We start from the raw sequence: 55508 nt of genomic DNA, 5'->3' as shown, positions 1-55508 counted from the left end.
GCGCGCGAGGCCGCACGCGCCACCGGGCCGGGCAACCTCCTCACCCTCGACGGCTGGTGGTGGGAGGAGGGGAGCCGGCCCGTGCACGGCGCCTGCGACGACCCCGCGACCTGTCCGCACACCCCGCCGTCGGCCCCCGGGCCGCTGGGCACCACGGCCCACCTCGCCGGGCTGCCGGACGAGACGCTCCTCGTGTCCGTCCGCTGCCACGTCTGAGCCGGATTTGGGCCACCGCCCCGGAGGTGGTTGGCTTCGCCGTGACGAGCGGACACAACTGCTGGAGGAACAGGCATGGCGCAGGTCGAGGCCACCACGGAGCGCATCATCGGAGCCGACGCGGAGACGGTCTTCGACACGCTGGCGGACTACAGCGGAACCCGGCAGAAGCTGCTGCCCGAGCACTTCAGCGAGTACGAGGTGCGCGAGGGCGGCGACGGCGAGGGCACCCTCGTGCACTGGAAGCTCCAGGCCACCAGCAAGCGCGTGCGCGACTGCCTGCTCGAGGTCACCGAGCCCACCGACGGCCAGCTCGTGGAGAAGGACCGCAACTCCTCCATGGTCACCACCTGGGTGGTCACCCCGGCCGGCGAGGGCAAGTCCAAGGCCGTCGTCACCACCGTCTGGAACGGCGCCGGCGGCATCGGCGGCTTCTTCGAGCGCACCTTCGCGCCCAAGGGCCTCGGCCGCATCTACGACAGCGTGCTGGAGAAGCTGGCCGCCGAAGTCGAAGCCTGAGCCACGCCGTTGCCGGTGGGGCCGGGCACACGGCCTCACCGGATCGGGTGAACCGAACCGGCCCGCGGGAGCCTGGCGTGGCCCCGGGGCGGGGAGGGGCGCGGCGGTTAGTGTGGGGCCCTGCGCATCCGACCGCACGGGGGCCCGATGAAGATCCTCATCTCCGCCGACATGGAAGGCGCCACCGGCGTCACCTGGCCCGCCGACGTGCTGCCCGGCACCCCGCAGTGGGAGCGCTGCCGGTCGATGTTCACCTCCGACGTCAACGCCGCCGTGCTCGGCTTCTACGACGGCGGCGCCGACCAGGTCGTCATCAACGAGGCGCACTGGACCATGCGCAACCTCCTCCTGGAGCGGCTCGACGCCCGCGCGGAGATGCTCACCGGCCGCCACAAGACCCTCTCCATGGTCGAGGGCGTCCAGCACGGCGACGTCGACGGCATCGCCTTCGTCGGCTACCACACCGGCGCCGGCACCGAGGGCGTCCTCGCCCACACCTACCTCGCCAACTCCATCACCGGGGTCTGGGTCAACGAGGTGCGCGCCAGCGAGGGGCTGCTCAACGCCCACGTCGTCGCCGAGTACGGCGTCCCCGTTGTCCTCGTCACCGGCGACGACCTGACCTGCGTCGACGCCGCCGGCTACGCCCCGGACGCGGTGACCGTCGCGGTCAAGGACCACGTCTCGCGCTACGCCGCCGTCTGCCGGACCCCCGCCCGCACCGCCGCCGACATCCGGGCCGCGGCCAAGGAGGCGGCCGCCCTGGCCGTGCGGCACGAGCCGGTCGGCGCCGGCCCGTTCACCGTGGAGCTGGAGTTCGACGCCGAGCACCTGGCCATGGCCGCGACGGTGGTCCCGGGCGTGGAGCGGTGCGGGGAGCGCAGGGTCGCCTACACCAGCGAGACGATGTACGAGGGGATCCGTGCCTTCAAGGCGGTCACGACGGTCGTCTCGGCGGCCGTGGAGGAGCAGTATGGCTGACATGCACGCAATGAATGACGGGGCACCCGCAGGGGCCGGCGGCGCCGTTGACGAAGCGGCCCTCGACGAGGCCGTCGAGTTCACCTCCGGCCTCATCCGGATCGACACCAGCAACCGGGGCGGCGGCGACTGCCGCGAGCGCCCCGCCGCCGAATACGTCGCCGAGCGGCTCGCCGCGGCCGGCCTGGAACCGGTCCTGCTGGAGCGCACCCCGGGCCGTACCAACGTCGTCGCCCGGATCGAGGGCGCCGATCCCACCGCCGAGGCCCTCCTCGTCCACGGCCACCTCGACGTCGTGCCCGCCGAGGCCGCCGACTGGACCGTGGACCCCTTCTCCGGCGAGATCCGCGACGGAGTGGTGTGGGGGCGCGGCGCCGTCGACATGAAGAACATGGACGCGATGGTGCTGGCCGTCGTACGGGCCTGGGCGCGCGCCGGAGTGAAGCCGCGGCGGGACATCGTGATCGCCTACACCGCCGACGAGGAGGACAGCGCGGTCGACGGGTCGGGCTTCCTCGCGGAGCGGCACCCGCACCTCTTCGAGGGCTGCACGGAGGGCATCAGCGAGTCCGGCGCCTTCACCGTGCACACCGGCCCCGGCGGCCGGGCCCTCTACCCGATCGCCGCGGGGGAACGGGGCACGGCCTGGCTGAAACTGACCGCGCGCGGCACCGCGGGGCACGGCTCCAAGCCCAACAAGGCCAACGCGGTCAGCCGGCTCGCCGCCGCCGTCGCACGGATCGGCGAGTACGAGTGGCCGGTCCGGCTCACGGACACCGTCACCGCCTGCATCACCGAACTCGCGGCACTGCAGGACCTGTCGGTCGACCCGCGCCGGCCCGGCTTCGACCTCGACACGGTCCTCGGCAAGCTCGGCCCGGCCGCCGCCCTGCTGGAGGCGACCGTGCGCAACAGCGCCAACCCGACCATGCTGAGCGCCGGTTACAAGCTCAACGTGGTCCCCGAACACGCCACCGCCTACGTCGACGGGCGGACGGTGCCGGGCGGCGAAGCCGAGTTCACCGCCACCCTGAACGAGCTGACCGGCCCCGACGTGCACTGGGAGTTCCACCACCGGGAGGTCTCCCTCCAGGCCCCGGTGGACGGGCGGACGTTCGGGATCCTGCGCGAGTCCGTCGAGCGGTTCGACCCGGACGGGCACGTGGTGCCCTTCTGCATGGCGGGCGGCACCGACGCCAAGCAGTTCTCCCGCCTCGGCATCACCGGATACGGCTTCTCCCCGCTGAAGCTGCCGCCCGGCTTCGACTACTGGGCCCTCTTCCACGGCGTGGACGAGCGGGTCCCCGTCGAAGCCCTGCACTTCGGTGTCCGCGTCCTCGACCACGCGCTGCGGTCCCTGTGAGCGGGGCCCGGTGATGGCGGCGCCGACCCGGCCGTACGGAAGCTGGCCCTCGCCCATCGAGGCCTCGCTCGCCGCCGCGCTCGACGGACGGCCCGAGTACGTCGGCACGGTCGGCCCCGAGGTGTGGTGGACCGAGCCCCGGCCGCGCGAGGCCGGCCGTCGCACCCTGGTGCGCCGCCGACTCGCCGACGGAGACGCCGAGTTCACCGAGCTGCCCGCCCCGTGGAACGTGCGCAGCCGGGTCACCGAGTACGGCGGGCTGCCCTGGGCCGGGGCCGAACGGCCCGCCGGCGGGCCCCTGCTGGTCTTCGTCCACTTCGCCGACCAGCGGCTGTACGCGTACGAGCCCGACGCGTCCGGCGCCCCGGAACCACGGCCCCTCACCCCCCTCTCCGTGACCGGCGGCGGACTGCGCTGGGCCGATCCGGTGCTGCGCGGCGGTGAGGTCTGGTGCGTGCTGGAGGAGTTCACCGGGCCCGCGCCGACCGACGTGCGCCGGGTGCTGGCCGCCGTACCGCTCGACGGGTCGGCGGCGGAAGACCGTACGGCCGTACGGGAGTTGACGGACGGCCGGCACCGGTTCACCACCGGCCCCCGGCTGTCCCCGGACGGCCGGCGCGCGGCCTGGCTGGTGTGGGACCACCCCCGGATGCCCTGGGACGGCACCGAACTGAAGCTGGCCGAGGTCACCGCGGACGGAAGGCTGACCGGGGTCCGTACCGTGCTCGGCGGACCCGAGGAATCCGTGGCCCAGGTGGACTGGACGGCCGGCGGAACCCTTCTCGCGGTGAGCGACCGCGGCGGCTGGTGGAACCCGTACCGGGTGGACCCGGAGACGGGAGCGGCCGTCAACCTGTGCCCCAGGGAAGAGGAGTTCGGCGGCCCGCTGTGGAAACCCGGACTGCGCTGGCTCGCCCCCCTGCCCGACGGCGGCACCCGGGCCGAACGCGCCGGGGGAGGACTCCTCGCCGTGCTGCACGGCCAGGGTTCCACGGTGCTCGGCATCCTGGACGCCGAGAGCGGCGACCTGGTCGACGCGGCCGGGCCGTGGACGGCCTGGCAGCCGACGCTCGCCGTGCACGGCACCCGTGTCTACGGGGTCGCCGCCAGCCCGCGCAGCGCGTACGAGGTCGTCGAGCTGGACACCGCGACCGGGCACGCCCGGGTGATCGGCGCGCAGGGCGTGGACCCGGTGGACCCGGCGTACTACCCGGAGCCGCAGAGCCGCACCTTCCTCGGCCCCGACAACCGCCAGATCCACGCGCACGTCTACCCTCCGCACCACCCGGCCTGCCGGGCCGCTGCCGACGAACTGCCCCCGTACGTGGTGTGGGCGCACGGCGGCCCCACCGACCACGTGCCGCCCGTACTCGACCTGCACATCGCGTACTTCACCTCGCGCGGCATCGGCGTGGTCGAGGTCAACTACGGCGGGTCCACCGGCTACGGCCGCGCCTACCGGGAGCGGCTGCGCGGGCAGTGGGGCGTGGTGGACGTGGAGGACTGCGCGGCGGTGGCCCGGGCGCTGGCCGCCGAGGGCACCGCCGACCCAGCCCGGCTCGCCATCCGCGGGGGCAGTGCGGGCGGCTGGACGGCGGCGGCGTCGCTGGCCGCCACCGACCTGTACGCCTGCGCCGCGATCATCTACCCGGTGCTGGACCTGCGGGGCTTCGCGGAGGAGACCCACGACCTGGAGTCCCGCTACGTCGAGAGCCTGGCGGGGCCGCCGCAGACCCTCACCGTGCTCGGCCGCGAGCGCTCCCCGGTGGCCCGCGCCGACCGGATCACGGCGCCGTTCGTCCTGCTCCAGGGCCTGGACGACGCGGTCTGCCCGCCGGCCCAGGCGGAACGCTTCCTGGCCGCCCTGCGGGGCCGGCCGGTGCCGCACGCATACGTGGCCTTCGCGGGCGAGGGCCACGGCTTCCGGCGGGCGGACACCATGATCCGGGCGCTGGAGGCCGAACTGTCGCTGTACGCCCAGGTCTTCGGCATCCCCCGCACCGACGTCCCCCGCCTGCCACTGCAGGCCTGAGCAGCCGGCCGGGCGGGCGGGGTTCCCTGCACCGGGCGGAGCCGAGCAGTTGGGAGCCCGGTGCGAGCCCGCGACCGCCGCGACGACGGCCGCGGAGCAGCCGCAGGCGTACACCGCCGCCGCAGGCAGCCAAAGCGGTGGTACGCGCCGGACCGCCGCGAGGAGGCCGGCCCGCTCGGCCCGCCGCGATGGGGCCGCCCCGCTCGGACCGCCGCGGGGCCGTGCCATCCGCGGCGGCCGAGGGCGCACGGCCGCCCGGGTGCGAAGTCGTGGGACCGCCGGCCTATTCGGCCCTGCTGCGCAGGTGGTGGGTGCGTTCGCTCGTGCGGAGCCAGACCCGTAGCGGGCCGATGGCGGTGAAACCGCTGCGGACCGCGCTGTCCAGGTCGGCCCCGCCCTCGTAGCCGACGACGTCCAGGTCCGGCCGGCGGGCGGCGATCGCGGTGAGGACGCCCGCCCAGGCCGCGTCGGCGGTGGCGCCGTCGCGGGCGAACAGGTTGGAGACGCCCACCACCCCGCCGCCGGTGCTCGCGACCGCCCCGGCGACGATCCGCCCCCCGGCGTCCCCCGCGGCGCGCCCCGCGAGGAAGACGATGCCCTCGCGGAGCAGGGACGGCCGGAACAGCCCCGTGCTCTCCTCGCCGTCCCAGGCGGCCTCCCAGGCCGCCAGTTCCCCGGCGCCGGTCACCTCGGACCACTCCAGGCCGGACGGGGCCGCCTCCGGAAGCGGGGCCCCGGCCGGGCGGTGGATCCACTGCGCCTCGAACAGCACCTCGAACCCGTCCCCGGCCAGGTCCAGGCGGGCGAAGCTGTCCTTCACCGAGCAGCCGGGGGAGTCCGTGTCGATCCGCTGGAGGACGGTCTGCGCCGAGACCTCCGCGTCCAGGGTCACCGCATCGGGATACAGCGGCGGGGTCCGGCGTGTGCTGAGCCACAGGTACTCGTCGTCGTACTGGGGCGACAGGCCGTGCGCCGCGCACACCGCGTCGCACCACTCGGCGTTGTTCAGCGCGGCCCGCCGCAGCGTCGTACTCATCTCGTCCTTGATCACGCCGGTGATGGTGTCACAGGCCTAGCCTGGGGCGATGACCTTTTCGACCTACCTCCGGGAGGGCGAGCGCGTGGCCCTGCGCCCCTTCCGGCTCGCCGACGGGCCCGAGTTCACCGCACGCGCGCACGAGAGCCGCGAGCTCCACCACCCGTGGCTGGCCCCGCCCGCCACCATCGAGGAGTACGAGCCCTACGCGGCCCGGCTGATCGACGGCGAGGGCCGCGCCGGGTTCCTCGTCTGCGAGCGGGAGACCGGAGCCATCGCCGGCTTCGTCAACGTCAACAACATCGTGCGCGGGGCCTTCCAGTGCGGAGCCCTCGGCTACGGGGCCTTCGCGCACGCCGCCGGGCGGGGCCTGTTCCGCGAGGCCCTCGGGCTGGTCCTCGCCCACGCCTTCGCCCCCGAGCCCGCCGACGGCCTCGGACTGCACCGGCTGGAGGCCAACATCCAGCCGGGCAACACCGCCTCGATCGCCCTCGTGCGGGGCGCCGGCTTCCGGCTGGAAGGACTCTCCCCCGACTTCCTGTACGTCGACGGGGCCTGGCGCGACCACGAGCGCTGGGCGGTCACCGCCGAAATGCCGCCCCCGGAGGCGGCCCGTCGCACAGGATGAGTGCATGCGAACCCTCGTGCTCCTCGACGCCCCGTCCAACCTCGGCCTGCGCCCGCCCGCGCCCGGCACCGTACCCGGCGTCTACAAGCTCGCCGGGGCCCTGCGCGAACAGGGCCTCCTCGCCCGCCTCGGCGCACGCGAGGGCGGGGTGGTGGTCCCGCCGCGCTACGACCGCGGCGACTGGCGGGAAGGCGACGGCGTGTTCCACGCCGAAGCCCTCGCCGCCTACACCGTCACGCTCGCCGACCGGATCGAACGCCACCTGCGCGCCGGGGAGTTCCCCGTCGTCCTCGGCGGCGACTGCTCGATCCAGCTGGGCGCCGCCCTCGCCATGCGCCGGATCGGCCGGTACGGGCTGGCCGCGATCGACGGCTCCGCCGACTTCCGCCACCCCGGCAACGAGGCGGTGAACGGGCCCGTCGGCGCCGCCGGCGGCGAGGAGCTCGCCCTCTCCACCGGGCGCGGCCAGGCCGGTCTCGCCGACCTGGAAGGGCGGGCCCCGTACCTGCGGGACCAGGACGTACGGCTCTTCGGCCTGCGGGACGGCGACCCTGACCTCGCGGAGCTGCGCACGGCCGGGATCTCCGCGGCCACCGTCGGGGAGATCCGCGAGCGCGGGGCCGGACCGGTGGCGCGGGCGGCGCTGGAGGGGCTGCACCCGCCGGAGACCGCCGGATTCTGGGTGCACCTGGACGCCGACGTGCTGGACCCGTCCGTCATGCCGGCCGTGGACAGCCCCGACCCCGGCGGGCTGGTCCCCGACGAACTCGCCGAACTGCTCGGCGTGCTGGTGCGCTCGCCGCGCTGCGTCGGGATCAACGTCACCATCTACGACCCGGACCTGGACCCGGACGGGCGCGCGGGAGCCCTGCTGGCCGACCTGGTCGCGGGCGCCTTCCGGTGATCCCTCGCGCAGACCTTTGCGTAATCCTGACCGGTGGTGATCCGCGGAACCCCTGTGCACCGGCCGCCGTGGCGTGTTCCATTTCCCCATGGCCACCACCGTCCGCCGCGCCGCACTGACCCTTCCCGCAGCCCCGTTGGGCGCAGAGAACCCCCTGCCCGCCCTGCGCGCGCCCGACGAAGTGCACGACCTGGACGAGCGCGCACGCGCGGGGCTGCCGCGCGACATGGCACGGCAGATCGGGTACGAGCCGCTGCGGTCCCTGCTGCCCGTCCGGATCCGGGACGGGTACCGGCGGGAGCGGTCGGAGCGGGAGTTCGAGTCGATCGTCATCGAGAACGAGCACCTGCGGGTCACCGTGCTGCCGGAGCTGGGCGGGCGCGTCCACTCGCTCGTGCACCTGCCGACGGGACGCGAACTGCTCTACCGCAACCCGGTGTTCCAGCCCGCCAACTTCGCGCTGAACGGGGCCTGGTTCTCCGGCGGCATCGAGTGGAACATCGGCGCGACCGGCCACACCACCCTCTCCTGCGCCCCGCTGCACGCCGCGCTCGTCCCCGCCCCGGACGGGGGCGCGATGGTCCGGCTGTGGGAGTGGGAACGCCTGCGCGACCTGCCCTTCCAGGTGGACCTGTGGCTGCCCGCGGAGTCGGAGTTCCTCTACGTCGGCGTCCGCGTGCGCAACCCGCACGAGCGGCCCGCGCCCGTGTACTGGTGGTCCAACATCGCCGTCCCCGAGGACGAGGGCACCCGTGTGCTCGCCCCCGCCGACGAGGCCTGGCACTTCGGGTACGAGCGCGCGCTGCGCCGCATCCCCGTACCGGAGTGGGAGGGCGCGGACCGCACGTACCCGCTGCGCAGCGAGTACCCGGCCGACTTCTTCTACGAGGTCGAGCCCGGGACCCGCCCCTGGATCGCCTCGCTGGACGCGGCCGGGCAGGGGCTCGCGCAGACCTCCACCGGGCGGCTGCGCGGGCGCAAGCTGTTCGTCTGGGGCGCGGGCGGCGGCGGCCGGCGCTGGCAGGAGTGGCTCACCGAGCCGGGCACGGGCGGCTACGCGGAGATCCAGGCCGGGCTCGCCCGCACCCAGCTGGAGCACGTACGGCTGGAGGGCGGCGGGGAGTTCAGCTGGCTGGAGGCGTACGGGCCGCTGGCCGCGGAACCCGCCGCGGTGCACGGGGCCGACTGGGCGGCGGCGCGCGGCGCGGCCGAGCACGCGCTGGCGCGGGCGCTCCCGGCGGAGCGGGTGGAGACGGCGTACAAGGCGTGGCGCGAGTGCGCCGACACGGAACCGGGCGAACGGCTCGCGGAGGGCTCCGGGTGGGGCGCGCTGGAAGTGATGTGCGGGGGCTTCGAACTGCCCGGCACCCCCTTCGCGGAGTCCACCCTCGGCGAGGAGCAGGCCCCGTGGCTGGAGCTGTGGCGCACCGGCGCCCTCCCCGCCGCGCGGCGGGTGGTCCCGCCGGGCCCGAGCCTGGTCGCCGCGCACTGGCGGGACATGCTGGAGACGGCTCCCGCGGACCCGCTGACCGAGTACCACCTGGGCGTGGCCCAGTGGCACGCCGGGGACGTGGCGCAGGCCGTACGGAGCTGGGAGCGCGGGCTGGCGCTGGCGCCGTCGCGCTGGCCGCTGCTGAGGTGCCTGGCGGTGGCGGACGCGCTGGCCGGGGATCCGGCGCGGGCCGCCGACGGGTACGCGGCGGCCTTCGACGACCTGGCGGGGGAGAGCCGCGGCGGCGAGGCGTGGGCCCCGGCGGAGGCCGCGCTGGGCTGCGAGGCGATGACGGCCCTGCTGGCCGCCGGCCGCCTCCCGGAGGCCCGCCGCGTCTGGGACCGGCTCCGGCCGGCCCTGCGGGAACGGGGCCGCTTCCGGCTCCTCGCCGCGCGGCTGCTCGCGGCGGAAGGCCATGTGGCCGCGGCACGGCGCGTCTTCGAGGACGGCTTCGAAATCCCGGACCTCCGGGAGGGCGAGGAGACCCTGTCCGAAGCCTGGTCCACCCTCACCGCCCGCCCCCTGCCACCCCACTACGACTTCCGCATGCGGCCCCCGGGCTAAAGGCCAGGCCGCGCCACCGCCGCTGGGGCTCCGCCCCAGACCCCGCGCCTCAAACGCCGGCGGGGCTGGAATGTGCCGGCGTCAGCCTGCACGTGTCCGCAGGGTTGGGAAGGCGCGGAGCGCCCCTCTTCGCCTCCGGGCGGAGGCTGCAGGCTGACGCCGGCCAAAATCCAGCCCCTCCGGCGTTTGAGGAGCGGGGTGCGGGGCGGAGCCCCGGTTCTTTCAGCCTCGCCGGCGTTTGAGGCGTGGGTCAGGCGCGGCAGAGGATTTCGCCGTTCAGGACCGAGAACCAGGCGTCGGGGGCCGCGCCCCACGCGCGCCAGGCCTCCGCGGCAGCGGTCAGGTCGGCGCCGGTCGCGTGGCCGCCGCCGGTGGCGAGGGCGGCGTACGAGGAGGCCGTCGTGCGGTCCGCCCACAGCGCCGACCACCACGCGGCCTCCTCCGGGGTGGCGAAGCACCAGGCCGTCGCCGACGAGGTCACGTCCGTGAAGCCGGCCTCCCGGGCCCACGCCCGCAGCCGGCGCCCCGCGTCCGGCTCGCCGCCGTTCGCGCGGGCGACGCGCCGGTACAGGCTCAGCCATTCGTCCAGGCCCGGCGTCGCCGGGTACCAGGTCATCGCCGCGTAGTCGGCGTCGCGCGCCGCCACGATCCCGCCCGGCCGGCACACCCGCCGCATCTCGCGCAGCGCCTGGACCGGGTCGCCCACGTGCTGCAGCACCTGGTGGGCGTGGACCACGTCGAAGGAGTCGTCCGGGAAGTCCAGCGCGTGGACGTCCGCCGTGCCGAACTCGATGCCGCTCACCCCGCGCTCCGCCGCGTGCGCCCGGGCCTGTTCGACCACGTCCTGTGCCGCGTCGACCGCGGTGACCCGGCCGCCCGGCGCGACCAGCTGCGCCAGGTCCGCGGTGATCGTGCCGGGCCCGCAGCCGACGTCCAGGACGGACATCCCCGGGCGCAGCTCGCCGATCAGGTACGCGGCGGAGTTCTCGGCGGTGCGCCAGCGGTGCGAGCGCAGGACCGACTCGTGGTGGCCGTGGGTGTAGACGGCGGTTTCCTTGGCGGCGTTCATGGCCGGACCCTCCTCGTCGAAGCGTGGGACCCACCGTAAGGGATCAGTTCGTCATCTGAGATCGGTGTTTTGACATGTGGACATCAGCCTTGTGTACCACGGGGATTGGGCCGGTCGGTGGCAGGTCGGTGGCAGGGGAATGCGGGTGCGAGGAGAGTGGCTCCTGGGGGAACGTGCCCATGGTGGAGGACGGTGAGGGCCATGCCGGAGACGCTGCTCGAACAGCACGCCGAGGCGCTGCGGCTCTTCGGGGAACGGGTGCGGGCCGTCACGGGCGATCAGTGGGACGCGCCGACCCCGTGTGCGGAATGGAACGTGCGGGAGCTGGTCAACCACGTCACCGGCGAGCAGCTCTGGATCCCGCCGCTGGTCACCGAGGGCCGCACCGTCGAGGAGCTCGGCGACGCGTTCTCCGGCGACGTGCTGGGCGACGACCCGGTCGCGGCCTGGGACAGGGCCTCGGCCGCCGCGCACGCCGCCTTCGCCGCCTCCGGCGCGCTGGACCGGACCGTGCGCCTCTCGTACGGGCCCGCGCTCGGGTCGGCGTACTGCTCGGAGCTGACCGCCGACTGCGTCGTGCACACCTGGGACCTCGCCCGGGGCATCGGCGCCGACGACCGGCTGCCGGACGGCCTCGTCGAGTTCTCCATCAAGGAGGTCATGCCGTACGCCGACGGACTCGCGGCGAGCGGCATGTACGCGGCGCCACTGGAGGTGCCGGCGGGCGCGAACGCGCAGACCAGGCTGCTCGGGCTGGTGGGGAGGAAGGGCTGACGCCTGGAACCGGCAGCCCGGTAACGGGCATCAGGGGCTAAATAATCGTATAAAGGTCAGGACCAGGGTCGGGGCCACCGGAGCGTGGCAGGACGAGGGTGGAAGGCGGCACCGTGGCGGGGACGCAGCGCACGGCGATGGAGGGCCGCGGCCCGGTCCGGTACGGCCCGCCCGCACCCCAGCCCGGCCTGCCCGTGCTGCCCGAACTGATCTCCGTCCTCGCCGCGGCCGCCGGGCGCGCCGCCCCCGAGCCCCCGGGCGGCGGGGCCGCCGTGCGCGAGGCCGCCTGCCGGCACTGGGGGCGGCGCGGGCTCGCCACCTCCCCGGAGAACGTCGCCGCCGGACCAGGCGCTCCCGCGCTGCTCCTCGCCCTGCTCGGGGCGTACGGGGGCGATGTGATGCTGCCCCGGCCCTGTCCCGCCTGGTGGACCCCACAGGTCCGGTTGCTGGGACGGCGGGCCTACCACGTGCCGACCCCGGCCGAGTGCGGCGGCGTACCCGACCCCTACGCGCTGCTGGAGACCGTACGGCGGGTGCGCGCCGAGGGCGGCGACCCGCGGGTGCTGCTGTTGTCCGTCGCCGACGATCCCACCGCGACCGTGCCGCCGCCCGAGATGCTGCGCGAGGCCTGCGAGGCCGCCGAGTCCGCCGGGCTGTTCGTCGTCAGCGACGAGAGCTGGCGCGACACCGTCCACCGGCCCCACGACACCCTCGTCCTGAGCCCCGCCGAGATGCTCCCCGAACAGGCGGCCGTCCTCGTCGACCTGTCCGGCGCCCTGCTGCCCGCCGGCTGGCCCGCCGCCGTGGTGCGCTTCCCCGGCACCGCGCGCGGGACCTGGCTGCGCGCCCGCACCCTCGACGTCCTCACCGCCACCGGCGCGATGGTCGCGGGACCCGTGGCCGGCGCCGCCGCACACGCCCTCGACGAACCCGACGCCGTCACCGGACGCGCCTACGCGGCCGCCGCCCTGCACGGCGCGGTGGCCGCCGCCGCGCACCGCGAACTCCTCGCGGCCGGGGCGCTGGCCCGGCCCCCGCAGGCCGGCCGGCACCTCTACGCCGACCTCACCCCGCTGCGCGCCGGACTCGCCCGGCACGGGGTCGGCGACGCCATGGAACTGGAGGACTGGCTCGGCGGCCGGCTCGGCGCGCCGACGCCCGGCGGGCAGCGCTTCGCGGACGAACTGGGCGCGCTGCGGGTCAGGTTGTCCACCGGGCCGCTGCTGGGCGCCACTCCGGAGGAGCGGCTGGCCGCGCTCACCGCCCGCGATCCGCTCGCGCTCCCGCACGTACGGAGCTCCCTCGACCTGCTCGGATCGGTCCTGGCCGGGCTGGCCTGACCTTCCGACCCGCCCCCGTGCACCCCGACCGTGCACTTGATCCGACCGCCCCGACCCGGTGAACGGAGACTGCTCGATGAGGGACCGGACGGACGCCGCCCCCGCCGCCGCCCCTGCACCCGCCTCCGCGTCCACGGCGCCGGCCCGGCCCGCCGTCGCCCGGCGGCCCGTGCCGCGCCCGGAACCGGCACCGCCACTGGAACCGGAACCGGCACAGGCACCAGCACTGGAACCGGCACCGGAAGCGGCACCGCCGACGCCGGCGCCGCCCCCCGCGCCGCCGGAGCCCGAGAGCAGGTCCGCCCCGCGCCCGCTCGGCGAACACCGCCGCTGGCCCGGCTCCTTCGCGGACCGGCTGACCACCCCGCTCCCCGGCGTCCGCGCCTTCGCCCGGCTCGCCCGGGAGGGTGCCTTCCGGCCCCGCCCCGAAGGGCTGCACGGCATCCCCGACCTGCCGTACGCGCCGGCCCCGCTGCCCGCCGCGCCCCTCGGCACGGTCTGCGTCACCTGGGCCGGGCACGCCAGCTGGGTGGTGAGGACCGGCGGGCTGACGGTGCTGACCGACCCCGTCTGGTCCCGGCGGATCCTCGGTACCCCGGCCCGGATGACCCCCGTCGGGGTGTGCTGGGAGGACCTGCCGCCGGTGGACGCGGTGGTGATCAGCCACAACCACTACGACCACCTCGACGCCCCCACGCTCAAGCGGCTGCCCCGGCACACGGCCCTGTTCGTCCCGGCCGGCCTCGCCGGCTGGTTCCGCCGCCGCGGCTTCACCCGGGTCACCGACCTCGACTGGTGGGAATCGGCCGAACTGGACGGCGTGCGCTTCGAGTTCGTCCCCGCGCACCACTGGTCGAAGCGGTCCCTGATCGACACCTGCCGGTCGCTGTGGGGCGGCTGGATCCTCACCGACACCCTCAGTCCGGCGCCGCGGAAGCTCTACTTCGCGGGCGACACCGGCTACGGCCACTGGTTCGGCGAGATCGGCCGCCGCCACCCCGGCATCGACCTCGCCCTCCTGCCGGTCGGCGCCTACGCCCCGCGCTGGTGGCTCAGCGACGTGCACGCCGACCCGGAGGAGGCCGTCCGGGCCTGCCTCGACCTCGGGGCCCTGCGGATGGCGCCCATGCACTGGGCCACCTTCGTGCTCTCCGCCGAACCGGTCATGGAACCCCTGCACCGCACCCGGGCCGCCTGGTCCCGTGCCGGGCTGCCCCGCGACCACCTCTGGGACCTCCCGATCGGCGCCTCCCGCACCCTGCCCGACCAGGAGGCCGCGGGAGATCGAGGGGCAGGCCGCGCATGCCCGGCCGTGGAGGGGGGATACGGATCCCGAAGCCACCGGGTATCAGGAGGGGACGAACCATGATGAAACGCGTTGTGTCATTGATCAGTTCGACGGCTCTGGGCATCGGCCTCGCGGTCGCGGGAGCCACCCCGGCCGCCGCCGATCCGTACGACTGCAGCACCTGGTACAAGTCCAGCACCACCGCCGCGGGAACGTGCACCAACGGAACCGGGGAGTTCCGCGTCTACACCCGGTGCGACCGGCTCCTCGCACGGGACTACACGGTGTACGACCCGACGTGGCGGCGCGTGGGCACCACGAGCACGGCGATCTGCCACAGCGGCGGCAAGCCGTACGGCGCGGGCATCCAGGTCCGCTGAGGACGCCCTCGCCCACCTGCGGGACGGAGTGCCGGACAGGCTGCTCAAGGCCGGGGCCCTGCTTCCTAGTGGTGCCAGGCCTGGCCGCCCGTGTTGTGGATGAAGCGCTGCAGCACCTTGAGGGTGGTCAGGTACTCCTCGTCCGAGATGCCGGCGTGCCGCTCGGCCCACAGTTCCTTCTGCAGGGCCGCGGCCTTCTCGAAGAGCTCCCGCCCCTCGGAGGTGATCCCGAGGCGGCCCCCGGCGTCCTGCGTGATCCAGCCCCGGGCGATGGTCGTGTCGATCTCCTCGGCCACCATCGCCCCTCCCACGGCGAGATAGCCCTGCAGGATCCCGGTCACCTCCTCGCGGGACTTCGCCTCCGGGGCCTGGGCCACCTGGGCCAGGACCCACCACTGGGGCTGGGTGGTGCCGATCCCGGCGAGCGCGCCGCGGGTGCGGGTGACGACCGCGTCGTAGGCGGCCCAGCTCCAGTAGCCGATGGGCTGCTGGATCAGTTCGGCGTCGTCGTGCGAGTACTCCATGGTGAATCCGCTCCGTTCGCTGTTCAAGCGCCGTTCGAGATCGCCCGGTGAGCAAGAGCCTAGGAACTCAAGTGCACTTGATGTCCAGAGTCCTACGGCCGCTCCCGCCGGGCCCGCAGCCGGCGCCGGAGGGCCGGCGCCGCGCTGATCAGCAGGGTCAGGCCCACCGCCAGGGCCACGCCCTTCCACGGCTCCGAGAAGAGCGAGCCGCCCAGGATGCCGATCAGGCCGTACGTCGCTGCCCAGGCCAGGCAGGCCGGGGCGTCGCCGCGGGCGAAGCGGCGCAGCGGCATCTGCGCCAGCAGGCAGGCCAGCATCACCGGGATCCGGCCCGCCGGCACCAGCCGGGAGACCACCAGCACCATGACCCCGTGCTCGTCCAGCTTGGTCCGCGCCTGCTCCAGCCGCTCGGGCGTGGCGCGTCCGCGCAGCGCCGCCAGCCACCGCGAGCCGTTGCGCGACCGGACCCCGCGCTGCCCGAGCCAGTACAGCGCCAGATCCCCGGTGAACGCGGCCAGTGCCGACACCGCGACCACCAGCAGCACCCCGTACGGCGGCGACTGGTGATGGAACGCCACCACCGCCGCCGAACTCACCAGCGCGCCCGTCGGGATCACCGGGACCAGCGCGCCGAGCGCGACCAGCACGAACAACGCCGGGTACCCCACCGCCTGCTGGGTGGTCTCCGGCGGCACCTGACCGGCCGCCGCCGTGAGTTCGCGCCAGGTCACGGCAGCCGCACCCGCTCGCCGTGCCCGGGTACCCGTACGGCCACCTTCGGCGCCAGCTGCCGGGCGTGCCGTTCGAACTCCTCGCCGGGCGCGTGGAATTCGTGCGGTCGCACCGCGTCCATCCCGACGGGCCAGTACGTCCCGTAGTGCACCGGCACCGCCGCCGCGGGCGCGAGCCGGGCCAGCGCCTGCGCCGCCCGCCCCGGATCCAGGTGGCCCGGGCCCAGGTACGGGCCCCAGCCGCCCACCGGCAGCAGGGCCACGTCCACCGGCCCGACCTCCTCCGCCATCGTGTCGAACAGCCCGGTGTCCCCGGCGAAGTAGGTCCGGGCCGCGCCTTGGACCACGTACCCGAGCGCCGGCGCGAGGTGCGGCCCGAACGGCAGCCGCCGCCCGTCGTGCCGCGCGCTGACCGCCCGCACCCGTACGCCCTCCCGTACGGCGACCTCCTCGCCCGGCACCAGCTCCGTCACCGACAGCCCGCGCAGCCCGGCGGCGCGCGCCAGCCCCGGCACCGCCCGGCGCGCCCCGCGCGGCACCAGCAGCCGGGTGCCGGGCGCGAGCCGCGCCAGCGACGGCAGGTGCAGATGATCGGCGTGCAGGTGCGACACCAGCACCACGTCCGCCACCGCCGCCTCGGGCGGGGGCACCGCCCCGCGCCGCCGGCGCAGGTGCGCGAGCCGCCGCGCGAACAGCGGGTCCGTCAGCAGCCGGACCCCGGAGTCCTCGACGGTGCACGTGGCATGGCCCCACCAGGTGATCTCCACCGGCACCGGCCCTCCCTCCCTCGCACCTCGTCCACGAGCCTAGAGGCTGCCCCGCGGATCCGCCCGGAACCGGAAGTGCCGGGCCCCTCCTCTCCGGGGGCGGATCGGAGTAGGGTCCGGCGGCATGGAAGAGTTGCGCGTGGCCGCGATCGCCAGCCTGGCCCCGCTCGAAGACCTGGACGCCGACCCCTTCGCCGTGGACACCCGCGGCCAGCACGCCATGTGCGCGCGCTGGGCCGCCGACCGGGGCTACGTCGTCACGAAGCAGCTGCTCTTCTACGGGCTGCGCGCCGACCACTGCGGGCTCTGGTCCGACGTCGACGCCGGGCAGGTCGACCTCTTCGTCGCGGCCAACCACCGGGTGCTCGCCCGCGCACTGAGCTCCGTCGAGGAGTTCACCGCCGAGTGCGAGCGGCGCGGCGTACGCCTGGAGACCGCCGGGGCCGAGGAGCCGCAGTACACCTCCGCGATGAAGGCCGAGGTGCACCGCCGGCTGTCCATGCCGACCGCCGGATACGACGGCACCTGACCGGCCCCCCCCGGTCCACCGGCTGCCCCTTCGCCGACAAGCACCGCCGGTCCACCGGCCCCCTCCGCACTCCGGTGCGCCCTCCGTGTCGCCCGGCCGCCCGGGCCCGGCTGTGCGAGCCTGGAAGGCGGGACGGGGCTCGCGGGAGGTGGCGGCGTGTGGCGGGGACGGTGGCGGACCACGGGCAGCGCCCTGGTGCGGGTGGTCCTGGTCTGGGCGGTGTCCACCCTCACCATGCTCGCCCTGGCCGGGATCCTGCCGGACTTCCGGCTCCAGTCCGACGACGGTGACAGCATCACCCAGATCGCGCTGACCGCGGCCTGGGGCGCAGGGGCCTTCGGCCTGCTGAGCGCGGTCGTCTGGCCCGTGCTCGTACGGGCCCTGCTGCTGGTGCCCGCCCTCGTCCTCGGGCTGCTCGTCTTCTTCCTGAACGGCTCGCTCCTGCTCATAGCGCTCAGCCTGATCCCCGCCTGGCGGGGCGAGGCGGCCCCCGAGACCGCGGTGGTCGTGGCCGCCGTGATGTCCGCGGTGGCCTCCGCGACCTCCACCGCACTCGCGGTGCGCGACGACGAGGCGTACCGGCGCCGTCTCTACCGGCTCGCCGACCGCCGCCGCCGCAGGCAGCCCGGGGCGGGCGGGCCCGGCGCCGGCGAGGCCGCGCCCGGCCTGGTCCTCCTCCAGCTCGACGGGGTCGGGTACGAGGTGCTGCGCGGGGCGTGCGGCAGCGGACTGATGCCCACCGTCGCCGACTGGCTGGACCGCAGCCACCGCATCACGCCCTGGCGCACGGACTGGTCGAGCCAGACCGGCGCCAGCCAGCTCGGCATCCTGCACGGTTCCAACTTCGACGTGCCCGCCTTCCGCTGGTACGAGAAGGACACCGGCGAGGTGATGGTCTGCAACCGGCCCACCAGCGCCGCCGAGCTGCAGCGGCGGGCCGTCGCGCGCACCGGGGACGGCGGACTGCTCACGCTCGACGGGGCCAGCCGGGGCAACCTGTTCAGCGGGGGCGCCGACCAACTGGCGCTCGTGCTCTCGGTATCGGCCCGCCGGGGCCGGGCGAACCGCTCCCGCTCGGGCTACTTCGCGTACTTCTCCGATCCGGCCAACGCCGTCCGCACGGCCGTGTCCTTCGTCGCCGAGGTGGTCCGGGAGATCGGCCAGTCGCTGCGGGCCCGGATCCGCGGGGACCGGCCGCGGGTGGCGCGCGGCGGGCTGTACCCGCTGATCCGGGCCTTCGCGACCGTGGTCGAACGGGACGTGGTGGTCGCGGCGGTGATCGGCGACATGCTCGCCGGCCGCGCCGCGGTCTACGCCGACCTGGTCGCCTACGACGAGGTCGCGCACCACTCGGGCCCGCGCGGCGGGGACACCGACCGGGTGCTGGCGCGCCTCGACCGGAGCCTCGCGCTGATCGCCCGGGTCGCCGAGCACGCCCCGCGGGAGTACCGGATCGTGCTGCTCTCCGACCACGGCCAGAGCCCGGGCGAGACCTTCCTGAACCGCTACGGGCTGACCCTGAAGGACCTCGTCCGGGCGGGCTGCGGGCTGCCGGTCTCCCGCCGGGCCGGCCGCACCCGCAGCGGGGCCGAGGCCCGGGCGGCCGTGCTCGCGGCCCTGCACCGGCCGGTGGAGGAGGGGGAGGAGGCCCGTCCGGGTCCGGGCTCCGACCCGGTGGTGCTCGCGTCGGGCAACCTCGCCCTGATCTCCTTCCCGGACGTCCCCGGCCGGGCCTCGCGCGAGCGCGTCGAACGCGCGCACCCCGCCCTGCTGGCGACGCTGGCGAACCATCCCGGCGTGGGCTTCCTGCTGGTGGACGGGGTGGTGCTGGGCCCGGGCGGCGCGGTGGCCCGCCTAGACGTGCCCGGCGAGGCGGAGGAGCTGCTGTCCCCCTTCGGCCCGGGCGCGGCGCAGGCCGTCCGCCGGACCGACGCCTTCCCGCACGTGGCCGACGTCATGGTGAATTCGGCGTACGACCCGGACACCGGCGCGGTGCACGCCTTCGAGGAGCAGATCGGCTCGCACGGCGGGCTGGGCGGGGAGCAGGGGCACCCGTTCCTGATGTGGCCCACGCAGCTGTCGGACCCGGGCGAGGAGCCGGTGGGCGCGGAGGCGGTGCACGGCGTACTGCGGCGCTGGCTCCGGGAGGCGGACGGCCCGCAGGTCCCGCTCGGCCTGCGGCCGGGGCCGGTGGAAGATCCCCGGCCGGAGACGGCCCACAGCGGAATCCTTCCTTCCGTCCAGGTGCCCGCACCGGACGAAACGCGCTGATTTGGTACCGCCCGTGCGGTGGCCGAGCATGTGTCGACCTGCCCAGCATGTGAGACACCCAGAGGCGCACCACCGATGACCAGCACGATCACCACCTCGCCCCCGGCGCAGGCCCCGGCCCAGGTACCCGTCACCGGGACCGGCGAGCCCCGCCCGCAGGGCGAGCGCCGCTTCGGCCTTCCCGTCGCGACCTGCCTGGTCATGGGCAACATCATCGGCGGCGGGATCTTCCTCCTCCCCGCCTCGGTGGCCCCCTTCGGCACCATCAGCCTCGTCGCCTTCGCCGTGCTCACCCTCGGCGCGATCGCCCTCGCCCTCGTCTTCGGCCGCCTCGCCCACCGGCACCCGCAGACCGGCGGCCCGTACGTCTACGCCCGCGCCGCCTTCGGAGACTTCGCCGGCTTCCTCGCCGCCTGGAGCTACTGGATCACCACCTGGGTCTCCAACGCCGCGCTCGCGGTGGCCGCCGTCGGCTACCTCGCCGTGCTCTTCCCCGCCGTCGGCGCGCACAAGTGGTCCATGTGCCTGGCCGCGCTCTGCGTGCAGTGGCTCCCGGCGCTCGCCAACCTGGCCGGCACCCGGTACGTCGGCGCCGTCCAGCTGGTCTCCACCGTGCTGAAGTTCGCCCCGCTGCTGCTCGTCGCCGTGGGCGGGCTGTTCTTCTTCGACCCCGCCAACCTCGGCCCCTTCCAGGCCACCGGCCAGAGCGCGGTCGGCGCCGTCTCCGCCTCCGCCGCGATCCTGCTCTTCAGCTACCTGGGCGTCGAGTCCGCCGCCGTCAGCGCGGGCGAGGTGCGCGACCCGGCCCGCAACGTCGGCCGGGCCACGATCCTCGGCACCGTCGGCGCCGCCACCGTCTACCTGCTCGGCACCCTCGCCGTCTTCGGGCTGGTCGCGCACGAGGAGCTGGTCTCCTCCGAGGCCCCCTTCAGCGACGCCGTCAACGCCATGTTTTCCGGAGACGGAGGGGCCGGCGGCACGTGGGGCGGCACGGCCGTCGCCTGCGCCGCAGTGATCTCGATGGCGGGCGCGCTCAACGGCTGGACCCTGCTCAGCGCGCAGACCCCGTACGCCGCCGCGAAGGACGGACTCTTCCCGAAGGTGTTCGAGACGAAGAAGCGCGGAGTCCCCGTGGTCGGCGTGCTCGTCACGGTCGCCCTCGCCTCGGCGCTGACCGTCTACAACTACACGGCCGGCTCGCAGCGCGTCTTCGAGGTCCTGGTCCTCGTCACCACCTTCACCGCGACCGTCCCGTACCTGCTCTCCACTGCCGCGCAGATCTACTTCCTGGCCTCTGGCCGCTCCGAGCGGGTCCGGCCCGGCCGCCTGGTCCGCGACGCCGTCCTCGCCTGTCTGGCCTTCGCCTTCTCGATGTGGCTGGTCGCCGGCTCCGGCTACGCGGCCGTCTACCAGGGCGTGCTCTTCCTCTTCGCCGGCGTCCTCGTGTACGCCGTCATGGCCGCCCGCAGGCAGCGCGCCACCGAATCGCCCGCGGGGTAATTTGGAGGGAGGGGCCACTCAGGGGGGCTCCAAGGGGTCGCTATGTCCGCGATCAGCAAGAGCATCGACATCGACCGCACGCCCGAGGACGTCTACTCGTACATCACGGACCCCACGCACCTGCCGGAGTGGCAGGACAGCGCCGTGTCCGCGGTTCCGATGGGTGACCTCCCCGTCCACGTCGGTTCCCAGGTCCTCGTCACCCGGCAGATCGGCAGGCGGAGGATCCCCACGAAGATGGAGTACACGGCCATGGACCCGCCGCGGAGCTGGCACCTCCACGGCGTCGACGGGCCGGTCCGGCCGGACGTACGGGGCAGGATCGACCCCCTCGACGGCGGGGCCCGCTCGCGCGTCACCCTCTCCGTCGACTTCGAGGGACACGGCATGGGCAGGGCCCTCGTCCCGCTGGTGGTCAAGCCCATGGTCCGCAAGGAGATGCCCCGCGGCGAGGAGAAGCTGAAGCACCTGCTGGAGCACTCCGCGCGCTGACCGCCACGGGGAGCGCCGGGCCCGAAAAACCGGATGCCCGGGGGAGCGCGGTGTGCCCACACTGGGCGCACCACGCACCCGAACCCCCGAGGACATCCGCGCCCGTGCAGGCTGCCGTCACCGTCACTCCCGCCCAGATCCCCGAACTGCTCCTCGGCCTCGCCACCGTCCGGCCGGTGTTCCTGTGGGGGGCGCCGGGCATCGGTAAGTCCTCGCTCGTACGGAAGTTCGCCGATTCGCTGGGCCTGGAGTGCGTCAGCCTGCTGGGCACCCAGCTCGCCCCCGAGGACCTGATCGGCGTGCCGCAGATCCGTGACGGCCGCTCCGTCTTCTGCCCGCCCGAGGCCATCGCCCGCGACGAGCCGTACTGCCTCTTTCTCGACGAGCTCAACGCCGCGAGCCCCGACGTCCAGAAGGCCTTCTACTCGCTGATCCTCGACCGCCGGATCGGCTCCTACGAGCTGCCCGCCGGCTCGATCGTCATAGGCGCCGGCAACCGGGCCACGGACAACGCGCTCGCCCGGCCCATCGCCTCCGCGCTCGTGAACCGGCTGACGCACGTCCACCTGCAGGCCTCGGCCGGCGACTGGCTCGTCTGGGCGGGGGAGAACGGCATCCACCCCTGGATCACCGACCACCTCACCGACCGCCCCGACCACCTCTGGTCGCAGCCGCCCAAGACCGAGGAGCCCTTCTCCACCCCGCGCTCCTGGCACATGCTCTCCGACGCCCTGCACTCCTTCGGGCCGGAGCTCGACGAGCAGACCCTGAAGGTGATCGCGCACGGCACCCTCACCCCCGCCCACGCCGTCTCCTTCTGCGGCTACGCCAAGATCGTCCGGCACACCTTCGGCATCGAGGCGATCATGAAGGGCGACGCCTCCTGGCCCACCCGCCCCGCCGACCGCGATCTCCTGTACTACCTCGCCGAGTCCTTCCGCGGCCGGCTGCTCAAGGAACTCCCGGCACAGAAGGAACACGTCTCGCCCGCCGTGCGGCAGACCGCGCACCGCTTCAAGTCGCTGCTCGTCCAGCTCGCCGAGATCTCCGTCGAGGTGGCCCAGACCGTCATCGCCGACGACGCCGACGGCCTGCCCGTGCTGCCCGCCTGGTTCCTGGTCGAGGCCGCCCGGGACATGCCCCGGCTGGTCGAGGCCCGCCGGTGAGCCGGACCGGCCCGCGGGGCAGGAAGGGCAAGGAGGCCAAGGCCGACCCGGCCACCCAGGCCTTCACCGAGGGCCTGACCCTGGTCAAGCGGAACCCGGCCCTCGGCGCGGTCGATGCCACGATCTGCCGCCAGGCCAAGTGCCCGGACAACCCGGCCGGGGGACTGGCCGTCGCGACCTCCAACGGCAGGATCCACGTCCACCCCACGAAGCGCGCCGAACCCGCCGAATGGGCCTGGACGATCGCCCACGCCCTGCTCCACCTCGGCTTCGGCCACGTACCCGCCGCCGCCGACCGGCACCGCCCCCAGCCCGACCGCTTCGACATCGCCGCCCGCTGCGCCGTCGTCAACCGCTTCCTGCTGACCTTCCCCGTCGGCCGGGCCCCGGACCACCTGCCCGCCGCGTACCCCGGCGGCGACGAGGAACTGCTCGCCACTCGCTGGCGCCGCGACGGCATCCCGGCCGCCTACGAGCGCTGCGGCACCGCCGGGGACCACCCCGACCAGGTCCTGGAGGCCTGGAACGCAGTGCAGAACACGGGGGTCCCGGACTGGGAGACCGCCTTCGCGCACGCCCTGACCCGCAGCGTTCCGCCGCCATGGACGTGGCCGGCGGCCGCCGCGACCGGGTCACGGGAGAGCGGGTCCGCACCCGCCCCTGGGACCGGGCGCTGAACTGGTTCGTCTCCTCGTACCCGCTGCTCGGCGGGCTGGCCGCCGGACTGACCGTCGTCGCGGACGCCGAACTGGCCCGTGACCGGAACATCTCCATCGCCGCCGTCAGCGCCACCGCCGGGGAGATCTACATCAACCCGCTGCGCACGTTCGAGGACGAGGAATGGCGGTTCGTCCTCGCCCACGAGATGCTGCACGCCGCCCTGCGCCACGGCGAGCGCTGCGGCGCCCGCGACCCGTACCTGCACAACGTCGCCGCCGACTACGTGGTCAACGGCTGGCTCGTGGAGATGGGCGTCGGCACGATGCCCGAAGGGCTGCTCCACGACCCCGCGCTGCGGGACCTGTCCGTCGAGGAGGTCTACGACCGGATCACCACCGACCTGCGCCGCCTGCGCCGCCTCGCCACCCTGCGCGGCAAGGGCCTCGGGGACATCCTGGGCGAGCCGCTGGCCCACCCGGGCAGCGGCCCGTACACGGACCTGGACGAGTTCTACCGGCGCGGCCTGGTCCAGGGCTTCGACCTGCACGGATACGGGGAGCGCGGGCTGCTGCCCGCCGGCCTCGTCGAGGAGATCCGGGCGCTCGCCCACCCGCCCGTCCCCTGGGACGCCCGGCTCGCCCGCTGGTTCGACGAGTTCGTGCCGCGCCCGGAGGCCGTACGGTCCTACGCGCGCCCGGCGCGCCGCCAGGCCTCCACCCCGGACATCCCCCGCGCGGGCCGGTACTTCCCGCCGGAGGAGATCGCCCGGTGCACCTTCGGTGTGGTGCTCGACACCTCGGGGTCGATGGACACCGCCCTGCTCGGCAAGGCGCTGGGCGCCATCGCCTCGTACGCGGAAGCCCGCGACGTACCGGCGGCACGCGTCGTCTTCTGCGACGCGGCGCCGTACGACGCGGGCTATCTGCCGCCCGCTGCCATCTCTGGGCGAGCCCAGGGCCGCGTCCGGGTGCGGGGGCGCGGCGGGACCGTGCTGCAGCCGGGCATCGACCTGCTGCAGCGGGCGGAGGACTTCCCGCCCGGGGCCCCGGTGCTGGTGATCACGGACGGGTGGTGCGACACCCTGCGGATCCGGCGCGAGCACGCCTATCTGGTTCCGCAGGGCGTCTCCCTGCCGTTCACCCCACGAGGGCCCGTCTTCCGACTGGCCTGACGGCTTAGTCGAGGTAGTCGCGCAGCACCTGCGAACGCGACGGGTGGCGCAGCTTCGACATGGTCTTGGACTCGATCTGGCGGATGCGCTCACGGGTGACCCCGTACACGCGGCCGATCTCGTCCAGGGTCTTCGGCTGGCCGTCGTTGAGGCCGTACCGCATGGAGACCACGCCCGCCTCGCGCTCCGAGAGCGTGCCCAGGATCGACTGGAGCTGCTCCTGGAGGAACGTGAAGGAGACCGCGTCCGCGGGCACGACCGCCTCGGAGTCCTCGATGAGGTCACCGAACTCGCTGTCGCCCTCCTCACCCAGGGGGGTGTGCAGGGAGATCGGCTCGCGGCCGTACTTCTGGACCTCGATGACCTTCTCGGGGGTCATGTCGAGTTCCTTGCCCAGCTCCTCCGGAGTGGGCTCCCGGCCGAGGTCCTGCAGCATCTGGCGCTGCACACGGGCGAGCTTGTTGATGATCTCGACCATGTGCACGGGGATGCGGATGGTGCGCGACTGGTCGGCCATGGCACGCGTGATCGCCTGCCGGATCCACCAGGTCGCGTACGTGGAGAACTTGAAGCCCTTGGTGTAGTCGAACTTCTCCACGGCGCGGATCAGACCGACGTTGCCCTCCTGGATCAGGTCCAGGAAGAGCATGCCGCGGCCGGTGTAGCGCTTGGCGAGGGAGACCACGAGACGGAGGTTGGCCTCCAGCAGGTGGTTCTTCGCGCGGCGGCCGTCCTCGACGAGGATCTCCAGCTCGCGCTTGAAGGCGGGCTTGTGGTCCTCCTCCTCTTCGAGCTTGTACTCGGAGAAGAGACCCGCCTCGATGCGCTTGGCGAGCTCCACCTCCTGCTCGGCGTTGAGGAGCGGCACCTTGCCGATCAGCTTGAGGTAGTCCTTGACGGGGTCGGCGGTGGCGCCGGCCACCATGACCGTCTGCGCCGGGGCGTCGTCCTCGTCGTCGTCGGACAGCACGAAGCCCTGGGTGCCGCCGGCCTTGGGAGCCTCTTCCTCGGCCTCGTCGGCCAGGTCCTCGGCCGCCCAGTCCTCGCCCTCCACCACGGGGGTCTCGCCCTCGTCGGCGTCCTTGGCACTGGTCTTCTTCGCCGCGGCGGTCTTCTTCACGGCGGTCTTCTTGACGGCGGTCTTCTTGACCGTGCGCTTCTTCGGCTCGGCGGCGGCCTCGGCCGCCACCTCGTCCGGAGCGGCGGCGGCCGGCGATGCGGATATCGCCGAGGCCGTGGCCGTGGCGGTGCTGGCGGCCGAGGTCTTGCGCGCGCCGATGGGGCGCGGCGCGGCGGCGGCCTTCTTGGCCACGGTGCGGGCCGGGGCGGCGGCAGCCTTGCGGGGCTTCTTCGCGGCAGCCTTGGTGGCGGGGGCCGCGCTGACGTGGAGGGCGACACCCTCCTCGTCCAGGACCTGGTTCAGGCTGCGCAGGACCCGCTTCCACTGGTCCACCGGGATGCGGCCGGCCTCGAAGGCCTGGCGCACGTCGTCACCGTTGATGTGACCCTGCTCGCGGCCACGCTCGACAAGCGCGACCAGGGCCTCGGATTCGGCGATCTCCGGAGGGAACGTACGGGACGGGCTGAGCGACACAAGGAGCCTCTCGTTGCGAACAGATAAGGGGTGGGCGGGACATCATCGCGCGAACTCGGGAAACAGACCCGAGGGGGGTCTGTATTCCGGGCCGCGCGAGGACACCTGTCGGTTCATCGCATGCCCGAGTCGATTCGTTACGCGCTGAATTGAGTGACCTGCGCCACGCTGTGGCCGCGCAACCCGATCCGGCGTGATTCCGTCCGCCCTCCCTTCAGCCCTTTTTGCGGGCCTCGATGAGGAAGCGGGCGGTGTGCGCGACGAACGGACCTTCGCGTTCGATCTGTTCGTGCAGCTCGCGCAACCGGTCCCGGTGCTGCCCGACCGTGAAGCCGGGCACCATCCAGATCACCTTCCTCAGAAAGTAGATCACGGCTCCGACGTCGTGGAACTCCGTGCGCAGACGTTCGGAGCGCAGATCGACGACTTCGAGGCCGGCCGCGGCGGCCGCGGCGACCGCGTCGTCGGGGTGCCGGCCGCGCCGGACCTCCTCCGGCTGCGGGCCGAGGAAGTACTCGACGAGTTCGAAGACGCTCGCCGGACCGACCTGCTGCGAGAGGTAGGTGCCGCCCGGCGTCAGCACCCGCGCGATCTCCTCCCACCAGATGGTCACCGGGTGCCGGCTGGTCACCAGCTCGAAGGCCTCGTCGCCGAAGGGCAGCGGCGGCTCGTCGGAGTCGGCGACCACCACCGCGCCCAGCGGGTGCAGCAGCCGGGTCGCCTTCTCGATGTTGGGCGGCCAGGACTCCGTGGCGGCCATCAGCGGGGGCAGGGGCCCGGACCCGGCGAGGACCTCGCCGCCGCCGGTCTGGACGTCCAGCGCCGACCGGACCCGGGACAGACGCTCTGCCAGCAGCCGCTGGTACCCCCAGGAGGGGCGCTGCTCGGTGGCCCGGCCGTCGAGCCACGAGAAGTCCCAGCCGTCCACGGAGACGGATTCAGCCTCGGCGACAAGATGGTCGAAAGTGCGCGTCATGTATCGATCGTCCCAGGTCGGGCGCCGGTCATCCACCGGATATGTCGACTACAGTGGACGCGGGCCGTGACTGGCGTTCGGGTGGATCACCACCGGGGAGCGGCCCGGCGTACCTGCGGCCTCCGGACCTGCGGATATCGGACAACCGGTACGTCGACTGCCGCGCGCCTGGGCGATCCGCGATCCGCAGCGACGTTCAGGAGACCCCGTGACGACTGCCCAGACCTCCCCGCCTGCCCAGGCCGCCACCGACACCGCCCGGCTGATGGACGGCACCGCCCTCGCCCGCCGCATCTCGGAGCAGACCGCCGCGTACGCGGCGAAGATCACCGAGCGCACCGGCACCGCGCCCTGCCTCGCGACCGTGCTGGTCGGCGAGGACCCCGCGTCCGTCACCTACGTGCGCATGAAGCAGAACCGCTGCGCCAAGGCCGGGATCACCTCGCGCCACGTGGAGCTGCCGGCCGAGACCACCACCGAGGAGCTGGTGGCCACCCTCACCGCCCTCTCCGAGGACCCCGCGATCAGCGGCATCCTGCTGCAGCACCCCGTCCCGCACCACATCGACGAGCGCGCCGCCTTCGAGGCCATCGCCCCGGGCAAGGACGTCGACGGGGTCACCATGCACTCCTTCGCCGCCATGGGCTTCGGACTGCCGGGCTTCGTCTCCTGCACCCCCGGCGGGATCATGCGCCTGCTCGCCGCCTACGACGTGGACCTGACCGGCAAGCACGCCGTCGTGGTCGGCCGCAGCGCCATCCTGGGCAAGCCGGCCGGCATGCTGCTCCTGGAGCAGAACGCCACCGTCACCTACTGCCACTCCCGTACCCGGGACCTCCCGTCGATCGTGCGCCAGGCGGACGTACTGGTCGCCGCCGTCGGCAAGGCCGAGTTCATCCGGGGCGAGGACATCAAGCCGGGAGCGGTGGTCCTGGACGCCGGGTACAACGAGGGCAACGTCGGCGACGTCCACTTCGAGTCCGCCGCCGCGCGCGCCTCGCTGATCACCCCGGTCCCGGGCGGCGTCGGCCCGATGACCATCGCCGTCCTGCTGGAGCAGACGGTCCAGGCGGCCGCCGCGCAGGCCGGGCTGGACCTCGCGGAGCTCTGACCGCGCCACACGCGTACGACGGACGCCCCGGGCCCTCGGGTCCGGGGCGTTCCGTTTCCCCGGGGACCTCGGCGGCCCCTAGACCCGTACGGCGGCGGCCCGGGCCGCCGCCACGATGGGGGAAGCGCGGAACTCGCGGGCCAGGGCGGTCAGGGGCTGGCCGGACAGCCGGGGCGGTACGGAGCCGGCGTCGATGCCGGTAGCGGTGCCGGCGATGACGGCATCCGCTTCGGTGTCAGCGGCAGTGGCAGTGTCAGCGGCAGCGGTGGCGGCCGCGGTCCTGCGGCCGCACGCGGCGGCGAGCATGGCGGCGTCGGCGACGACCTCGGCCCGGGCCTCGCTCATGCCCTGCCCGCGCGCGGCCTCGTACGCCGCCCGGCGCACGGCCGGGTCGAACCAGCGGGTGAGGGCCAGGATCCCGTCGTCGATGACGGACTCGCGGTGGATCAGCCGGATCCCGACCGGTGACCACCAGGTGAGCGGAACCGTCCGCACGCTGGACGCGGCGAAGCCCCGCAGGGCCTTCCACAGCGGGTGCAGCCCCCGGTACTCGCTGAAGTCCCGCCAGGTCGCCGACCCGCCGACCAGCGGCACGATGAAGCCGGTCGCCACCATCAGGGCCGCCCCCGCGGCCAGCGGCGGCGCCGCGTTCGTGGACAGGCCGTCCCAGTCGCGGCCGCTCCAGCGGGCTCCCAGCGCGGTCCACTTGGCGACGAGGTAGCCGAGGTCAAGCAGCCCGCCGGTCATGATCAGGGCCAGCCCGGTGCGCAAGGGCCGCAGGGAGGGGTGGGTGCGGCGCAGCCACCGCCCGGTGAGGACGGTCAGTGCCGAGCTGCCGACGGTGTGTGCCAGCAGGTAGCAGACGATCATCTCCCGGATCCACGGGGTGTCGGCGTAGTACGTGTCCAGGTCGCGCAGGCGTTCCACCGGCGCCTCGCCCATCGCGAAGAGGACGACGATCGCCACCGTGACCCCGCCGTACACGGCCACCGTCAGCCGGGTGGCCCGGCGCACGACGGCCGGCGGGCCGCCGCCCCACTGCAGGACCAGCACGACGCACGACCCGGAGAACGCGGTGATCAGGCCGAACACCAGCGGGGCCGAGAAGTTGGCCACCCCGGTGAAGCGGTTGACGGCCGCGATCGTCGGCGGCGCCGCGAGGATCAGGACGAGGCAGCCCATGACCAGCAGCGCGCAGACGGCCCGCATCGGCGGCTGGTCCCACCTCCGGCGCAGGGTGGGTGCCTTGACCAGCAGGATCAGGACGAGGAGCGCCCCGGGCACGTAGAGGATCAGGCCGCTCTTCACCGGGCCCGGCCGACGGGGTCGGCCGGATCCGCCCGCTGGTCGAGCCCGGCGACGGTCCGTTCGGCGGCGGTCAGCGGCGGCGCCTTCAGCGCGCCGCGGTCGGAGGCGCGCAGGACGTTCCAGACCACCGACGGCTTCAGCCAGTGCGTGGGCGTGCTGCTCATGGTGATGACCTGGAGGAAGGCGGCGGTCAGCGCCTCCCGGGTGGTGGCCCCCGTCATCAGCCGGCTGACGTACGCGTTGAGCAGCCCGGCTCCGGTCCGCGGCTTCATGCCGGTGGCGCCGGGGTAGAGGATGTCCTGCGAGGTGGCGAGGTCCCAGGCGGTGGCCACCTGCGGGGCGATCGCGCGCTGTGCCTCGCGTCCGAAGGCCGGGTGGGCGAGCCCCCGCGCCCGGAGCAGGGAGCGTACGGCCAGCAGCCCCTGGGCGGCGACGGTCATGCCCTGCCCGTACAGCGGGTTGAAGGTGGCGACCGAGTCGCCGACGGCGAAGAAGCCGTCGGGCAGCTCGACCTTCTCGAAGAAGATCCGCCGGTTCGCGGTGCCCTTGGTGACGGCGACGTCCGTGAGGGGCTTGCGGCCCTCCAGGAGCTCGCCGACGATCGGGTCCCGGATGCCCTTGGCGAACGGGATGAACGCGTCGGGGTCGCCGGTCGGCTGGCCGCCGCGGGTGCCGGAGAGGGTGGCCTGCCACTGGCCGTCCTCGATGGGCACGATCGTGGCCGTCTGGCCCGGTACGGGCACCCGGGGGTCGGACTGCACGTTGACTATCGGGAAACCCGACTCGTGGGCTCCGGGGGGTGCCTCGAAGATGCGGGTCGCGTAGACCAGGCCGGAGTCGACCTCGGCCTGCCGGATGCCGCCGACGCCGAGCTCCTGCAGCCAGGTGCGGGCGCGCGAGCCGCGCCCGCTCGCGTCCACCACGAGGTCGGCGGGCACGAATCTGCCCTCCTCCTCCGGGGTGTCGACGCGGACGCCGGTGATCCGGGCCGCCGTGCCCTCCAGGCCGCGGACGCGGCTCTGCTGCAGAGTGGAGACCCCTTCCAGGGCGGTCACGCGGGCCCGGACGACCGAGTCGAGGAGGTCGCGGCTGCAGGAGATGTTGAACTGCATCTCCGCGCAGCGCGGGATCCAGCCCTCGGCGGTCTTGGTGACCAGGTCGGTGGGCAGGCTGCGGCGGATCGCTCCCGCCGCCGTCCAGTCCTCGGTGATGCCGGGCAGGATGTCCTCGATCGCGCGCGCCCCGCCGGACCACATGACGTGGACGTGCCGGGCCTGGGGCAGTCCGCGGCGCGGCGCCGGGCTGTCCGGGAGGATGTCCGCGTCGATGATCGTGACCGTGGCGTGCTCGGCCAGGACGGCGGCCGCGAGCAGGCCGGCCATGCTGCCGCCGATGACGACGGCGTGGCGGGGCGGGGAAGACTGGGTCATCGTGTCGTGCTCTCTGTCAGGGCCGTGCTGAGGGCATCGGCGCAAGGGGTGCGGCGGGGGCGGCGTGCAGGTCACCGGCGTGACGCTCAACGCCCCCAGCCGAGCGAGGTCTTGATGCGCTCGATCGCCTCGGGTACCTGTTCCTCCGCGGGAGGCGGCAGGTAGGGCTTCAGGAGTTTGCCGAGGTACAGGCCGAAGATCTCGGCCCGGATCTCCGCGGGGTCCTCCCGGTCCGCGCGGGCGGCGGCCTGCCGGACCACCGTGCCCAGACCGGTGTCCGACTGCAGCAGCTCCGTGAGGCCGCCCCGGCGGCCGTCCGTGTGACCCGCGTCGCCCGTCAGCCGCGCGGCCACCGCCATGCCCGGCCCGTGGCTGTCACAGGTGCCCTCGTCCACGTGCCACAACTCGTGGCAGGCGATGACGAGCTGGTGCTCGGGGCGGGTGTGTTCCTCGATGACGAGGAGATCGCGGGCGTCCATCTCCAGCCACAGCCCGCTGGCCGTGTCGGGCGGGAAGGAAGCGAAGCGGAAGTCGACCTTCCGTCCGCCGCGCCGCCGGCCGTACGCGGTGCACAGCGCGCCGATGATCTCGGCAGCGCAGGCCGGCGGCGACAGCCGCGCGTCGGCGAGCAGATCCCCGCCGAGCCTGCGCATCGCCCGTGTGGTCCTCATTGCGCTCCCTCCTCGTCGGGCTCCGCCGGACGGCCGAGCCGGCCCTCCCGCGCGAGCAGGTCGTCCAAGTGGTCGGCGAGCGACTTCCAGCCCCGCGGGGAGAGCCGGCCGGCCCGCGTCACGATGCTCCGTACGTCGTGCGCCCGCAGCACGGCCAGCAACGGGTTCTCCTGCTCCCGCTCCGCGGACTCCAGTTCGACCTCGATCAGGGCGAGTGCGGTGGCGAGCGCCTCGGTGTCGTCGGCCAGCAGGAAACCGCCCTCGACCCCGTAGAACCGCTGGATCCCGGCGGCCGCGGCGAGGTTCGGCAGGCCCTCGCCCTGGGCGACGCGGGTCAGCGACTGGCCCGACGCGTCGAAGGACTTGGCGATGGCCGCGAGCGAATGGGCCTGGCCGTCCTCCCGTACGCGGGTCCGGCGCAGGTGCTCGAACCGGTGGTGCACCTGCTCCTTGAGGGGGAGCAGGGGCGGCTCGCCGTCGAGGGTGAGCCGGATGGCCTGCGGGGTCATGCCGGTGAGGTACGACAGGCGCTCCAGGTCGTCGCGGCCGTCCGGGGTGGTGGCGGCGGTGGCCGAGAGGGCGAGGGCCCGCTCCACCGCGCTCTTGCTGTCGGCCAGCAGGAAGCCGGCGTAGACCCCGAAGAACCGCTGCACGCCCGCCGCGTGTCCCATCCGCGGCAGCCCGGTGCCCGCGTTGAGCGGCCCGAGGGAGGCGCCGGGCGCGTCGAAGTCGTCGGCGATGGCGGCGAGCGGCCACTCCCGGCCGTGCTTGTCCCGGCGGGTGGCGCGCAGCCGCAGGAAGCGCTGGTGCACGCGTTGCTCCAGCGGCACTTCGGCCGCCGTGCCCGCCACCACCTGCGCTATGCGCCCGGGTTCGACCCCGGACAGATGACTCAGCCGCTCCGCGTCCAGCACTCCGGCCGGGTCCTGACCGTGTCGCACCGACAGTGCCTCGACACGCCGCCAGATCGCGGCGAGATCGGGTCGGACGGCGGCTCGCACCGGCTGATTCTCCATATGTCGACAAGACGTTCGAGTGAATCGGGCTCCGTGAAGCCTAGCCCCCCGCCCTTGCCGGAACCAGGGGAACCCCAACGTTTCCTGCCGTACGGCTCAAAAAGGGTTGGCATCGGCTACGGTCCTGGCTGTGAACCGTACCGAGCGTCTGTACGCCCTGGTGGAGGAGTTACGGGCGGTCTCGCCCCGGCCGCGCAGCGCCCGGTGGCTCGCCGAGCGCTTCAACGTCAGCACCCGCACCATCGAGCGCGACCTCAGCGCCCTGCAGCAGTCCGGAGTGCCGCTCTACGCCGAACCGGGCCGCAGCGGCGGATACGTGGTGGACAAGGACCACACCCTGCCGCCCCTGACCATCACCCCGGCCGAGGCGGCGGCCCTGGCCGTCGCCCTGCACAAGCTGGCCGGGACCCCGTTCGCGGCGGACGCCCGCTCGGCGCTGCAGAAGGTGCTCGCCGTCATGCCGCAGCGCGAACGCCAGTCCGCGCGCGAACTCGCCGCCCGGGTACGGCTCGCCGCGAACCCCGTCCCGCCGTCCGCGCTCCCGCACACCCTGCGCGAGGCGCTCTCGGCCCAACGGCTGCTGCACCTGTGCTACGCCGACGCGCAGGGCGAGATCACCGACCTCACCGTCGAACCCCTGGGCTTCCTCGGAGGCGACCACTGGTACCTCATCGGCTGGTGCCGGCTGCGCTCCGCCGTGCGGGGCTTTCGCCTCGACCGCATACGGGAGGCGCGGGCCCTGGAGGAAACGGCGGAGCCGCGTCCGGTGGACCTGTCCGAACTGGACACCCTGGGACGGGCTTTCGTCGCGCTCGACGAGCTCTACAGCTTCGCTTGAGCCGCCTCGCGGAGGGCTAAACACCGACAGGGGGCTGTCGCCGTCGGCCCGGAGGCTGGGTGACCACGAACCGACCTTGGAAGGCACCCATGTCTGTGACGACGACCCCCATCACCGACTCCGCGCCGCTGACCCGGGAGGCCGGGACCCGGCTGGTGGAGGGCTGGACGGCGCTCTGGAACGGAGACGTCGCCCTCGCCGAGCAGATCCTCGCCCCCGGCTTCCGGCTGCACTTCGCGGACGACTTCGACGGCACCGGCTCCGCCCACAGCTTCGGCCAGGACGAACTGACGGCGTTCATCTCGGCCAACAGCCTCGCCCTCACCGGCCTGACCTTCGCCGCCGACGCCGCACCGCTCGTCGACTCCGAGCGCGGCGAGATGGCCTGCCGGTGGATCGAGAGCAACGCCGACGAGAGCGGGGACGTCGTCGTCAAGAGCGGCATCGACATGTTCGCGGTCACGGACGGCCGCATCTCCTCCGTCTGGTCCCTCACCGGCAACCGCCGCTTCGCCGCCTGACCCGGAGAGCGGAAGCCGCAGGTCGCGGTCGCTAACATCGCGGCATGGGGGATTTCGCGAGCAGGGGCCGCACGGTGCTGTGCAAGTGGTGCAACCGGCCGATTCCGCAGGAGCGGCGCTGGTTCCCGCGCCAGTACTGCAACCGATGGCACAAGTGGAAGCACCGGGTCACGGAAACCGTCGGCAGCCTCCTCGACAGCGCCTAGCGCGCCGCCCTCCGAGGACGCCCCGGGCGGGGCCCGTTACCTGAGGGGTAATCGACCCGCTCCGGGCCGCCGGGCACAGTGGGGACATCGGGTTCCGGGGCCGCGCACTCGGCCCCGGAAACCGTGTCCCACCTGGCCGTTCGACCTCGATGGAGGGGATCTCCCATGTCCGCGACCCTGCTCGGCAGCATTGCCCGTACCGGCGTCCCGCAGGTCATGCTGCGGCGCTTCCTCGCCCTCGACTCCGTCGTCACCACCGGCAACGGGCTCGCCTACGTCGCCTTCTCCGCCCCGCTCGGGCGGCTGCTCGGGGTCGGGCAGGGGCTGTTGCTCGGGCTCGGGGTGCTGCTCGTGGTCTACGGGGCCGCCGTCGGGCTGCTCGCCTCGCGGCGGCAGCCCCCGGCGTTCCCGGTGAAGCTCGTCATCGAGACCAACTACGCCTGGGCGGCGCTGAGTCTCGTCTCCCTGGCCGTGTGGTTCACGCCCACCGTCGCCGGGACCGTGTGGATCCCGGCGCAGGCCCTCACCGTCGCCGGCTTCGCCCTGCTCCAGCAGCTCGCCCTGCGCTCAGTCGGCGAGTGAGCGCAGGTACTTCACCGTCGCCGGGTCGGCCGGGAGCATGGTCTCGATGGCCAGCTCGGCGACGGTCACGTCCATCGGCGTGTTGAAGGTCGCGATCGACGACACGAAGGACAGCAGGTGGCCGTCGTGCTCGATGACGAGCGGGAGCGCGATGTACGGGACGGGCTCGGCCGGTTCCCCGTCCCCCGGGCGCTCCTCCGCCGGGGGCACCGGGTACGCGGACACCTCCTCGTACAGCGCGCGCAGCGGCTCGGAGCGGGCCAGCGCGATCTGGCGCTCCATCTGGGCCAGCAGGTGCCCGCGCCACTCCGCGAGATTGCGGATCCTCGGGGCGAGGCCCTCGGGGTGCAGGGTGATCCGCATGGCGTTCAGCGGCGGGGTCAGCAGGTGCTCCGGCAGCCCGTCCAGCAGCATCGCGATGCCCCGGTTGGCGGCGACGACGTCGTAGGTGGCGTTGACGACGAGCGCCGGGTAGGGCTCGTAGCCGGTCAGCAGCTGCTGGATGCCCTCGCGCAGGGTCTCCATGGACGGGTCGTCCAGCGCGGTCTGGGCGTAGCGCGGGGCGTAACCCGCCGCCAGCAGCAGGGCGTTGCGCTCCCGTACCGGCACGTCGAGGCGGTCGGCGAGCCGGAGCACCATCTCCTCGCTCGGCCGGGACCGGCCCGTCTCGATGAAGCTGATGTGCCGGGACGAGGAGTCGGCGCGGCCCGCCAGCTCCAGCTGGCTGATGCCGCGCCGCTCCCGCCATGCGCGGAGCAGGGTGCCGACCGTCGGGGCGGGGGCCGGCGCGGATGCCTGGGGCGTCGGGGTCATGCCGACGACGGTAGCCGAGCCCCGCCCCGGGCCGGCAGGCGTCACCCCAGGTCGAAGATGTTGCGCAGGCCGAGGCGGTGGCGCCACAGGTCGTGCCGCCTGGCGGACTCCAGCTCGGGCGCCCGGTACATCGGCCGGACCGTGCACCGCTCAGCCCTCGAACCATCCCGGTCCAGCAGGCTGTTGACGGCCGCGCGGGCCGAGGCGTTCGCACCCTCCATCGTCGCCAGGTCGATGTCCACCGCGACGTAGTCCCCGCTGAGGAAGAAGTTCGGGACGCGGGTCCCCGCGCTCGGCCGGTTGTGGAGGGTGCCCACCGGGTGGATCAGCAGCTCGTCCTGGTTGGTGGGGTGCGGGGTGCCGAGCCCGTCCACCCCCGGGTCCAGGAACCACGAGTGCAGCTTCGAGTCGCTCAGCAGCGTCTTCCCGGTGTCGTTGAGGGAGGCCTTCAGCTGCGCCCACACCTCGCGCGCGACCTCCTCGCGGGTGCACTGCTTGGCCGTCTTCCCGTACAGGATCCCCGGCTTGTCCCACTCGGAGATGTCCACCGACAGGCAGTCGACCGCCGTACCGTCGCCGTAGTCGGCCGGGAAGTTCCGCGCGGGCCAGTGCTCGGCCTGCTGGATCGCCGTCAACGACCAGGGCGAGTCGATGCAGTTGAGGTGTCCGTGCACCAGCGGCGCCCGCTCGGTCAGATAGAACTGGATACCGGTCATCCAGTCGGTCTGCAGCTTGTCGCAGCGCCCCAGCATCGGATCGGCCGCCCGCAGGCCGGCGCTCCAGGTGCGGCGGGCGTGCTCGACGGGCATGGCGCTCACGTAGTGGTCGGCCGTGACCGTCTGCCGGGCGCCGTCCGGGCCCTCGACGGAGACCCCGCTGACCCGGCCGTTCCCGTACTGCACCTCCCGTACGGTCCACCCGATCCTGAACTCCACGCCGAGCGAGCGCAGATGGGCCTCCCAGGGGTCGATCCAGGCCTCGTTGGTCGGCAGGTTGAGGATCCGGTCCGGCGGGCCGTCCGCCCCGCGCCCCAGCACGTTGAAGACGAAGGCCTCGCCGAGGGTGCCGACCGTACGGGTGGAGGCCTCCTCGGCCTTGGTCGCGACGATGTTGCGGGTGATGCCGACGGCGAGGATGCGCTGGTACTCGGACGACATCCGTGCCGCGCGCACGAAGTCCCACCACGGGGTCCGTTCCCAGACCTCGTTGCGGCGCTCGTCGCAGCTGGTGAGGAAGACGAGCACGCGGTCCACGAAGTACGCCGTCTCGTGCAGCGGGAGCCGGACCAGTGTCTGCAGGATGCCGGTGAGGGCCCGCCGGAGCTCGTCGGGCGTCAGCTCGGCGGGGGAGTGGTCCGGCCAGGGGATGGGCCCGCGCAGGTCCTCGCGGCCGCCCGCCCGGGCGAACATCATCTCGCGCGGGGCGACGAGGTTGTCCCACACCCCGTTCGCGTTCCCGGGGAAGGGGATGCGCCGCATGGTGTCGGGCAGGTTGTGGTAGATGCCGGGGATGAAGCGGAAGCCGTGCTCGGCGGGCAGCGGCCGGCGCCCGCCGCGGGCGCTGCCGGGCACGTCCATGCTGCGCGCCTTGCCGCCGAGGGCCCGGCGCTCGTACACCGTGACGGCGTAGCCGCGCTCGGCGAGCTCGTGCGCCGCGGTCAGGCCGGCCACCCCGCCCCCGAGGACGGCGACGCGCCGGCCGGCCGGCGGTGCCGGGGCGGCCGCCGAAGGCGCCGCGGCCGCGGCCGGGGCGGTCGCGACCCCGGCCGACAGCGCACCGGCGGTGGCCACGGCGCCCGCACTCGCGCCCGCGATGAACGTACGCCTGGAACTTCCCGTGCTGGTCATGGCGAATGCCCCCTCGTTACCGCTGGTAACAGTCCTGTCCGGCGCAGGAGCCTATGGGGGGCGCGAGGGACGCGGAAGACACAGAAGTACCCGAGCGCACTATGGCGCGAAAGGTTCGTTCCGGCGTGCACTGTGGGAACCTTGACTACACGTCACGGGGAAAAGGAGCCGGTGCATGCCGAGTGAGCCGCTGTCACAGAAGGAGATCGAGGACCGGTTGCGGGAACTCCCCGGCTGGGCCTTCGAGGACGACCGGATCATCCGCACCTACCGGCTGGGCACGCACTTCGCCGCGAGCGCCCTCGTCGCCCACATCGCCTCGGTCCAGCAGGAGTTGAACCACCACTCGGACCTGACCCTCGGCTACAACACGGTCCGGCTCTCCGTGAACAGCCACGACGCCGGCGGGGTAGTCACCGAGAACGACTTCGCGCTCGCCGAACGCGTCGAGGCCCTCGCCCCCGCCCACGGCGCGCGCTGATGACCACGCACATACAGACCGTCGAACCCCTGCTGGACTACGACGCCGAGGCCGCGGCCTACGACGTGAGCCGCGGCGGCGCCCCGCGCGCCGAAGCCGCGGCCGCGGCGGTCCTGGAGCTGCTCCCGGCCGACGTGGCCACCCTCCTCGACCTCGGCTGCGGCACGGGCATCGTCACCAGCCGGCTGACCCGCCCCGGCCTGCGCGTCCTGGGCGCGGACGCCTCCCACGGCATGGCCGCCACGGCACTGGGGCGGGGCGTCCCGGTGGCCCTCGCCGACGCGGCCCGGCTGCCGGTGCGGTCGGGCTCGCTGGACGCGGTGAGCGCGGTCTGGCTGCTGCACCTGCTGCGGCAGCCGGGACGGGTGCCCGCCGTGATCGCCGAGGCCGGACGGGTCCTGCGGCCCGGCGGGGTCTTCCTCACCACCGTGGACAAGGACTCCGCGCACGACGTGGGCAGCGACATCGACGCCGTGTTCGCCGCACACCTGGCCCCGACCCCCGCGGACGCCTCCGGGGACGTCGAGGCGTACGCGGCCCGGGCGGGCCTGCGCCCGGCCGGCGAGGCCCGCTTCACCGGCCACGGTCAGGGCCGCAGCCCGCGCGCCTCGGCCGAGGCCCTGCTCGCGGGCCGGTACGCCTCCCGCATAGCGCCGCGCGGCATCACCCCGCAGGAGTTGGCCGCGCGGCTGGAGCTGCTGCCCGACCAGGACGTTCCGCGCGCGGAGCCGACGTACCGCGTACGCGCCTTCGTACGCGTCTGACGGGCGGGCGGCGCGTACGGGTCCGACGGGCGCGCGGCTCCGCGCGCCCGTCGGACTACACCGGCTCCAGGCGCCACCACTGGGCCGGGGAGTCGGTGTCCTCGCCCTGCCGGACGCGGCCCGACCCGTCCGTCTCCAGCGGCAGGCCGCTGATGCAGGCGATCAGGGACACCACCCCGGGAGCGTCGAGGTGCTCCTCGACGAGCCACTCCTGCGCGCCGAAGGCGTTGGCCCGCCACACCTGCACCCGCGCGCCGCTCTCCGTCGACGCGTTCGCGACGTCGAGGCGCCGCTCGTTGTCCTCGCTCACCACGTGGAAGATCCCGCCGCCGCTGTGCACCGGCGAGATGCGCCACCGGCGGGCGGCCTCCGGTGCGGGCGGCCCGTCCGGGCCGACCCGCACCCGGGAGGCGCCCTCCAGCTGGAGCACCAGCCCGTTGTCCACGTTGCGGATCCGGTAGAGCCCTTCGGGAAGGTTCACCTGGCCGTCGCCCTCAGACGTCGAACCGGGCCGGGTCCGGCCCGATCCGGCGGCCCGCCGCGCCCGCGCCCAGCGCGTCCAGCGCGGCGACGTCGGCGGCCTCCAGCTCGAAGTCGAAGACGTCCAGGTTCTCCCGGATGCGCGCGGGGGTCACGGACTTCGGGATCACGATGTTCCCGTGCTGGAGGTGCCAGCGCAGCACCACCTGGGCGGCGCTGCGGCCGTACTTGCCGGCGAGCGCGGACACCGCCGGGAGGGTGAGCAGTTCCTTGCCCTGGCCGAGCGGGGACCAGGCCTCGGTGGCGATCCCGCGCGCGGCGTGCACGGCGCGCAGCTCGGCCTGCGGGAAGAGCGGGTGCAGCTCGACCTGGTTCACGGCCGGCACCAGCGCGCTCTCGGCGGCGAGCCGCTCCAGGTCCTCGGGACGGAAGTTCGACACGCCGACCGCCTTGGAGCGGCCGCTCGCCGCGATCTCCTCGAAGGTCTTCCAGATGGCGACGAAGTCGTCGCGCATCGGGCGCGGCCAGTGGATCAGGTACAGGTCGATGTGGTCCAGACCCAGCTTGCCGAGGGAGTCGTCGAAGGCGCGCAGCACCTCGTCCCGGCCCCACCGCTGCTTCGGGCCGTTCCACAGCTTGGTCGTGACGAACAGCTCCTCGCGCGGCACCCCGGAGGCGGCGACGGCCTTGCCGGTGCCCTTCTCGTTGCCGTAGATCGCGGCCGTGTCGATGCTGCGGTAACCGGCCTCCAGCGCGGTCCCGACGGCGTGCTCCGCCTCCGCGTCGGGCACCTGCCAGACGCCGAAGCCGAGCTGGGGCATGAGGCTGCCGTTGTTGAGCTGAGTGGTGGGGACCTGCTGGTTCACGTCTGGTCGTTCCTCGCGTCGGCGGCGATACAGCGTCGTACGAGGGGCGACAACCGGCCCCCCGTACGACGTATTCCCGCCATCGGCGCAGCGCCCGGCACGACCCCGCACACGGCACTCACCCAGCCCTCACCCAGCCCTCACGCGGCCCCGAGGTACGCCTCCCGCACCAACGGGTTCGCCCGCACCTCGGCCGCCGTGCCCTCGGCCAGCACCGTCCCGAGGTCCAGTACGACCACCCGCGTGCAGAGCTCCATCACGAAGGCCACGTTGTGCTCGACCAGCAGCACCGCACAGCCCTCCTCGGCCGCCAGCCGCCGCACGACCTCCGCGAGCTGCTCGCGCTCCGGCGCCGACATCCCGGACGCGGGCTCGTCCAGCAGCAGTACCCGCGGCGGATCGGCCACCGCGCGGGCCAGCTCGACCATCCGGGCCTGCCCGACGGGCAGCCCGCCGGCGTACGAGGTCCCCAGCGCGCCGATCCCGCAGCCGGCCAGCACCCGCTCGCCGCGGGCGCGGCGGGCCAGCTCCCGGGCCCGCCGGGCCGGGAGGGCGAGGAGATCGGCGGCCAGCCCGCCCCCGCCGCCCCGCCACTCCTGCGCCACCAGCACGTTGTCGGCCACGCTGAGCTGCCCGAACAACTGCTGGCGCTGGAAGGTCCGGCGCATCCCGTGCCGGGCCCGCCAGACGGGGGAGCGGCGGGTGATGTCGGCGCCGTCCAGCAGCATCCGTCCCTGGTCGGGCCGGCGGATCCCGGACAGGACGTCGAACAGGGTGGTCTTCCCGGCCCCGTTCGGCCCGATCAGCCCGCACACCTCGCCCGCCCGGACACCGAGGTCCACCCCGGTCAGCGCCCTGACTCCGCCGAAGCGGACGCTGACCCCACTGGCTTCCAGCACGTAGCCGCTCATGTCCCCACCCCGCTCGTCCCCATTCCCAGGTAGGCCTCGGTGAGCCGGTCCGCCTCCACCTCGGCCCGGGGGCCGCACCAGGAGACCCGGCCCTGGGAGAGGTAGGCCACGGTGTCGGCGATCCCGAGGATCCCGGCCGCCTTCTCCTCCACCAGGAGCAGCGCGGTCCCGGCGTCGCGGAGCTCGGTGAGCAGCGCGTACACCTCCTCCACCACGCGCGGGGCGAGCCCGAGCGAGGGCTCGTCGGCGATCAGCACCTCGGGCGGCCGCTGCAGCAGCGGCGCGAGGGCCAGCATCTGCTGCTCCCCTCCGGACAGCGCCCCGGCGGCGACCGTGCGGCGCTCCCCGAGCCGGGGGAAGCGGGTGTAGACGGCGGCCCGGGCGTCGGCCTCCCCGAGGTACAGGGCCAGGTTCTCCTCGATGGTGAGCGAGGGGAAGATCCCCCGGCCCTCGGGGGCGAGCAGCACCCCGGCCCGCGACCGCCGCACGGCCCCGTCCCGGGTGGCGTCCCGCCCGTGGACGCGGACCGCCCCGCCGGCGACGGGCAGCAGCCCGGCGGCCACCCGGCAGGTGGTGCTCTTCCCGGCCCCGTTGGGCCCGAGCACGGCGAGGATCTCCCCCTTGCGGACGCTGAGATCGACCCCGTGCAGCACGAGCCCGCCGTCGTACCCGGCCGTTACGCCGACCAGCTCCAGGGCGGGCCCGGCGGGGGCTTCGGGGCTCCGCCCCGCACCCCGCGCCTCAATCGCCGGCGAGGCTGAAAGACCGGGGCTCCGCCCCGGACCCCGCGCCTCAAACGCCGGCGGGGCTGAGAGGTCGGGGCTCGGCCCCGTGCCCTGCTCCTCAAACGGCGCTGGGGCTGGGATTGGGCGGCTGCCGTCCGCTTGGCGGGGCTGGTTTGCCCGGAGGGCAAATTCAGCCCCGCCGGCGTTTGAGGCGCTGGGGGCACCCCCAGCGGTAGCTGGGGGAGGGTTCGGGGGCGGAGCCCCCGAGGGGTCCGGGGCGGAGCCCCGGGAAGCGGCGGCCCGCTTCCGGGCGAGCCGCACCGGCACGGCCGCGCAGTACCCGTCGGGATCGTTGGCCAAGGCCAACCCCGCCAGGCCGAACAGGATCACCGGCAGGTGCGCGGACTCCGTCACGTAGTCGGACAGCACCCGCGGAGCAACCGCGAACACCAGCCCCGCCACCACCGCGTACTGCGGCCTCCGCACGCCCGCCGCCACCACCACCGCCAGCCACACCAGCCCCGTCAGCGCCGTGAAGTCCGTCGCCGTGATCCGGGTGTTGTACGAGGCGTACAGCACGCCGCCGAACCCGGCCAGCCCCGCCGACAGGGTGAACAGCAGCAGCTTCGTCCGCAGCACGGACACCCCCGAGGCCATCGCGGCCGCCGGGGCCGACCGTACGGCCAGCATCGCCCGCCCCGACGGGGAGTTCCGCAGGGCGCTCAGCCCGGCGGCGACCACCGCGACCAGCACCACCAGGGCCACCCCCAGCGCGCGGTCGTCGGAGAGGTCCACCGGCCCGAACACCGGCCGCGGGACCGGCCACCCCGAGTCGCCGTTGCGCAGCCACCTCAGCTGGAAGAGCACCTGGTCGGCGAGGAAGGCCAGCGCCAGCGTGGCCAGGGCCAGCGACCTGCCGCCGAGCCGCAGTGCCGGCAGCGCGACGAGCGCCCCCAGCAGGGCCGCCACGCACGTGCCCACCGCCAGCGCCGCCACGAAGGGCCAGCCCCGGCTCATGAGCAGCCCGGCGACGAGCGCGGCCCCGGTCACGAAGGTGCCCTGCGCCAGGGACACCATCGCCCCGAGCCCGGTCACCACCGTGAAGGACATGAACACCAGCGCGATGGCCAGCCCTTGCGCCAGCAGCCCGCTCCAGAAGGGCGTGGTCACGGTGTAGAACGCCACGCACAACAGCCCGCCGCCCGCCGCCCACACCCCCCACCGCCGTCCCCACGAGGCTCCCGCCAGGTGGTCGACGGGCGGCGCGTCCACGGCGGCGACTCCCGCCGTCCGGGCCCTGCGGGTCAGCACCAGCAGGCCGCCGAAGAGGATCAGGAAGGGCACCGCCGTACGGAAGCCCGTGATGCCCTCGGCGAAGGACGCGTACCCGGCGACCAGGTTCTGCAGGACCCCCAGCCCGAGCCCGCCCGCGAAGGCGAGCGGCACCGACGCGAACCGCCCGATGACCGCCGCCGTCGCCGACACGAACAGGAACAGCGTGAAGTCGTGGGCCGACAGCCCCAGCAGCGGCGTCGCCAGTACGCCCGCCAGTCCGGCCAGCCCCGACGCGATCATCCACGCCACCGACGAAAGCCGGTCGGCGCTGATGCCGCGCAGTTCGGTCAGCGAGCGGTTGTCGACGGCGGCCCGCAGCTGCAGCCCGAGGCGCGTGTGCCGCATCAGCACCCACAGGGCCACCGCCACCAGAGCCGTCACCACCCAGGTGATCAGCTGGTCGGAGTCGATGCCGACGCCCTCCGCGAGCTGCCAGGACTTCGCGGGGCTCGGCCCCACCCCCGGCAGCCCGAACTGGTTCTCCGCCGGCTTCACCGGCGCGCCCGCGTCCGCGAGCAGGTCCACCACCCACAGTCCGGCGGCCGGCAGCGCCACCAGCAGTCCGATGGTCGCCACGATCTGGGCCGTCTCACCGACCCGCGCGAGCCGCCGGAACATCAGCCGGTCCAGCCCCCAGCCGAGACCGGGGGCCAGCACGAACACCACCAGCAGCGCCGCCGGGACCGCCGGCCAGCCCAGGCCCGAGTGCAGCTCGTAGAAGGTGAGCGCGCACAGGTAGGCGGTGGCCCCGTGCGCGAAGTTGAACAGCCCGGACGCCGAGTACGACAGCACCAGCCCGGTGGCCAGCAGTGCGTACAGGGCGCCGGAGACCAGACCGCTCAGCACGAAGACGAGCAGATCTCCCATGCCGCAGCCCTACTTGAAGGGGATGGGCTCGTAGCACTTGAACGGGACGGAGACCTCGTACGCGCCGTTCTTCAGCTGTACCAGCGCCCCGCAGCCGAAGCTGTCCTTCTGCCCCTTGGGCTCCGCCCGGTCGCCGACGAGCGTGCCGGTGTCGGAGAAGCTCTGCGCGGCGCTCTGGAAGGACTCGACGGTCAGGTCCTTGCCGGCCTTCTGCGCGATGGAGACGAACAGGTCGGCCGACATGTACCCGGTCAACATGTGCATGTTCAGCGGGACTTCCTGCCCGCCCGCGGCCGCCTTGATGTCGGCCTTGAACTGCGCCATCTTCGGGTCGGTGGACTCGAAGGGCTGGAACTGCAGCAGGACGTGCACCCCGTCGAGCGCCTGCTTCGTGGCGTCCTTGGCGAGCAGGCCCGGGTCGTAGTCGGTCGGGTCGGAGAGCAGCCCCTTGTACCCGCTGCGCTTGAGCGCGGTGAACAGGCCGATGTTGTTCGGGGTCTGCATCACGGAGACCACGGCGTCCGGGGCCTTGCCGCCGTTGCTCTCCAGGATCTCCTTGACGTACGCGGACCAGTCGCTCGGGACGGCGGTGGCCGGTACGGAGGCCTTGGCGTAGGAGACCGTGAACCCGGCGCTGGTGAAGCCCTGCTGGAAGGTCCGGATGCCGAACTTTCCGGCGTCGCTGTCGTTGGCGATGACCGCGACCGACTTGCCCCGCGCCTCGCCGAGGATCGTGGCGATGCCCTCGGGCCAGGTCTGGTTCAGGGTGCCGCCGGGGGTGGGGACCAGGCAGCCGTTGAACCCGTAGATGTACTTGGGTCCGCAGAAGGAGGGCAGGGTGCCCCAGCCGAAGGTGGGGACCTTCTCCTGCTCCAGGAAGTCGGCGCCGGAGAAGGTCACCGAACTCATGGGGGAGACGGCGAAGACCTTGTCCTGCTGGACGAGTTTGCGGGCGGCCGCCATGTTCTTGGCCGGGTCCTGGCCGTCGTCCTCCGCGCCGAGGTAGTCGATCTTGCGGCCGTTGACGCCCCCCTCGGCGTTGGCCCTCAGGTAGCGGGCCTTGGCGCCGAGGTCGGTGTCCTTCTTGCTGTAACCGCTGGCGCTGGTCATCGACACGATGCCGCCGACCTTGATCGAGTCGGCGGTGACCCCGCGGGAGTTCCCCGGGCCGTCGCCGGGCTTGCCTGGGCCGGTGCCGTTCGTGGAGGCGGAGTTGCAGGCGGAGACGAGCGCGAGGGCCGCCGCCGCGGCGGCCAGGGTGCGGATCGGTCGCAACATGTCGGGGATCCCCTCCGGTCGGAATCCCCGCATTCTGTGCGCGACCTGACGCACCGTCAATATCAACGGCAAAGAGAAATGACGGACCGTCAGTTCTGGTGGGGGGGTGGGTGAGGGAGTGGCCGGGAAGGCGCCCAGACCTGCGGCGACCGTGGCGAAGGGGTGATCGCGGCCGAGAGGTGCCCGCCGCCGGGGGCGCTCGGGCCCCGGTCCCCGGTCTCGCCAGGTGGGACCCACCCTCGGCGCGGCAAACCCTCTCATATCCGACTAAGGTGGATCGGAAAGGTAAAAAAAGCATGTCCGGCGGCTCGCGGCACCCCCGCGCGCCGTCCGGCTGTCCCTGGAGGCGTGATGACCGTACCCTCCGACGCGGCGCCGCAGCAGACACAGAGCGACCCCGAGGACGTCCTCAAGCAGCTCGGGGGCTCGTGGCGCTGGGCACTCGCCTTCGCCCTCGCGACCCTGATCCCGGGCATCCTGGTGCTCGTCTGGCCCGACGAGACGCTCCACATCCTGGCCGTGATCATCGGTCTGCAGCTCCTGGTGGCGGGCGGCTTCCGGTTCGTCGCGGCCTTCTCCCACAGCCGTGACGACGGCGGCAGCAGACTGGCGGGCGTCCTGGTCGCCATGCTGGCGTTCCTGGCGGGCGTGCTGGTGCTGCGGCATCCGATGCAGACGATCGGCGCGCTCTCGCTGATCGTCGGCGTGTTCTGGCTGCTGAGCGGAGTGCTCACGGCGTACGTCGCGATCGCCGACCGCTCGCTCGTGCACCGCGGCCTGATGTTCGGCCTGGGCGCCCTCGGCGCGGTCGCCGGCATCGTCGTGCTCTGCTTCCCGGTGGACTCCGCGGTCGCCCTGACCCGGCTGCTGGGCCTGTGGCTCGTCCTGCTCGGAGTGTTCGAGGTGGTGATGGCCTTCGCGCTGCGCTCGGCCACCCGCCGGAGCATCCCCCCGTCCCCACGGTGAACTCTCACGAGGAGTAGAGGGCCGCGACCTCCTTCGCGTACGCCTTCTCGATCGCCCGGCGCTTCAGCTTCAGCGAGGGGGTCAGCAGCCCCCGCTCCTCCGTGAACTGCTCACCCAGCACCCGGAAGGTGCGGATCGCCTCCGCCTGCGACACGAGGGTGTTGGCGGCCACCACCGCCCGCCGGACCTCCGCCGCCAGCTCGGGGTCGTTCACCAGGTCCGCGGCCGGCAGCTGCGGCCGGCCGCGCATCGACAGCCAGTGCGCGATCCCGTCCATGTCCAGCGTGAGCAGGGCCGCGATGTACGGGCGGTCGTTGCCCACCAGCACGCACTGCGACACCAGCGGATGCGAACGGACCCGCTCCTCCAGCGCGGCCGGCGCGACGCTCTTGCCGTTGGAGGTCACCAGGATGTCCTTCTTGCGCCCGGTGATCGTGAGGTAGCCGCTCTCGTCCAGCCGCCCCAGGTCCCCGGTCGCCAGCCAGCCGCCGCGCAGCACCGCCTCCGTGGCGCGGGGGTCGTTGAGGTACCCGGAGAATATGTGGCGGCCGTGCAGCCACACCTCCCCGTCGTCCGCGATGTGCACCGCGCCGCCAGGGATCGGACGGCCCACCGTGCCGTACCTCGTCGCCCCCGGCGGGTTCGCGGTGGCCGCCGCGCACGACTCGGTCAGGCCGTACCCCTCGAACACCGTGATCCCGGCGCCGTCGAAGAACAGCCCGAGCCGGCGCGACATCGCCGACCCGCCCGACATGGCGTGCCGCACCCGGCCGCCCATCGCCTCGCGGACCTTCCCGTAGACGAGCTTCTCGAAGAGCTGGTGCTCCATCCGCAACCCGGCCGAGGGCCCCGGCCCGATGCCGAACGCCTTCCGCTCGCGCGCCTCCGCGTACCGTACGGCCGCCTCCACCGCCCGGTCGAAGGGGCCCGAGCGCCCCTCCGCCTCCGCCTTGCGACGGGCCGCCGCGAAGACCTTCTCGAAGACGTACGGGACGCCGAGCACGAAGGTCGGCCCGAACGCGGCCAGGTCCGGCAGCAGCTCGGCCGCCGCCAGCACGGGCTGGTGACCGAGCTTGACCCGCGCCCGGACGGCGGCCACCTCCACCATCCGCCCGAAGACGTGGGCCAGCGGCAGGAAGAGCAGGGTGGACGGCTGCTCGCCCTGCCGGCCCTGGAACACGGACTCCCAGCCGGCCACCATGGTGTCCGCCTCGTACATGAAGTTGGCGTGCGTCAGCACGCACCCCTTGGGCCGGCCGGTGGTCCCGGAGGTGTAGATGACGGTGGCCGTCGAGTCCGGCGTCACGGCGCGGCGGTGGCGGTGCACGACGTCCTCGGCGACCCCGCGGCCGTCGGCGACGAGGGACTCCACGGCCCCGGCGTCGAGCTGCCACAGCCGCTGCAGGTGGGGGAGCCGGTCGATGACCGAGCCCACCGTCATGGCCTGGTCCTCGTCCTCGACCACGCAGGCCGTGCAGTCGGTGTCGTACAGGATCCAGTGCACCTGATCGGACGAGGACGTCGGATAGACGGGGACGGGCTGGGCGCCGATCGCCCACAGGGCGAAGTCGAAGAGGGTCCACTCGTACCGGGTACGGGACATGACGGCGACCCGGTCCCCGAAGCGCACGCCCTGGGCCAGCAGCCCCTTCGCGAGCGCGAGCACCTCGGCGGCCAGCTCCCCGGAGGTGACGTCCCGCCACACGCCGCCGGTCTTGCGGCCGAGCACCACCCGGTCAGGCTCCTCGTGGGCGTACTGGAAGACGACGTCGGCCAGTCCGCCGACGGGCGCGCCCGTGACGACCGGTGGGACGGTGATCTCGCGCAAGGCCCCGCTCCTCTCCGCGCGCCGCGGTGAACGTACCTCACGGTCAAGGGGGGTTGATCAGCAATCGGATACCTCCACAAGACCTCCCCAGTGACCTTGCTTCCCATGCCTCTGACGTGCGACGTCGGCGGTGCCGTCCGGGTTGCCGCGGGTGTTGCCGCAGGGTTTGTCGCAGGGGTTCTCGCGGGGGTGATCCCGCGGTCGCCGCCAGGGTCGCTGCCGAGGTCGTCGCCGCCGCTCCCGCCGGCGCGGGCCCGTCAGCCGGTGCGGCTGAGCCGGTCCGCGCCGGAGAGCACGGCCGCCGCCAGCGCCTCGGCCGCGGCCGAGGGGCGCGCCCCGCGGAGCAGCGCGAACTCCACCGGCCCCAGCTCCGGCAGCCCGCCGACCCGCACCAGGCCCGGCGGGATCAGCCCGCGGGTGTGCGCCATCACGCCCAGACCGGCCCGGGCCGCCGCGATCAGACCGCTCAGGCTGCCGCTCGTACACGCGATCCGCCAGGCCCGGCCCTCGCGTTCCAGCACCTCCAGGGCCCGGGCCCGGGTGATGCCCGGCGGCGGGAAGACGATCAGCGGCACCGGGCGCTCCGGGTCCACCCGCAGCCCCTCGGCGCCGATCCACACCATCCGGTCCCGCCACACCAGGCGCCCCCGCTCGTCCCCCGGGCCGCGCCGCTTCGCCAGCACCAGGTCGAGCCGCCCCGCGTCCAGCCGCTCGTGCAGCGTCCCCGAGAGCTCCACCGACAGCTCCAGATCCACCTCGGGATGCTCGTGCCGGAAGCCCTCCAGGATTTCCGGAAGCCGCGTCAGCACGAAGTCCTCCGAGGCCCCGAACCGCAGCCGCCCCCGCAGCCGCGTCCCCGCGAAGAAGGCCGCCGCACGCTCGTGCGCCTCCAGGATGGTCCGCGCGAAGCCGAGCAGGGCCTCGCCGTCCTCCGTCAGCTCCACGCTGTGCGTGTCCCGCACGAACAACGGCCGCCCCGTCGCCTCCTCCAGCCGCCGCACGTGCTGGCTGACCGTGGACTGCCGTACGCCGAGCCGCCCCGCGGCCTGCGTGAAGCTGAGCGTCTGGGCCACCGTGAGGAACGTACGCAGCTGGACGGGGTCGTACATACCGCCGATGCTAGGGGGTGTCCCGGCCGTCCCCACCGACCGGCGGGCCTCGTCACGGCCGTTGACCTGCGCACGAGACGTCCGCGGAGCCGGGGGCGGCTACGCCGTGCGCGGTGCGCCGGGTTACCGTGTCCCTTCATTTCGAGGGGGACAACTGATGTCGCACCACATGGGGCCGGGACCGTACCCGGGACAGCCGAATCCGCAGTGGGGAGGCGGCTGGCAGCCGCCGCTCCCGCCGCCTCCGCCGAAGCCCGGCGTCATACCCCTGCACCCGCTCACCATGGGCGATGTGTTCAACGGCGGCTTCGCCACCTTCCGCCAGTACGCGAAGCCCCTGATCGGCGTCATGCTCGCGGTCCAGGGGCTCGGCATCCTGGTCGTGCTCGCGGGGATCGGCGTCACCGTGGCCGCCGTCCAGGACCAATTCGCCGCCATCTTCGACCTCCCGCCCGGGGACCGTCCTGACGGTGAAGACGTGGCGACCCTGTTCCTGTCCTTCGTACCGGCCCTCGTGCTCCTGCTGGTCGTGGTCACGCTGTGCGCGGGGCTGATCAGCGCACTGACTCCCGCGGTGACGCAGGAGGCCGTGCTCGGCCGGCCCACGACCTTCGCCGCGATGTGGCGCCGCAGCTGGTCCCGGATGCCGTCCGTGCTCGGAACCGTCTTGCTCACGGGGCTGATCGTGGGCGGTCCGCTCCTCGTCCTCTACGCGATCTGCGTGCCGCTGATCGTCATGTCCGTCCACGACACCGAGCCGCCGGCCGCCGCGCTCTCCATGCTGTTCCTGGGCGTCTTCCTCTACATGCCCGTCGCGGTCTGGCTCATGACGCGGTTCAGCTTCGCGCCCGCCGCCGCCGTGCTCGAGGAAATGCGCCCCGTCGCGGCGCTGCGGCGCTCCGCCCAGCTGGTCAGCGGTGACTGGTGGCGCGTGTTCGGCATCACGATGCTCGGGTACCTCGTGGCCGGCGCCGTGGGCTACATCATCCAGATGCCGTTCAGCATGGTCGGCATGATCCCGCTCTTCCCGACCCTGATGGCGGGGGACGGGGCCGACGTGGATCCGAGCCAGCTGATCTCCGCAATCGTCGTGTACATGATCGCCACGCTGGTCGGCGGCCTGCTCAGCGCGGTGTTCCAGTACGGCTTCCCCCAGCTGGTCATCGCCCTGCTCTACGTCGACCAGCGGATCCGCAAGGAGAACCTCGCGGCGGTCCTGATCGCCGCCGTCACCCCGGCGACCGACGCCGCGACCGTCCCGGTGACCACCCCGGTGACCGCTCAGGCGACCCCGCCCGCCGCGGGGGTCGACGAGGTCTGACGCGCACCTGCTATCGCAGAGCGTGATGGCAGTGAGTGCGGTGTACGGGTTTCCCGATGACCGCCCCACCGTCGACCATGGAGGGAGCACCGCGCCCGGGCCCGTCGGCCCGGGCGCCACCCGCCCCGACAGCAAGTGAGCACCCCGCGCATGCGCCGCCCGCACCTCCCCGCCCGGCTGCCCCTGGACCCGTACGTCCTGGCCCTGCTCGGCACCGTCGGCCTCGCCGCCCTGCTCCCCGCCCGCGGCGCGGCCGCCACCGTCGCCGACGGCGCCTCCACCGCGGCCGTGGCCCTGCTCTTCTTCCTCTACGGAACCCGGCTCTCCACCAGCGAGGCCCTCGAAGGACTGCGCCACTGGCGGCTGCACCTCACCGTGCTCGCCTGCACCTTCCTGCTCTTCCCCCTCCTCGGCCTGGCCGCCCGCGTCCTCGTTCCCGGCGTCCTGACCCAGCCGCTCTACGGCGGCCTGCTCTTCCTCTGCCTGGTCCCCTCGACCGTCCAGTCCTCCATCGCCTTCACCTCGATCGCCCGCGGCAACGTGCCCGCCGCGATCTGCGCCGGCTCCTTCTCCAGCCTGGCCGGCATCGTCCTCACCCCCCTCCTCGCCGCCGGCCTCCTCGGCGGCCACGCGGGCGGCTTCTCCCCCGACTCCCTGCTCGAGATCACCCTCCAGCTGCTGCTGCCCTTCCTCCTCGGGCAGGCCCTGCGCCGCTGGGTCGGCGGCTTCCTCGTCCGCCACAAGCAGGTCCTCGGCTACGTCGACCGCGGCTCGATCCTGCTCGTCGTCTACGCCGCCTTCAGCGCGGGCGTGGCCGCGGGCATCTGGCACCAGGTCAGCCTTCCGCGGCTGGGCGCCCTGCTGCTGGTGGAGGCCGTACTCCTCGCCGTCATGCTGCTCGTCACCTGGTACGGGTCGGCGCGCCTCGGCTTCGGCCGCGCGGACCGCATCGCCATCCAGTTCGCCGGGTCGAAGAAGAGCCTGGCCGCCGGACTCCCCATGGCCAGCGTGCTGTTCGGGGCCCAGGCCGGGCTCGCCGTGCTCCCGCTGATGCTCTTCCACCAGATGCAGCTGATGGTCTGTGCGGTCCTCGCCCGCCGCCGCGCCCGGGACGCCGAGCCCGAACGCGCGGCAGACCGTGTGGCGGAGGTCTCGCCCCCGGCCCAACACCCCGCCCCCCGGGGCCGTTAACGTGCGGTAGTGACCTGGATACGCCCGCTCGGCGCGCACGCCGAACGCCCCTGCACCCTGGTGGTCTGCCGCGGCTGCTGCTGCGGCGACCCCCGGAAGAACCCCGGCTCCGACCACGCCGGCCAGCTCGCCCGGCTGCGCGAGGCCGCCGCCGCCTCCGGGGGCCGGCTGGCCGTCCGTACGAGCGACTGCCTCGGCCCCTGCGCCCAGGCCAACGTGATCGTGGTCCAGCCCACCACCGAAGCCCGCCGCCGCGGCGCCCGCGCGACCTGGTTCGGCTGGGCCCTGGACGACACCGCGACCGAGGAGATCATCGCCTGGGCGGAGTCCGGCGGCCCGGGCACGACCCCGCTCCCGGCCACCCTGGACCTCCACCGCATCGACCCCCCGGCACCGAAGCCGGCCGCGGCCTCCACGCGCCGCTCCCGCCGGGGGCGCTGACGTGCGCGACCACAACCTCGCCCGCGCGGTGACCATAGTCCTCAGCGTGCTGTTCGGTCTGCTGTTGCTGCTGGCCCTGGCCTTCGGCCTGCTGGGTGGCAAGTACTCCCCGCTGACGGAGGCGGACGTCATCGGGACCTGGCACGGCAACCGAGGAGCCCGACTCGAGGTGCTGGCCGGCGGCCGGGCCCGCCTCTCGGACGCTTCGGGCTGGGAGTGCTCCCGGGGTGAGAGGCCCGGCGTGTTCACCGGCGAGGGGAGCTGGACCCTCGGCCACCCCTCCGACGAGAACCCGGGGATCCTGCTCAAGTTCAGCCCCGACGGAACCCCCGCGGTACAGGAATGCACCGACTGGTTCTTGCTGAACGGCACCGGCAAGGGGGGCACCACGGGCGACGGCAGCGACGTGCGGGCCACGTTCCTCGACTACAGGCCTGGTGCCGTGGAGCTGTTCCGGCGCGCCGCTACAGGGTGATCCGCTCCTCGCCCGCGTAGATGTTCATGTCCGGCCCCCGCAGGAAGCCGACCAGCGTCATCCCCGACTCCAGCGCCAGGTCCACCGCCAGCGAGGACGGCGCGGAGACGGCCGCCAGCACCGGGATGCCCGCCATCACGGCCTTCTGCGCGAGTTCGAAGGAGGCCCGGCCCGACACCAGCAGGACCGCGCCCGTCAGCGGGAGCCTCCCGGACTGGTATGCCCGGCCCACGATCTTGTCCACCGCGTTGTGCCGGCCCACGTCCTCCCGCAGGTCCAGCAGCTCGCCCTGCGCCGTGAACAGCCCGGCCGCGTGCAGTCCGCCCGTACGGTCGAAGACCTTCTGGGCCGCGCGCAGCCGGTCCGGCATCGCGCTGAGGACCTCCGCGGATACCCGTACCGGATCGGAGGCGATCCCCGGGAAGCGCGTCGCCGTACGGACCGCGTCCAGGCTGGCCTTGCCGCACAGGCCGCAGGAGGAGGTGGTGTAGACGTTCCGCTCCAGCGTGATGTCCGGCACGGGGACCCCGGCGGCCAGCTGCACGTTGACCACGTTGTAGGTGTTCGACCCGTCCTCCGTGGCCCCCTCGCAGTAGGTGACGGCCTGGACGTCCGACGCCGCTGCGAGTACTCCCTCGCTGACCAGGAAGCCCACCGCCAGCGCGAAATCGTCGCCCGGCGTACGCATCGTGATGGCCAGCGGCTTGCCGTTCAGGCGTATCTCCAGCGGCTCCTCGGCCACCAGCGTGTCCGGGCGGACACCCGCCCCGCCGTTCCGGATCCGGACGACGCGACGGCGTTCGGTGACCCGTCCCATGGTGATCAGCCCTCCCCTTCAGTTTCTCGCCGGTATCCGACGACCTCATTGTCCCGGTTCCGCTTCCCACGACGCCCCCGGCAGGTGGATCCTCGGGAAGCTCCAAAATCCGGGGCCGGAATCCTGTCGGGTCACACGCACACGTACCCATCAGTAGCAGGCAAAGCTGGGTGATCCTGACTTCCGTACAAGGGGGGACCCCGCCCATGACCGGTTCACGCGTGGTGGCGCTAGGGCACTACCAGCCCGCGAAAGTGCTCACCAACGAGGACCTCGCGGCCATGGTCGACACCACCGACGAGTGGATCCGGTCCCGCGTCGGCATCCGCACCCGCCACATGGCGGGCCCGGACGAGCCGGTGGACGAGCTGGCCTACCAGGCAGCGGGCAAGGCGCTGGCCGGCGCCGGCCTGACCCCGGACGACATCGACCTCGTCCTGGTCGCGACCTCCACCGCGATCGACCGTTCGCCCAACATGGCCGCGCGCGTCGCCGCCAAGCTGGGCATGGGCGGCGGCCCGGCCGTGATGGACATCAACGTCGTCTGCTCGGGCTTCACCCACGCCCTGGCCACCGCCGACCACGCCATCCGCGCCGGCTCCGCCACCCGCGCCCTGGTCATCGGCGCCGACAAGATGACCGAGATCACCGACTGGAGCGACCGCACCACCTGCGTGCTCACCGGTGACGGCGCGGGCGCGGCCGTCGTCGAGGCCTGCGAGGAGCCGGGCATCGGCCCGGTGCTGTGGGGTTCGGTCCCGGAGATGGGCAACGCGGTCCGGATCGAGGGCTCGCCGCCGGTCTTCGCCCAGGAGGGCCAGTCCGTCTACCGCTGGACCACCAGCCAGCTCCCGCCGCTCGCCCGCAAGGTGTGCGAGAAGGCCGGGATCACCCCGGAGGACCTGGCCGCGGTCGTCCTCCACCAGGCGAACCTGCGGATCATCGAGCCGCTCGCCGCCAAGATCGGCGCCGTCAACGCCGTCGTCGCCCGCGACGTCGTCGACTCCGGCAACACCTCGGCCGCCAGCATCCCCATGGCCCTGTCCAAGCTGGTCCAGCGCGGCGAGATCCCCTCCGGCGCCCCGGTCCTCCTCTTCGGCTTCGGCGGCAACCTCTCCTACGCGGGCCAGGTCATCCACTGCCCGTGACGGCTTCCGCGGCCGCTCCCTCCGCCGGCTCGGCGGGGGAGCGGCGGCCCTCGGCGGCCAGCGCGCCGACCAGGACGCACGCCAGCGCCACCAGCTGGCCCGCTCCCGCCCACCCCGTGCCCACGGGGACGGTGGCCAGCGAGAGCACCAGGGCCGCAGCCCGGTAACGGGCCGGCCCGATGCCCAGCGCCGCCCGGAAGGCCAGGTCTCCGGCCAGGTACAGGGCGACCCCGCCCGCCAGCGCGACCGCCGGCCCGGTGTGCAGGTGCTCGCCCAGGTGCCCGATGGTCTTCTTCACGCCCGCCGCGAAGACGGCGATGCCCAGGAGCATGGGCAGGAAGGCGTAGTAGTACGCGACCATCGCCAGCCGGAAACGCCGCTCGGGCGGAGTCCGCTCGAAGACCCCCTCGGCCCGGCCCTCGTCGCGCACGAAGTACATCCACCACATCGCGGACGCCACGGTCAGGGCCAGGAAGGCGCCCCCGGCGATCCCGGGGGACAGGGGCAGCGAGCCCACCCCGATGCCGATCGCGATCACGGATTCGCCGAAGACGATGATCAGGAGCAGGCCGTGCCGCTCCACCAGGTGCGCCGCGTTCATCCCGCCGAGCTGGTCGCCGACCGTCTGCCCGGGCGCCTCCGGCTCCGCCCCGGCCCCCGCCGCCCCGCTCGCCGCGACCCGCTGGACGACCACCGGCGTCGCGAACTGCAGCAGCAGCGCCAGCATCCACAGCCCCCAGGCCGGCACGCCGTCGAAGAACCCGGCCCCGGTCACCGACAGCGCGCACAGCGCGTTGGGCAGCGCGAACCACAGGACCCCGCGCCCGTGCGCCTGCGTGTACAGCGCGCTGTGCACCAGGACGACCAGCAGGTACCCGAGCCCGAAGGCCACGCCGCCCGCCCCGAAAGCGGTGGGCACGGCCAGCGCGCACACCAGGAACGCCCCCATGGCCAGCATCAGCAGGACCCGCCGGACGGTCCGGTCCGGCGGCACCTGGTTGGTCAGGTGCGCGTAGCCCCCGTACATCCAGAACAGCACGGTGAAGATCAGCACCACCTGCCCCGCACCCCGCAGGGTCAGGTCGTCCGCCAGCAGCACCGTCAACTGCGTGATGGTGAAGACGAAGACGAGGTCGAAGAACAGCTCCAGCGTGCTGACGCGGTGCTCGGTTTCCATGCGCGGCTCCCCCCGGAT

At 73.7% G+C, this 55508-nt stretch carries 52 protein-coding genes, 1 pseudogene and 1 riboswitch (1 of these 54 only partly in view); of the genes and pseudogenes, 31 read left to right on the top strand and 22 right to left on the bottom strand.

What is annotated here, in order from left to right; genetic code table 11:
* From ACIPYQ_RS25805 to ACIPYQ_RS25785, 5 genes are all read left to right on the top strand, one after another.
* A protein-coding gene (locus tag ACIPYQ_RS25805) for a hypothetical protein (RefSeq protein ID WP_401255447.1) crosses the window boundary here: on the top strand, positions 1-216 show its end. Its footprint begins 615 nt before the window's first position; only the last 216 of its 831 coding nucleotides appear in the window; its start codon lies beyond the left edge, outside the window; the stop codon is at positions 214-216.
* 75 nt (positions 217-291) lie between these two features.
* Positions 292-735, top strand: coding sequence for an SRPBCC family protein (locus ACIPYQ_RS25800; RefSeq protein ID WP_361762011.1), 444 nt, complete (start codon positions 292-294; stop codon positions 733-735).
* A gap of 147 nt (positions 736-882) precedes the next feature.
* Positions 883-1716 carry a M55 family metallopeptidase gene (locus ACIPYQ_RS25795; protein WP_361762008.1) on the top strand — a complete coding sequence of 278 codons (834 nt, stop codon included), beginning with the start codon at positions 883-885 and terminating at the stop codon, positions 1714-1716.
* Position 1717: 1 nt separating this feature from the next.
* A complete protein-coding gene (locus ACIPYQ_RS25790) occupies positions 1718-3079 on the top strand; it encodes a M20/M25/M40 family metallo-hydrolase (protein ID WP_401255443.1) in 1362 nt (453 codons plus the stop codon).
* 13 nt (positions 3080-3092) lie between these two features.
* Positions 3093-5111 (top strand): prolyl oligopeptidase family serine peptidase, encoded by a 2019-nt coding sequence (locus ACIPYQ_RS25785; RefSeq protein ID WP_401255440.1) that lies wholly within the window; start codon positions 3093-3095, stop codon positions 5109-5111.
* A gap of 283 nt (positions 5112-5394) precedes the next feature.
* On the opposite strand, the gene ACIPYQ_RS25780 is transcribed toward ACIPYQ_RS25785, so the two are convergent.
* Positions 5395-6147 carry a hypothetical protein gene (locus tag ACIPYQ_RS25780; RefSeq protein ID WP_401255777.1) on the bottom strand — a complete coding sequence of 251 codons (753 nt, stop codon included), beginning with the start codon at positions 6145-6147 and terminating at the stop codon, positions 5395-5397.
* Positions 6148-6196: 49 nt separating this feature from the next.
* Between ACIPYQ_RS25780 and ACIPYQ_RS25775 the strand changes: the two genes are divergently transcribed.
* From ACIPYQ_RS25775 to ACIPYQ_RS25765, 3 genes are all read left to right on the top strand, one after another.
* Positions 6197-6775: a GNAT family N-acetyltransferase gene (locus ACIPYQ_RS25775; RefSeq protein WP_401255437.1), complete on the top strand. Its 579-nt coding sequence runs from the start codon at positions 6197-6199 to the stop codon at positions 6773-6775.
* A gap of 4 nt (positions 6776-6779) precedes the next feature.
* Positions 6780-7679, top strand: coding sequence for an arginase family protein (locus ACIPYQ_RS25770; RefSeq protein ID WP_361761993.1), 900 nt, complete (start codon positions 6780-6782; stop codon positions 7677-7679).
* Between the two features lie 88 nt (positions 7680-7767).
* Positions 7768-9735, top strand: a complete 1968-nt coding sequence (locus tag ACIPYQ_RS25765; protein ID WP_401255433.1) for a DUF5107 domain-containing protein — start codon at positions 7768-7770, stop codon at positions 9733-9735.
* A 250-nt stretch (positions 9736-9985) separates the two neighbouring features.
* Here the strand turns inward: ACIPYQ_RS25765 and ACIPYQ_RS25760 are convergent, their stop codons facing one another.
* Positions 9986-10804: a methyltransferase domain-containing protein gene (locus tag ACIPYQ_RS25760; protein ID WP_401255430.1), complete on the bottom strand. Its 819-nt coding sequence runs from the start codon at positions 10802-10804 to the stop codon at positions 9986-9988.
* Between the two features lie 201 nt (positions 10805-11005).
* Here ACIPYQ_RS25760 and ACIPYQ_RS25755 point away from each other — a divergent pair, with 201 nt between their 5' ends.
* From ACIPYQ_RS25755 to ACIPYQ_RS25740, 4 genes are all read left to right on the top strand, one after another.
* Positions 11006-11578: a TIGR03086 family metal-binding protein gene (locus ACIPYQ_RS25755; protein ID WP_401255427.1), complete on the top strand. Its 573-nt coding sequence runs from the start codon at positions 11006-11008 to the stop codon at positions 11576-11578.
* A 137-nt stretch (positions 11579-11715) separates the two neighbouring features.
* On the top strand, positions 11716-12918 hold the full coding sequence (locus tag ACIPYQ_RS25750) for an aminotransferase class I/II-fold pyridoxal phosphate-dependent enzyme (RefSeq protein ID WP_361762066.1): 1203 nt from the start codon (positions 11716-11718) through the stop codon (positions 12916-12918).
* Positions 12919-12994: 76 nt separating this feature from the next.
* On the top strand, positions 12995-14287 hold the full coding sequence (locus ACIPYQ_RS25745) for an MBL fold metallo-hydrolase (protein ID WP_401255424.1): 1293 nt from the start codon (positions 12995-12997) through the stop codon (positions 14285-14287).
* Positions 14284-14586, top strand: coding sequence for a hypothetical protein (locus ACIPYQ_RS25740; RefSeq protein ID WP_401255421.1), 303 nt, complete (start codon positions 14284-14286; stop codon positions 14584-14586). Before ACIPYQ_RS25745 ends, ACIPYQ_RS25740 begins: the two co-directional genes overlap by 4 nt.
* Before the next feature lie 65 nt (positions 14587-14651).
* On the opposite strand, the gene ACIPYQ_RS25735 is transcribed toward ACIPYQ_RS25740, so the two are convergent.
* From ACIPYQ_RS25735 to ACIPYQ_RS25725, 3 genes are all read right to left on the bottom strand, one after another.
* Complete coding sequence (locus ACIPYQ_RS25735; protein ID WP_401255418.1) at positions 14652-15110, bottom strand: MarR family winged helix-turn-helix transcriptional regulator; 459 nt, start codon at positions 15108-15110, stop codon at positions 14652-14654.
* A gap of 92 nt (positions 15111-15202) precedes the next feature.
* On the bottom strand, positions 15203-15841 hold the full coding sequence (locus ACIPYQ_RS25730) for a DedA family protein (protein ID WP_401255415.1): 639 nt from the start codon (positions 15839-15841) through the stop codon (positions 15203-15205).
* A complete protein-coding gene (locus ACIPYQ_RS25725; RefSeq protein ID WP_401255412.1) occupies positions 15838-16614 on the bottom strand; it encodes an MBL fold metallo-hydrolase in 777 nt (258 codons plus the stop codon). The genes ACIPYQ_RS25730 and ACIPYQ_RS25725 overlap by 4 nt, the downstream gene beginning before the upstream one ends.
* A 118-nt stretch (positions 16615-16732) precedes the next feature.
* Between ACIPYQ_RS25725 and ACIPYQ_RS25720 the strand changes: the two genes are divergently transcribed.
* From ACIPYQ_RS25720 to ACIPYQ_RS25695, 6 genes and pseudogenes are all read left to right on the top strand, one after another.
* Positions 16733-17137, top strand: coding sequence for a hypothetical protein (locus ACIPYQ_RS25720; RefSeq protein ID WP_401255409.1), 405 nt, complete (start codon positions 16733-16735; stop codon positions 17135-17137).
* Positions 17138-17293: 156 nt separating this feature from the next.
* The gene (locus ACIPYQ_RS25715; RefSeq protein WP_401255406.1) at positions 17294-19408 is read left to right on the top strand and encodes a phage holin family protein; all 2115 of its coding nucleotides are present in this window, start codon (positions 17294-17296) and stop codon (positions 19406-19408) included.
* Between the two features lie 75 nt (positions 19409-19483).
* Positions 19484-20908, top strand: a complete 1425-nt coding sequence (locus ACIPYQ_RS25710) for an amino acid permease (RefSeq protein ID WP_401255403.1) — start codon at positions 19484-19486, stop codon at positions 20906-20908.
* Positions 20909-20950: 42 nt separating this feature from the next.
* On the top strand, positions 20951-21400 hold the full coding sequence (locus tag ACIPYQ_RS25705) for an SRPBCC family protein (protein WP_361761957.1): 450 nt from the start codon (positions 20951-20953) through the stop codon (positions 21398-21400).
* Positions 21401-21504: 104 nt separating this feature from the next.
* A complete protein-coding gene (locus ACIPYQ_RS25700) occupies positions 21505-22566 on the top strand; it encodes an ATP-binding protein (RefSeq protein ID WP_401255399.1) in 1062 nt (353 codons plus the stop codon).
* Positions 22563-24397, top strand: a pseudogene (locus tag ACIPYQ_RS25695) (hypothetical protein). The gene ACIPYQ_RS25700 and the pseudogene ACIPYQ_RS25695 overlap by 4 nt, the downstream one beginning before the upstream one ends.
* A 4-nt stretch (positions 24398-24401) precedes the next feature.
* Here the strand turns inward: ACIPYQ_RS25695 and ACIPYQ_RS25690 are convergent.
* Positions 24402-25991 (bottom strand): RNA polymerase sigma factor, encoded by a 1590-nt coding sequence (locus tag ACIPYQ_RS25690; protein ID WP_401255396.1) that lies wholly within the window; start codon positions 25989-25991, stop codon positions 24402-24404.
* Between the two features lie 214 nt (positions 25992-26205).
* Positions 26206-26967 (bottom strand): methyltransferase domain-containing protein, encoded by a 762-nt coding sequence (locus ACIPYQ_RS25685; RefSeq protein WP_401255393.1) that lies wholly within the window; start codon positions 26965-26967, stop codon positions 26206-26208.
* A gap of 56 nt (positions 26968-27023) precedes the next feature.
* A riboswitch (ZMP/ZTP riboswitch) is annotated at positions 27024-27148 on the top strand.
* 84 nt (positions 27149-27232) lie between these two features.
* Here ACIPYQ_RS25685 and ACIPYQ_RS25680 point away from each other — a divergent pair.
* Entirely contained in the window at positions 27233-28078 is an 846-nt protein-coding gene (locus ACIPYQ_RS25680; protein ID WP_401255774.1) for a bifunctional 5,10-methylenetetrahydrofolate dehydrogenase/5,10-methenyltetrahydrofolate cyclohydrolase, read from the top strand.
* A 78-nt stretch (positions 28079-28156) separates the two neighbouring features.
* Here the strand turns inward: ACIPYQ_RS25680 and ACIPYQ_RS25675 are convergent, their stop codons facing one another.
* From ACIPYQ_RS25675 to ACIPYQ_RS25660, 4 genes are all read right to left on the bottom strand, one after another.
* Positions 28157-29386 (bottom strand): MAB_1171c family putative transporter, encoded by a 1230-nt coding sequence (locus tag ACIPYQ_RS25675; RefSeq protein ID WP_401255390.1) that lies wholly within the window; start codon positions 29384-29386, stop codon positions 28157-28159.
* Complete coding sequence (locus ACIPYQ_RS25670; RefSeq protein ID WP_401255387.1) at positions 29383-30816, bottom strand: NAD(P)/FAD-dependent oxidoreductase; 1434 nt, start codon at positions 30814-30816, stop codon at positions 29383-29385. The genes ACIPYQ_RS25675 and ACIPYQ_RS25670 overlap by 4 nt, the downstream gene beginning before the upstream one ends.
* Before the next feature lie 86 nt (positions 30817-30902).
* Positions 30903-31487 (bottom strand): toxin-antitoxin system, toxin component, encoded by a 585-nt coding sequence (locus ACIPYQ_RS25665; RefSeq protein WP_361761936.1) that lies wholly within the window; start codon positions 31485-31487, stop codon positions 30903-30905.
* Positions 31484-32488 carry a hypothetical protein gene (locus tag ACIPYQ_RS25660; RefSeq protein WP_401255384.1) on the bottom strand — a complete coding sequence of 335 codons (1005 nt, stop codon included), beginning with the start codon at positions 32486-32488 and terminating at the stop codon, positions 31484-31486. The genes ACIPYQ_RS25665 and ACIPYQ_RS25660 overlap by 4 nt, the downstream gene beginning before the upstream one ends.
* A 145-nt stretch (positions 32489-32633) precedes the next feature.
* On the opposite strand from ACIPYQ_RS25660, the gene ACIPYQ_RS25655 reads away from it, so the two are divergent.
* The 4 genes from ACIPYQ_RS25655 to ACIPYQ_RS25640 all read left to right on the top strand — a co-directional run bounded on the left by ACIPYQ_RS25655 (position 32634) and on the right by ACIPYQ_RS25640 (position 34650).
* Positions 32634-33341: a helix-turn-helix transcriptional regulator gene (locus ACIPYQ_RS25655; RefSeq protein ID WP_401255381.1), complete on the top strand. Its 708-nt coding sequence runs from the start codon at positions 32634-32636 to the stop codon at positions 33339-33341.
* A gap of 89 nt (positions 33342-33430) precedes the next feature.
* The gene (locus ACIPYQ_RS25650) at positions 33431-33862 is read left to right on the top strand and encodes a hypothetical protein (protein WP_401255378.1); all 432 of its coding nucleotides are present in this window, start codon (positions 33431-33433) and stop codon (positions 33860-33862) included.
* Between the two features lie 44 nt (positions 33863-33906).
* Positions 33907-34068 carry a hypothetical protein gene (locus ACIPYQ_RS25645; protein ID WP_401255375.1) on the top strand — a complete coding sequence of 54 codons (162 nt, stop codon included), beginning with the start codon at positions 33907-33909 and terminating at the stop codon, positions 34066-34068.
* Positions 34069-34233: 165 nt separating this feature from the next.
* On the top strand, positions 34234-34650 hold the full coding sequence (locus tag ACIPYQ_RS25640) for a hypothetical protein (protein ID WP_361761921.1): 417 nt from the start codon (positions 34234-34236) through the stop codon (positions 34648-34650).
* Here the strand turns inward: ACIPYQ_RS25640 and ACIPYQ_RS25635 are convergent.
* Together ACIPYQ_RS25635 and ACIPYQ_RS25630 are read right to left on the bottom strand one after the other, a co-directional pair.
* Positions 34636-35463 carry a helix-turn-helix domain-containing protein gene (locus tag ACIPYQ_RS25635; protein WP_401255371.1) on the bottom strand — a complete coding sequence of 276 codons (828 nt, stop codon included), beginning with the start codon at positions 35461-35463 and terminating at the stop codon, positions 34636-34638. The genes ACIPYQ_RS25640 and ACIPYQ_RS25635 overlap by 15 nt on opposite strands.
* 41 nt (positions 35464-35504) lie before the next feature.
* The gene (locus tag ACIPYQ_RS25630) at positions 35505-37310 is read right to left on the bottom strand and encodes an FAD-dependent oxidoreductase (RefSeq protein ID WP_401255368.1); all 1806 of its coding nucleotides are present in this window, start codon (positions 37308-37310) and stop codon (positions 35505-35507) included.
* A gap of 175 nt (positions 37311-37485) precedes the next feature.
* Between ACIPYQ_RS25630 and ACIPYQ_RS25625 the strand changes: the two genes are divergently transcribed.
* Both ACIPYQ_RS25625 and ACIPYQ_RS25620 read left to right on the top strand, forming a co-directional pair.
* Positions 37486-37791: a 4a-hydroxytetrahydrobiopterin dehydratase gene (locus ACIPYQ_RS25625; protein ID WP_401255365.1), complete on the top strand. Its 306-nt coding sequence runs from the start codon at positions 37486-37488 to the stop codon at positions 37789-37791.
* Positions 37791-38555 (top strand): class I SAM-dependent methyltransferase, encoded by a 765-nt coding sequence (locus ACIPYQ_RS25620; RefSeq protein ID WP_401255362.1) that lies wholly within the window; start codon positions 37791-37793, stop codon positions 38553-38555. The genes ACIPYQ_RS25625 and ACIPYQ_RS25620 overlap by 1 nt, the downstream gene beginning before the upstream one ends.
* A 55-nt stretch (positions 38556-38610) precedes the next feature.
* Here the strand turns inward: ACIPYQ_RS25620 and ACIPYQ_RS25615 are convergent, their stop codons facing one another.
* From ACIPYQ_RS25615 to ACIPYQ_RS25595, 5 genes are all read right to left on the bottom strand, one after another.
* Positions 38611-39036 (bottom strand): RICIN domain-containing protein, encoded by a 426-nt coding sequence (locus ACIPYQ_RS25615; RefSeq protein WP_401255359.1) that lies wholly within the window; start codon positions 39034-39036, stop codon positions 38611-38613.
* Between the two features lie 13 nt (positions 39037-39049).
* Positions 39050-39901 (bottom strand): aldo/keto reductase, encoded by an 852-nt coding sequence (locus tag ACIPYQ_RS25610; protein ID WP_401255356.1) that lies wholly within the window; start codon positions 39899-39901, stop codon positions 39050-39052.
* 140 nt (positions 39902-40041) lie between these two features.
* Positions 40042-40812 (bottom strand): ABC transporter ATP-binding protein, encoded by a 771-nt coding sequence (locus ACIPYQ_RS25605; protein ID WP_401255353.1) that lies wholly within the window; start codon positions 40810-40812, stop codon positions 40042-40044.
* Positions 40809-43739, bottom strand: coding sequence for an ATP-binding cassette domain-containing protein (locus ACIPYQ_RS25600; RefSeq protein WP_401255350.1), 2931 nt, complete (start codon positions 43737-43739; stop codon positions 40809-40811). Before ACIPYQ_RS25600 ends, ACIPYQ_RS25605 begins: the two co-directional genes overlap by 4 nt.
* A 9-nt stretch (positions 43740-43748) precedes the next feature.
* Positions 43749-45017 (bottom strand): ABC transporter substrate-binding protein, encoded by a 1269-nt coding sequence (locus ACIPYQ_RS25595; RefSeq protein WP_401255347.1) that lies wholly within the window; start codon positions 45015-45017, stop codon positions 43749-43751.
* 351 nt (positions 45018-45368) lie between these two features.
* Here ACIPYQ_RS25595 and ACIPYQ_RS25590 point away from each other — a divergent pair, with 351 nt between their 5' ends.
* Positions 45369-45983 carry a DUF308 domain-containing protein gene (locus ACIPYQ_RS25590; protein ID WP_361751763.1) on the top strand — a complete coding sequence of 205 codons (615 nt, stop codon included), beginning with the start codon at positions 45369-45371 and terminating at the stop codon, positions 45981-45983.
* Between the two features lie 4 nt (positions 45984-45987).
* On the opposite strand, the gene ACIPYQ_RS25585 is transcribed toward ACIPYQ_RS25590, so the two are convergent.
* Together ACIPYQ_RS25585 and ACIPYQ_RS25580 are read right to left on the bottom strand one after the other, a co-directional pair.
* A complete protein-coding gene (locus tag ACIPYQ_RS25585; RefSeq protein WP_401255342.1) occupies positions 45988-47811 on the bottom strand; it encodes an AMP-dependent synthetase/ligase in 1824 nt (607 codons plus the stop codon).
* A 257-nt stretch (positions 47812-48068) separates the two neighbouring features.
* A complete protein-coding gene (locus ACIPYQ_RS25580; RefSeq protein WP_401255339.1) occupies positions 48069-48920 on the bottom strand; it encodes a LysR substrate-binding domain-containing protein in 852 nt (283 codons plus the stop codon).
* A gap of 157 nt (positions 48921-49077) precedes the next feature.
* On the opposite strand from ACIPYQ_RS25580, the gene ACIPYQ_RS25575 reads away from it, so the two are divergent.
* The 4 genes from ACIPYQ_RS25575 to ACIPYQ_RS25560 all read left to right on the top strand — a co-directional run bounded on the left by ACIPYQ_RS25575 (position 49078) and on the right by ACIPYQ_RS25560 (position 52348).
* Complete coding sequence (locus tag ACIPYQ_RS25575; RefSeq protein WP_401255336.1) at positions 49078-50241, top strand: hypothetical protein; 1164 nt, start codon at positions 49078-49080, stop codon at positions 50239-50241.
* A gap of 150 nt (positions 50242-50391) precedes the next feature.
* Entirely contained in the window at positions 50392-51432 is a 1041-nt protein-coding gene (locus ACIPYQ_RS25570) for a bile acid:sodium symporter family protein (RefSeq protein WP_401255333.1), read from the top strand.
* A gap of 9 nt (positions 51433-51441) precedes the next feature.
* Positions 51442-51873: a (2Fe-2S) ferredoxin domain-containing protein gene (locus ACIPYQ_RS25565; RefSeq protein ID WP_401255330.1), complete on the top strand. Its 432-nt coding sequence runs from the start codon at positions 51442-51444 to the stop codon at positions 51871-51873.
* Between the two features lies 1 nt (position 51874).
* A complete protein-coding gene (locus ACIPYQ_RS25560; protein WP_401255327.1) occupies positions 51875-52348 on the top strand; it encodes a hypothetical protein in 474 nt (157 codons plus the stop codon).
* Here the strand turns inward: ACIPYQ_RS25560 and fdhD are convergent.
* A complete protein-coding gene (gene fdhD / locus ACIPYQ_RS25555) occupies positions 52338-53165 on the bottom strand; it encodes a formate dehydrogenase accessory sulfurtransferase FdhD (RefSeq protein ID WP_401255324.1) in 828 nt (275 codons plus the stop codon). The genes ACIPYQ_RS25560 and fdhD overlap by 11 nt on opposite strands.
* Before the next feature lie 206 nt (positions 53166-53371).
* Between fdhD and ACIPYQ_RS25550 the strand changes: the two genes are divergently transcribed.
* On the top strand, positions 53372-54313 hold the full coding sequence (locus ACIPYQ_RS25550; protein ID WP_327412547.1) for a beta-ketoacyl-ACP synthase III: 942 nt from the start codon (positions 53372-53374) through the stop codon (positions 54311-54313).
* On the opposite strand, the gene ACIPYQ_RS25545 is transcribed toward ACIPYQ_RS25550, so the two are convergent.
* The gene (locus ACIPYQ_RS25545; protein ID WP_401255320.1) at positions 54297-55490 is read right to left on the bottom strand and encodes a low temperature requirement protein A; all 1194 of its coding nucleotides are present in this window, start codon (positions 55488-55490) and stop codon (positions 54297-54299) included. The two genes, ACIPYQ_RS25550 and ACIPYQ_RS25545, sit on opposite strands and share 17 nt — an antisense overlap.
* Positions 55491-55508: the final 18 nt, after the last annotated feature.

Source organism: Streptomyces sp. NPDC090045 (assembly GCF_044747975.1).
Taxonomy (GTDB): Bacteria; Actinomycetota; Actinomycetes; order Streptomycetales; family Streptomycetaceae; genus Streptomyces.
This window is presented reverse-complemented; position numbering and strand designations above follow the sequence as displayed.

What these genes read in the sequence shown, in the direction of transcription:
- ACIPYQ_RS25800 (WP_361762011.1), top strand. Translation starts at nt 292, where the DNA reads ATGGCGCAGGTCGAGGCCACCACGGAGCGCATCATCGGAGCCGACGCG.
- ACIPYQ_RS25795 (WP_361762008.1), top strand. Translation starts at nt 883, where the DNA reads ATGAAGATCCTCATCTCCGCCGACATGGAAGGCGCCACCGGCGTCACC.
- ACIPYQ_RS25790 (WP_401255443.1), top strand. Translation starts at nt 1,718, where the DNA reads ATGCACGCAATGAATGACGGGGCACCCGCAGGGGCCGGCGGCGCCGTT.
- ACIPYQ_RS25785 (WP_401255440.1), top strand. Translation starts at nt 3,093, where the DNA reads ATGGCGGCGCCGACCCGGCCGTACGGAAGCTGGCCCTCGCCCATCGAG.
- ACIPYQ_RS25780 (WP_401255777.1), bottom strand. Translation starts at nt 6,147, where the DNA reads ATGAGTACGACGCTGCGGCGGGCCGCGCTGAACAACGCCGAGTGGTGC.
- ACIPYQ_RS25775 (WP_401255437.1), top strand. Translation starts at nt 6,197, where the DNA reads ATGACCTTTTCGACCTACCTCCGGGAGGGCGAGCGCGTGGCCCTGCGC.
- ACIPYQ_RS25770 (WP_361761993.1), top strand. Translation starts at nt 6,780, where the DNA reads ATGCGAACCCTCGTGCTCCTCGACGCCCCGTCCAACCTCGGCCTGCGC.
- ACIPYQ_RS25765 (WP_401255433.1), top strand. Translation starts at nt 7,768, where the DNA reads ATGGCCACCACCGTCCGCCGCGCCGCACTGACCCTTCCCGCAGCCCCG.
- ACIPYQ_RS25760 (WP_401255430.1), bottom strand. Translation starts at nt 10,804, where the DNA reads ATGAACGCCGCCAAGGAAACCGCCGTCTACACCCACGGCCACCACGAG.
- ACIPYQ_RS25755 (WP_401255427.1), top strand. Translation starts at nt 11,006, where the DNA reads ATGCCGGAGACGCTGCTCGAACAGCACGCCGAGGCGCTGCGGCTCTTC.
- ACIPYQ_RS25750 (WP_361762066.1), top strand. Translation starts at nt 11,716, where the DNA reads ATGGAGGGCCGCGGCCCGGTCCGGTACGGCCCGCCCGCACCCCAGCCC.
- ACIPYQ_RS25745 (WP_401255424.1), top strand. Translation starts at nt 12,995, where the DNA reads ATGAGGGACCGGACGGACGCCGCCCCCGCCGCCGCCCCTGCACCCGCC.
- ACIPYQ_RS25740 (WP_401255421.1), top strand. Translation starts at nt 14,284, where the DNA reads ATGATGAAACGCGTTGTGTCATTGATCAGTTCGACGGCTCTGGGCATC.
- ACIPYQ_RS25735 (WP_401255418.1), bottom strand. Translation starts at nt 15,110, where the DNA reads ATGGAGTACTCGCACGACGACGCCGAACTGATCCAGCAGCCCATCGGC.
- ACIPYQ_RS25720 (WP_401255409.1), top strand. Translation starts at nt 16,733, where the DNA reads ATGGAAGAGTTGCGCGTGGCCGCGATCGCCAGCCTGGCCCCGCTCGAA.
- ACIPYQ_RS25710 (WP_401255403.1), top strand. Translation starts at nt 19,484, where the DNA reads ATGACCAGCACGATCACCACCTCGCCCCCGGCGCAGGCCCCGGCCCAG.
- ACIPYQ_RS25705 (WP_361761957.1), top strand. Translation starts at nt 20,951, where the DNA reads ATGTCCGCGATCAGCAAGAGCATCGACATCGACCGCACGCCCGAGGAC.
- ACIPYQ_RS25685 (WP_401255393.1), bottom strand. Translation starts at nt 26,967, where the DNA reads ATGACGCGCACTTTCGACCATCTTGTCGCCGAGGCTGAATCCGTCTCC.
- ACIPYQ_RS25680 (WP_401255774.1), top strand. Translation starts at nt 27,233, where the DNA reads ATGGACGGCACCGCCCTCGCCCGCCGCATCTCGGAGCAGACCGCCGCG.
- ACIPYQ_RS25670 (WP_401255387.1), bottom strand. Translation starts at nt 30,816, where the DNA reads ATGACCCAGTCTTCCCCGCCCCGCCACGCCGTCGTCATCGGCGGCAGC.
- ACIPYQ_RS25665 (WP_361761936.1), bottom strand. Translation starts at nt 31,487, where the DNA reads ATGAGGACCACACGGGCGATGCGCAGGCTCGGCGGGGATCTGCTCGCC.
- ACIPYQ_RS25650 (WP_401255378.1), top strand. Translation starts at nt 33,431, where the DNA reads ATGTCTGTGACGACGACCCCCATCACCGACTCCGCGCCGCTGACCCGG.
- ACIPYQ_RS25645 (WP_401255375.1), top strand. Translation starts at nt 33,907, where the DNA reads ATGGGGGATTTCGCGAGCAGGGGCCGCACGGTGCTGTGCAAGTGGTGC.
- ACIPYQ_RS25640 (WP_361761921.1), top strand. Translation starts at nt 34,234, where the DNA reads ATGTCCGCGACCCTGCTCGGCAGCATTGCCCGTACCGGCGTCCCGCAG.
- ACIPYQ_RS25635 (WP_401255371.1), bottom strand. Translation starts at nt 35,463, where the DNA reads ATGACCCCGACGCCCCAGGCATCCGCGCCGGCCCCCGCCCCGACGGTC.
- ACIPYQ_RS25630 (WP_401255368.1), bottom strand. Translation starts at nt 37,310, where the DNA reads ATGACCAGCACGGGAAGTTCCAGGCGTACGTTCATCGCGGGCGCGAGT.
- ACIPYQ_RS25625 (WP_401255365.1), top strand. Translation starts at nt 37,486, where the DNA reads ATGCCGAGTGAGCCGCTGTCACAGAAGGAGATCGAGGACCGGTTGCGG.
- ACIPYQ_RS25620 (WP_401255362.1), top strand. Translation starts at nt 37,791, where the DNA reads ATGACCACGCACATACAGACCGTCGAACCCCTGCTGGACTACGACGCC.
- ACIPYQ_RS25605 (WP_401255353.1), bottom strand. Translation starts at nt 40,812, where the DNA reads ATGAGCGGCTACGTGCTGGAAGCCAGTGGGGTCAGCGTCCGCTTCGGC.
- ACIPYQ_RS25600 (WP_401255350.1), bottom strand. Translation starts at nt 43,739, where the DNA reads ATGGGAGATCTGCTCGTCTTCGTGCTGAGCGGTCTGGTCTCCGGCGCC.
- ACIPYQ_RS25595 (WP_401255347.1), bottom strand. Translation starts at nt 45,017, where the DNA reads ATGTTGCGACCGATCCGCACCCTGGCCGCCGCGGCGGCGGCCCTCGCG.
- ACIPYQ_RS25590 (WP_361751763.1), top strand. Translation starts at nt 45,369, where the DNA reads ATGACCGTACCCTCCGACGCGGCGCCGCAGCAGACACAGAGCGACCCC.
- ACIPYQ_RS25580 (WP_401255339.1), bottom strand. Translation starts at nt 48,920, where the DNA reads ATGTACGACCCCGTCCAGCTGCGTACGTTCCTCACGGTGGCCCAGACG.
- ACIPYQ_RS25575 (WP_401255336.1), top strand. Translation starts at nt 49,078, where the DNA reads ATGTCGCACCACATGGGGCCGGGACCGTACCCGGGACAGCCGAATCCG.
- ACIPYQ_RS25570 (WP_401255333.1), top strand. Translation starts at nt 50,392, where the DNA reads ATGCGCCGCCCGCACCTCCCCGCCCGGCTGCCCCTGGACCCGTACGTC.
- fdhD (WP_401255324.1), bottom strand. Translation starts at nt 53,165, where the DNA reads ATGGGACGGGTCACCGAACGCCGTCGCGTCGTCCGGATCCGGAACGGC.
- ACIPYQ_RS25550 (WP_327412547.1), top strand. Translation starts at nt 53,372, where the DNA reads ATGACCGGTTCACGCGTGGTGGCGCTAGGGCACTACCAGCCCGCGAAA.
- ACIPYQ_RS25545 (WP_401255320.1), bottom strand. Translation starts at nt 55,490, where the DNA reads ATGGAAACCGAGCACCGCGTCAGCACGCTGGAGCTGTTCTTCGACCTC.